Origin of the sequence: Mesorhizobium sp. M1423 (genome assembly GCF_040317575.1) — a bacterium.
Lineage (GTDB): Bacteria > Pseudomonadota > Alphaproteobacteria > Rhizobiales > Rhizobiaceae > Mesorhizobium.
In genome coordinates this window covers 111,023-168,693 of the sequence record NZ_JAMYKU010000015.1, presented here as the reverse complement: position 1 = coordinate 168,693, position 57,671 = coordinate 111,023, and the positions used below count along the sequence as shown (strand labels likewise).

Below are 57,671 nucleotides of genomic sequence, written 5' to 3'. Positions count from 1 at the left end.
TACCGAGCTCGACTTGGCGCTGAAGCCCGGCATGATAAAGCGGTCCGCGCTCCAACGCGGACCGCGATCGCGTTTTGCGGGACACCAATACAGGAACTTTCATGAACCAGCATTTCGCCCCGGTCACCGAAGTCATGCATCCCGTCGGCAGCCGTTCCGCGGGACCGCACGATGTCGTACGCCTCATCGAGCTGAAGCGCCGCTTCGGCGCAACAGCGGCGCTGGACGGCGTATCGCTCAGCGTGCGCCAGGGCGAGATCCTCGGCATCATCGGCCGGAGCGGCGCCGGCAAGTCGACGCTGATACGCTGCCTAAACGGCCTGGAGCGGCCGGATACAGGACAGGTCTTCATCGAAGGCCGCGACATCAGCCGGCTCTGCGAGCGCGAATTGCAGCCGCTGCGCCGGCGTATCGGCATGATTTTCCAGCATTTCAACCTGCTGTCCGCCAAGACGGTCGAAGACAATGTAGCGCTGCCGCTCAAGATCGAAGGCCGGCCCAGGGCCGAACGCCTGGCGCGCGCTGCCGAGCTGCTCGAGCTCGTCGGCCTGTCGGAGAAGGCGAAAGCCTATCCGGCGTCGCTGTCGGGCGGACAGAAACAGCGCGTCGGCATTGCCCGGGCGCTTGCGGCGCGCCCAGCGCTGCTGCTGTCGGACGAAGCGACCTCGGCGTTGGACCCGGAGACGACGCGCTCCATCCTTGCCTTGCTCAGAGACATCAACCGGCAGCTCGGCCTGACCATCCTGCTCATCACCCATGAGATGGAGGTGATCCGTTCGATCGCCGACCGGGTCGCGGTGATCGACGCCGGACGAATCGTCGAGCAAGGGCCGGTGTGGTCGGTGTTTGCCGATCCGAAGTCGGCGATCACACAAAGCCTGCTCGGCGGCATCAGGCCGCAATTGCCGGCGGAGATCGCAAGCCGGCTAACGCAGAACGCCGGCGTGGAGGCGATCCTCAGGATCGACGTGGCGGGTGAGGCCGCGCGAAGCCCGCTGTTGTCCGATCTTGCCTCGGCAGTTCCCGGCTCGTTCCGCCTCGTGCATGGCGGCATCGATCACGTCCAGCAGCAGCCTGTCGGGACATTGTTCGTGGCGGTCGCGGGCAGCAATCAAGACCACCTGGCACAGGTGATCGCGTTCTTGAAAGCCCGCAATGCGCGGGTGGAGGTGCTTGGCCATGTCGCCGGTTCTGTTTGAGCTTCTCGTCCGTTCGATCTGGGAAACGATCCTGATGACGGCTGCCTCCGGCCTCATCTCGCTGGTTTTCGGGCTGCCGCTCGGCCTGGCGCTGGTCGCCACCGACCGCGGCGGCATCGCCGAAAACCTGTGGGTGAACCGTGCGCTCGGCGCGGTCATCAACGGTTTCCGCTCGGTGCCTTTCATCATCCTGCTGGTTGCGCTGATCCCGGTGACGCGGCTGATCGTCGGCACCTCGATCGGCACATGGGCCGCCATCGTGCCGCTGTCGATCGCGGCCACGCCCTACTATGCCCGGATCGCCGAAGTGTCGCTGCGCGAGGTCGACCACGGGCTGATCGAAGCGGCGCGCGCCATGGGCGGCAACCGCTGGACGATCATCCGCGAGGTGCTGGTGCCGGAAGCGCTGCCCGGCATCGTCGCCGGCTTCACGGTGACGCTGGTGACGCTTATCGGCGCCTCGGCCATGGCCGGCGCCATCGGCGCCGGCGGGCTGGGCGACCTCGCCATCCGATACGGTTACCAGCGCTTCGAAACGTCAGTCATGATCGCCGTGGTCATCGTGCTGATCATACTGGTCTGCGGCATCCAGTGGGCCGGCGACCGGCTGGTCGCGAGGCTGGATCATCGGAACTGAGCGTGGCACAGCGGAGATGCTGGCCAGCATCGTCAGCCGGCGCGCTTCTTTTCGGTCGCTGCCCGGTCAATCGCCAACCCGTTCGCCGACAGCGCGACGCCGAACTTTTCGCCGGCTTCTGCGGGTGTGTAATAGCCTAGGGCGATATCCCGAGCGACCAATTCCGGATCACGCTGCCAGGGATTGCCGTAGCCGCCGCCGCCCGGCGTGCCAACGCGCACGCGGTCGCCGGCCTTCAGCGCGATGTCCTGTTCCTTGGAGAGGTGCGGCGGCACATGCGCCTCACCGTCGCGGAACACGGTCACCGTGTTGACCGCGCCGTCCTTGCCGCCGAGCGCGCCTTGCGGGCCGAAACGGCCATGGTCCATGACGAAGGAGGCGCGGGCGTCGCCACGCAGGATCTCGACCTCATAGGCGAGGCCAAAACCGCCGCGATGCTTGCCGGCGCCGCCCGAGCCTTCGCGCAACGCATAGTGGCGATAGAGCACAGGGAAAGCCTGTTCCATGATCTCGACCGGCGGCGATTTGGAAATGCCGATGGTCGAGCAGCCATTGGTCAGGCCATCATGATCGGCATTGCCGCCATAGCCGCCGCCGGATATCTGGTACATGACGTAGTCGCGGCCACGGAGCGGATCGTTGCCGCCGAGCGCGAAATTGCCGCTGGAGCCGGCGGGAGCCGCAGTCACCCTGTCCGGCAGCGCCTGCACCATCGCCGCGAACACCGCCTCGGCGATGCGCTGCGAAACCTCGGCCGCGCAGCCCGATACCGGCCGCGGATATTTGGCATCGAGGAAGGTGCCTTCTGGCCGCTTGACGATGAGCGGCTCGAAGGCGCCGGCGCTGATCGGCACGTCGGGGAAAATGTGGCGCATGGCGAGGTAGACCGAGGACAAGGTCGTCGCCAGCACGCTGTTCATCGGCCCGGCGCAGGGTTTTGACGAGCCTGAGAAGTCGAAGCGGAGCGTGTCGCCTTTTTTCTCGACGGCAAGCGCAATGGTCAGCGGCTCGTTCACCACCCCATCGGAATCGACGAAGGCCTGCGACCGGTAGATGCCATCGGGAATTGCCGCGATGTTGGCACGCATCTGTTCAGCGGCCCGGCGGCGCAATTCGGCGATTGCTTCGACGACCGTTTCGTCTCCGTAACGATCCAAAATGCCGTTGAGCCGGTCCTGGCCGATCAGCAGTGCTGCCGCTTGCGCGCGGATGTCGCCGATGCGCTGGTCGGCAACCCTGATGTTCGAGCAGATGATGGCGTAGATCTCAGGGTCGAGCACGCCCTTCTTGAACAATTTCACCGGCGGCAGCCGCAAGCCTTCCTGCTCCACCGCAGTCGCCGAGGCGGAGAAGCCGCCCGGCACCGAACCGCCAATGTCGGGCCAATGGCCGGTGTTCGACAGCCAGCAGAATATCTTGCCGTCGCGATAGACCGGCATGGCGAAGCGCACATCCATCAGATGGGTGCCGCCGAGATAGGGATCGTTGACGATGTAGATATCGCCCGGCTCGGGCGGCAGGCAGCGTCCGTCGGCGATCATCTCGATCACCGTTTTGGTCGAATACTGCATGACGCCGACGAACACCGGCAGGCCCTGGCTGCCTTGCGCGATCAGCGAACCATCGACTGCCGAATAGATGCCGTCGGAGCGGTCATTGGCCTCGGCGATGACGGGCGAGAAAGCGGCGCGCGAAAACGTCAGGTCCATCTCGTCACAGACCTGCTGCAGCGCCGCCTGGAGGACCGAAAGGGTGATGGCGTCGAGCTTTTGCATCTCAGGCCTCACCAATGTCGATGATGATGTTGCCGTCGGCATCCGAGCGCGCCCGGTCGCCGGGCTCGAGCACGGTGGTGGCGTCCATCTGCTCGAGGATCGCCGGCCCCGCGATATCGGCGTCGAGCGGCAGTTTCTCCCTGCTGTAGACCGGCGTGTCGTACCAGCGCCCGCCATACCAGACCGGCCGGATTTCGCGCCGTGCCTCTTCGAGCGTTTTGGCGCGCCCAGCCGGGTCGATCAGCCGCGACAGATCGATTGCCGGCCGTACGCCGGTGACCGAGGTGTTGAGGTTGACCAGATTGGCGCGGATTTCCGGCAGCTCGACCTTGAAGCGGGCGAAATAGGCCTTCTCGAACAGTTGCTGCAGGACCTCGCGCGTCACCGCAGACGACGGCAGCGGCACGTTGATGATATGCGTCTGGCCGACGAACTGCATGTCGGCGGAATGCGTGACGCGGATCGTCTCCGGCTTCACCGCTTCCTTGCCGATCAACTCTTCGCCTTCGTTTCGGTGCCGTTCCAATATGGCTTGGAGCTGGGCTTCATCGAGCCCCGCCACCGGCTGGTTGACCGTGTTGACGAAGTCATGGCGCAGATCGGCGACGACGCAGCCGAGCGCATTGGTAATGCCCGGCCGCGCCGGCACCAGCACCCGCGGCAGGCCGAGCTCGCGCGCCAGGGCGGTCGCATGCAGCGGCCCGGCGCCGCCGAAGGCGAACAGCGCGAAATCGCGCGGGTCGTGACCGCGCGACACCGAGACCATGCGGATGGCGCCCGCCATCTTCATGTTGCCCAGCCGCAGCACCGCACCCGCCGCCTCGACGCCGGACAGGCCGGTAGGTCGCCCGATCCTGTCCTCGAATATGCCCGTGACATGTTCGACGGTGACCGGGTTTTCGACCGCCAGCAGCTTTTTCGGCGCCAGCCGGCCGAGCACCAGATTGGCGTCGGTGATGGTCGGCTCCAAGCCGCCGCGGCCGTAGCAGATCGGCCCGGGATTGGCGCCGGCGCTTTCCGGGCCGATCTGGATCAGGCCGGCTGCATCGACGCGGGCGATCGAGCCGCCGCCGGCGCCAACTGTATGCACCGCCACCATCGGCACATGGATCGGCATCGCATATTCGATCTCGATCTCGTTCGACACCGCCGGTTCGGCATTGCGGATCAGCGCCACGTCGGTCGAGGTGCCGCCCATGTCGTAGGTGACCAGGTTTTCGAAGCCGGCGCGCTTGCCGGTATAGGCCGCGGCAATGACGCCGGAGGCGGGGCCGGACATAACGGTCTTGGCCGATTCACGTGTGACAAAGCGGGCCGAGATCATGCCGCCATTGCCGTTCATGATCAGGAAGTCGCGGGCGTAGCCTTTTGACGCCAGCTCCTTGCGCAGCCGTTCGACGTAGCGTTCGAGGATCGGTTGCACCGAGGCGTTGACCGAAGCGGTCACCCCGCGCTCGAATTCGCGCGCTTCCGAAAGCAGCGCATGGCCTGTCGTGATGTAGCCGTTCGGCCAAAGCTCGGCGCCGATCTCCGCCGCGCGCCGCTCATGCGCCGGGTTGGCGTAGGAATGCAGGAAATGGATGACGAGCGATTCGCAGCCGGCTTCGATCAGTTGTGAAATCGCTGCCCGCATCTCGGCCTCGTCGAGCGGTATGCGCACCGCGCCCGAGGCCTCGACCCGCTCCGACACTTCGAGCCGCAGATTGCGCGGAATGATCGGCACAAAGGTGCCTGTCATGCCATAGGCTTGCGGCCGTGTCCGCCGGCCAAGCTCGATGACGTCACGAAAGCCGCGCGTGGTGATCATGCCGGTTTTGGCCAGCCGGCGCTCCAGCACCGCGTTGGTTGTGGTCGTCGTGCCGTGCACGATGAGGTCGATGCCGTCCACGGGAAAGCCGGTGGCACCAAGAGCTGCAACGACGCCGAAAGCCTGGTTGTCGACCGTGGTCGGGGTCTTGGCGATATGCACCCGGCCACCGTCGCGGCCGTCGATCAGAAGCAGGTCGGTAAAGGTGCCACCGACATCGATACCGGCCACGACGCTGCCCCTCGAATCCAGAGCTTGCGCCGAAAAATTCTGTTCCATTGTCGAAACCCGAAATGCCCGAACTGCTTACATGCCTCAGTTTGGAAAGCTGTTTTACGGCGACGTCTTGACGCAAATATCGTTTGTATACTAATAAATTCCGGACACAAGAGCTTACCGCTTCGGAGTGTGCAAGGGCACGCAGGAACCTGACCGGTTCGGGCGCGCAGGTGAAGATTTGGCGCGGGCGCTGAGCTGGCCCAGAAGGTTAGGTTTGATGAACACCACATCCGCGTTCAACACCGTCGGCGCTCGGCCGTTGCAGTTTCCGATACCGGCCAATGTCTATGCCGAAACCGTGGTCTCGGTGAAGCACTATACCGACCGGCTGTTTTCGTTCCGCATCACCCGGCCGCGGTCGCTGCGCTTCCGCTCCGGCGAGTTCGTCATGATCGGCCTGCCCAATGCCGAGAAGCCGGTGTTCCGCGCCTATTCGATCGCCAGCCCGTCCTGGGACGACGAGCTGGAATTCTTCTCGATCAAGGTGCCGGACGGCCCGCTTACCTCGGAGCTGCAGAAGATCCAGATCGGCGATACCGTCATCATGCGGCAGAAGTCGACCGGCACGCTGGTGGTCGACGCGCTGACGCCGGCCAAGCGCCTGTTCATGATCTCGACCGGCACCGGCATTGCGCCCTTCGCCAGCCTGCTGCGCGATCCCGACACCTATGAGAAGTTCGGTGAAGTCGTGCTGACCCACACCTGCCGCGACAATGCCGAGCTCATCTACGGCCAGGAGCTGGTGGCCGCGCTGGAGAACGACCCGCTGATCGGCGAACTGACCGGCGGCCGCGTCACGCTCTATAATTCGACGACGCGTGAGACGTCCGAACGCATGGGCCGCATCACCGCGCTGATCGGCTCGGGCAAATTCTACACCGATCTCGGCATCGACAAGCTCAATCCCGAGACCGATCGCATCATGATCTGCGGCTCGATGCATATGCTGAAAGACGTGAAGGAACTGGCCGAAAGCCTCGACTTCCAGGAAGGCTCGCTGCATCATCCGGCAAGCTTCGTCGTCGAGCGCGCCTTCGTCGGCTGAGACGCGGCAGTTCAGCGTCCACTGCTTTGACACCCTGATTTTGACCGGACGGTCAAAAATCGGCTGCCTTGACTGTCTTTTTCCGCTATGACCGCCTGAAGGACTCGTGAAGCGCTGCTTCACGGTCTATCTTCGGCATAAGTCGCTGAACAAGGGGCAGGAGATGAGCAGCACAATCCGCGAAACCGATCTCGGCACGTCCAAGATCACGCCGCTGCCGGCGCGCGCCGCCGCCAATGCGCCGATGCCGCAGGCCCATGCTATTGCTCGCAATCCCGGCATGAGGCTCGATCTTGGCTTCATGGAATCGATGCGCAGCGTCAACCGCTCGGCGCTGGAACGCCGCGTCGCCAGCCTGACCAAAAGACGCTCGATCAAGGCCGATAACCAGGCTGCCTGGCTGCTGCGTGCCGTCGCCTGCATGGACCTGACGACGCTGAACTCGAACGACACAGAAGAGCGCGTGCGCCGGCTCTGTGCCAAGGCGGTCAACCCATTCCGCCGCGACATTGCCGAGGGGCTCGGCATTGCCGGCGAAAACATCCGCCCGGCGGCGGTCTGCGTCTATCATCCCTTCGTCGCCACTGCCGTCGAAGCACTGCGCGGCAGCGGCATCCGTGTCGCCGCCGTTTCCACGGCTTTCCCGCATGGCCTTGCCCCGCTTTCGACACGTCTGCAGGAGATCGAAGCATCGGTCCGCGACGGCGCCGACGAGATCGACGTCGTCATTCCGCGCGGTCTGGTATTCGGGGCGAAATGGCAGGAGCTCTATAACGAGATCGTCTCGATGCGGGCCGCCTGCGGTGAGGCGCATCTGAAGGTGATCCTCGGCACAGGCGACCTCGCCACGCTGCGCAATGTCATGCTCGCCTCGATGGTGGCGATGATGGCGGGTGCCGATTTCATCAAGACCTCGACCGGCAAGGAAAGCGTCAACGCGACGCTGCCGGTTGGCCTTGCAATGGTGCGCGCCATCCGCGCCTATTTCGAGGAAACCGGCTATCTCATCGGCTTCAAGCCGGCCGGTGGCATTTCCACGACAAAAGCCTCGCTCGATTGGCTGGTGCTGATGAAAGAAGAACTGGGCCGGCCCTGGTTGGAGCCGGAGCTGTTCCGCTTCGGAGCATCGAGCCTTTTGACCGACATCGAGCGCCAGCTCGAGCATCACCTGACCGGCCACTACTCGGCCAATCATCGCCACGCAATGGCGTGATTCGGAGCGCTTCATGAACATTCTCGAACGCTATCACGCCATGGATTACGGCCCGGCGCCGGAGGCCCGCAACGAGGCCGATGCCTGGCTGACGACCCGTGATTTCTCGAAAGCCCTGTTCATTGGCGGCGACTGGAAAGCAGCTGCAAATGGAAAGACCTTCGACACCAGCGATCCCGCCTCCGGCAAATTGCTGGCCAAGGTCTCGGATGCCGGTGCTGCCGATATCGATGCGGCGGTTTCGGCCGCCACAAAAGCGCTGCCGAAATGGAGCGCCAGCACCGGTTATCAACGCGCCAAAGTGCTCTATGCCATCGGCCGCGCCATGCAGCGCCACCAACGGCTGTTCGCGGTGCTGGAATCGATCGACAACGGCAAGCCGATCCGCGAAAGCCGCGACGTCGACGTGCCGCTGGCGATCCGTCATTTCATCCATCATGCCGGCTGGGCGCAGGCGCTGGACAGGGACTTTCCAGCCCATAAGGGCGTCGGCGTCGTCGGCCAGATCATCCCCTGGAATTTCCCACTTTTGATGCTGGCCTGGAAGATCGCGCCGGCGCTCGCTGCGGGCTGCACCGTGGTGCTCAAACCCGCGGAATTCACGCCGCTCACCGCGATCCTGTTCGCCGAAATCTGCGAGCGCGCCGGCGTGCCGAAGGGCGTCGTCAACATCGTCCAGGGCGGGCCGGAGGCGGGTGGGGCAATCGTCAATCATCCCGGCATCCAGAAGATCGCCTTCACCGGTTCGTCCGAGGTCGGCAAGATCATCCGCAAGGCCACCGCCGGTTCGGGCAAGAAACTTTCGCTGGAGCTTGGCGGCAAGTCGGCCTTCGTCGTTTTCGAGGATGCCGATCTCGACAGCGCCGTCGAGGGTCTGGTCGACGGCATCTGGTTCAACCAGGGCCAGGTCTGCTGTGCCGGCTCGCGCCTTCTGGTGCAGGAAGGCATCGCCGACGCCTTCATCGCCAAGGTCAAGACGCGGATGAGCCGGCTGCGCGTCGGCAGCCCGCTCGACAAGAACACCGATATCGGCCCGCTGGTCGATTTGACCCAACTCGACCGCGTCAAGGGCCTGATTGCCGAAGGCGCCAAGCAGGGCGCGATATGCTGGCAGCCGGACTCGGCACTGCCCGCCTCGGGCTATTACCATCTGCCAACGCTGGCGACAGGTGTTTCGCCGGCTAACATTCTGGCCCAGGAAGAGGTGTTCGGGCCGGTGCTGGCGACCATGACCTTCCGCAATACCGAGGAAGCGGTCGAGCTCGCCAACAACACACGCTATGGCCTGGCCGCCTCGGTGTGGAGCGAGAACATCAATCTTGCGCTGCACGTCGCGCCGCAATTAAACGCCGGCGTCGTCTGGGTCAACGGCACCAACATGTTCGACGCCGCCTGCGGCTTCGGCGGCTATCGCGAGAGCGGCTTCGGCCGCGAAGGCGGGCGCGAGGGCATGTTCGAGTATCTCTCGGCAAAACTGCCGCTCGGCCCGATCATCAAACCGGCTGTGGCCACTGCCCAGCCCATCGAGCGCCCGGAAGGCGATGCCATCGACCGCACGGCAAAGCTGTTCATCGGCGGTAAGCAGGTCCGGCCGGACGGCAATTATTCCCTTGCCGTCGCCAGCGCCAAGGGCAAGCTCGCCGGCGAGGTCGGTCTCGGCAACCGCAAGGATATCCGCGACGCCGTCGCGGCCGCGCGCGCCTGCAAGGCCTGGCCGGAAGCGACCGCCTACAATCGCAGCCAGGTGCTTTACTATCTGGCCGAAAACCTGTCCGGCCGCGCCGACGAGTTTGCCGCCCGTCTGACCCAGCTCACCGGCGCGACGGCCAAGGCGGCGGGTGAAGAGGTCGAGCTGTCGATCGAGCGGCTGTTCCTCTATGCCGGGCTTGCGGACAAGTTCGAGGGCCGCGTCCACCAGCCGCCGGCCCGCGCCGTCACATTGGCGCTGCACGAACCGGTCGGCGTCGTCGGCATCGTCGCGTCGGACAACGCACCTTTGCTCGGCCTGATCTCGCTGGTTGCGCCGGCGCTCGCCATGGGCAACACCGTGGTCGCCGTGCCGTCCGAACGATACCCGCTGCTTGCCACCGACCTTTACCAGGTCATCGAATATTCCGATGTCCCGGCGGGCGCCATCAATATCGTTACGGGCCGTAGCGCCGAGCTGGCCGGCGTGCTGGCCAAGCACGACGATGTCGACGGGCTCTGGACGTTCGCCGATGCCGAGACCTGTGCCAAGGCGGAGGCCGAGTCCATCGGCAATCTCAAGCGTGTCTGGACCGGCAACGGCCACAGCCTTGACTGGACATCGGGCGAAGCAGCCGGCGATGCCTTGCTGCGCCGTGCGATCGAGGTCAAGAACGTCTGGGTGCCCTACGGCGACTGAGTGTCCCGGAGGGACGTCCGGGCTTGACGGGCCAAAAGATGTTCTTTACCGAGAAAAAACATTTGGCCGGCAGGGCGAATATCGAAACAGGCGGGATGGTAGCGCCCGTCTGGCACATTGCGCCCCGGCCTTGTGCCGGTAAAAAGCCGAACGATCACAGACGGGCGAGGAGAAAAGCATGGCGGATCTGACAGGCAAAATCGTTGTCGTCACGGCGGCGGCGCAAGGCATCGGCCGGGCAAGTGCGCTGGCCTTCGCCAAGGCCGGCGCCGTCGTCCATGCCACCGACATCAACGAAGTGGTGCTCGCCGACCTCGGCAAGACCCCCGGTATCAAGACCCGCAAGCTGGATGTCCTAAACGACGAGGCGGTGAACGTCGCTTTTGCCGAGATCGGCGCCGTCGACGTGCTGTTCAACTGCGCCGGCTTCGTCCATTCCGGCTCGATCCTCGAGATGAAGGACGGCGATCTCGACTTTGCCTATGATCTCAATGTCCGCTCGATGATCCGCACCATCCGCGCCGTGCTGCCCGGCATGCTTGAGCGCGGCGACGGCTCGATCATCAACATGGCGTCGCTGGCCAGCTCGACCAAGGGCGTGCCCAACCGTTTCGTCTATGGCCTGACCAAGGCGGCCGTTATCGGCCTGACCAAATCGGTTGCCGCCGACTATGTCGGCAAGGGCATACGCTGCAATGCGATCTGCCCGGGCACGGTCGAAAGCCCGTCGCTGCACGACCGCATGCACGCGCAGGGCGACTACGAAGCAGCCCGCGCCGCCTTCATCGCCCGTCAGCCGATGGGCCGGCTCGGCACGCCCGAGGAAATCGCCGACCTCGCCGTCTATCTCGCCGGTGCCACCTATACGTCGGGGCAGGCCTATAATATCGACGGTGGCTGGTCGATCTAGGAGTCTGAAAATCCAATTCTGCCGGGCGCCTGGCGCGGCGTCCGCGCTTGCCTAGGCTCACGTACTTTAAGTACGCTCCGCTCCGGTTCTCGAAACCCACGCCATTCGCCGCAGCGGAGCGAGTTTGCAAACGGCCTCTGGTCGCAACTGGGAGAAAACTGCATGAAACTGCTGCGCTATGGCGAGGCGGGGAGCGAACGCCCTGGCCTCCTTGATGCGGATGGAACGATCCGCGACCTCTCCGCCCATGTCACCGACATTGCCGGCAGGGCGATCGACCCGGCATCGCTCGAGTCATTGTCGAAGCTCGATCCGAAATCGCTGCCGGCTGTTTCCGGCAAACCGCGCATCGGCGCCTGCGTCGCCGGTACCGGCAAATTCATCTGCATAGGCCTCAACTATTCCGACCATGCCGCAGAAACCGGCGCAACCGTGCCGCCGGAGCCGATCATCTTCATGAAGGCAAGCTCGGCCATTGTCGGGCCGAACGACGACGTGCTGATCCCGCGCGGCTCGGTGAAGACCGATTGGGAAGTCGAGCTCGGCGTGGTCATCGGCAAGACCGCAAAATATGTCACCGAAGCCGAGGCGCTGGACTATGTCGCCGGCTACTGCGTCGCACATGACGTCTCTGAACGCGCCTTCCAGGCCGAGCGGCAGGGCCAGTGGACCAAGGGCAAGTCCTGCGACACATTCGGGCCGATCGGCCCGTGGCTGGTGACCAAGGACGAGGTCAAGGACCCGCAGAACATTCCGATGTGGCTGACGGTCAACGGCAAGACCATGCAGAACGGCTCGACCAAGACCATGGTTTTCGGCGTCGCTTATCTCGTGTCTTATCTCAGCCAGTTCATGTCGCTGCATCCGGGCGACATCATCTCGACCGGGACGCCGCCGGGCGTCGGCCTCGGCATGAAGCCGCCGGTGTTCCTGAAGCCCGGCGATGTGGTCGAGCTCGGTATCGAAGGGCTGGGTATCCAGAAGCAGACGTTCAGGGCGGATGCGTAGAAACCTTCCCTTCTCCCCTTGTGGGAGAAGGTGGATCGGCGCGCAGCGCCGAGACGGTTGAGGGGTGTTGGAAGGAACTCCAACGCCTCATTCCGTCTAGCACCTCTCATCTGACCGAGCTTCGCTCGGCCACCTTCTCCCGCAAGGGGAGAAGGAAGAGGGGCGCTACTTCATCACCTTGCCATCCGCTCCAAACCGATAGGTCTTTACCGGATCCGGCGTCGCATAGAGCGTGGTGCCGGGTTCGGCATTGTAGACGCCAAAAATGCGCACGGTGATCAAGCCGGCCTTCTCGCAGTCGAGATAGAGGTTGGTGTCGGCGCCGAGGTGCTCGGCATGCACGACCGTGCCTTTCCAGGCGCCGGATTTGGGATCGACGGTCAAATGTTCGGGCCGGACGCCGATGGTCTTTGCCGTTTCGCCAAGCCTGGCACCGTCGACGAAATTCATCTTCGGTGAGCCGATGAAGCCGGCGACGAATTCGTTAGCCGGCGAATTGTAGAGCTCCATCGGGCCGCCGATCTGCTCGATCTTTCCCGCGTTGAGGACCACAATCTTGTCGGCCAGCGTCATCGCCTCGACCTGGTCGTGGGTGACATAGATCATCGTCGCCTTCAGCCGGCGATGCAATTGCGCGATCTCCAACCTGGTGTTGACGCGCAGTGCGGCGTCGAGGTTGGACAGCGGCTCGTCGAACAGAAAAAGCTTGGGTTCGCGCACCACGGCGCGGCCAATGGCGACGCGCTGACGCTGGCCGCCGGACAATTCGGCCGGGCGCCTTTCGAGGTAGGGCTCCAGCGACAGCATCGAGGAGGCGATGCCGATGCGGCGGTCGATCTCGGCCGCCGGCGTGCCCGCCTGCTTGAGGCCGAGGCCCATATTGTTCTTCACCGTCAGATGCGGGTAGAGCGCGTAGGTCTGGAACACCATGGCGATACCGCGCTTGGCCGGCGGCGTGGCGGAAACGTCCGCCCCGTCGATGACCACGCGGCCCGAGGTCGAGTCCTCCAGCCCGGCAATGACCCTGAGCAGGGTCGACTTTCCGCAGCCGGATGGACCGACGAAGACGACGAACTCGCCATCCGTCACCTCGAGGTTGATGCCCTTCAGCACCTCGACCGGCCCGAAGGCCTTTTTCACGTTCTCGATGTTCAGCGAGCCCACGGCTTCGTCCCTGTTCTAGAGTTTCACGGCGAGGCCGCTGCGCACGCTCTCGTCGGCGGCAAGGCAGACGGCGAGCGACTTCACCGCGTCGTCCATGTGGCGGCCAAGATCGAGGTCCTCGCGGATCGCCTTCAGCACAAACGCCTGTTCGAGGTCACAGAGGTCCTGATGGCCGGGCTCGCCTTCCATCGACAGCATCTCGTCCGGTTTGGCGAACTTGCCGTCCGCGCGGGTCGCGGCACTGTGCAGGCGGATGGTCGAGGTCTTGGTGTGGGTGTCGATGTCGTCGGACCTGACGCCCTCTTTCATGACGATCGACACGCAACCATTGGGCGAGATCACGTCCTTGACGAAGAAGGCCGTCTCCGAAATCATCGGCCCCCAGCCGGCCTCGTACCAGCCGATCGAGCCGTCGTCGAACAGCACCTGCAGATGCCCGTAATTGTACATCGACGGCGCAATCTCGTCGCTCAGCCGCAGCCCCATGCCGCGCACCTCGACCGGCCTGGCGTCGGTGATCTGCAGCATCACGTCGAGATAATGCACGCCGCAATCGACGATCGGCGACGTCGTCTGCATCAGCTGCTTGTGCGTCTCCCAGGAGTGGCCGGAGGATTGCTGGTTGAGGTTCATGCGGAACACGTATGGGCCGCCGAGCTTCCGCGCCTCGGCGATCAGCCTGATCCAGGACGGGTGGTGGCGCAGGATGTAGCCGATCACCAGTTTCTTGCCGTTGGCCTTGGCCGCGGCTACGACGCGTTCTGCGTCCGCGACCGTCGTTGCCAGCGGCTTTTCGACAAAGACGTGGCAGCCAGCCTCGAATGCCTTGACCGCATAATCGGCGTGGCTGTCGGAATAGGTGGCGATGCAGGCGACGTCAGGCCGTTCGTCACGCAGCGCCTCGTCGAATGAACGCCGGATGCCATAGCTCGAAAGCCCTTCCGGCAGCGGCACATCCGAGCGGTTGACCAGTGCGGTAATCTGGAAGCCGGGGTTGGTGTGATAGGCCAGCGCATGGCTGCGCCCCATATTGCCGAGCCCGGCGACGACGACGCGAAGGGGTGTTTGCGAACTCACTTGACCGCTCCCGAAGTGATGCCGCGGATCAGCTGCCGCGAGAAGATGACGTAGAGGATCAGCACCGGCATGATCGCCAGCGACAGGGCGGCCAGAATGGCATTCCAGTTGGTGACGAACTGGCCGAGGAACAGCTGCGCGCCCAGCGTTACTGTCTTGGTCTCCTCCGACGGCGCCAGGATCAGCGGGAACCACAGGTCGTTCCAGATCGGGATCATGGTGAAGACGGCAACCGTCGCCATCGATGGCCGCACAAGCGGCAGCACCAGCCGGAAGAAGATGGTGTATTCGGACAGGCCATCGATCCTGCCGGCATTCTTCAGATCGTCGGAAACCTGCTTCATGAATTCCGATAGGATGAAGACGGCCAGCGGCAGGCCCTGCGCCGTATAGACCAGGATCAGCGCCGTCAGCGTGTTGACCAGACCGCTCGCCACCATCAACTGAAGGATGGCGACGGTGCCGAGGCGGATCGGGATCATGATGCCGAGCGCCAGGTAAAGCCCCATCAGCGAATCGCCGCGAAAGCGGTATTCCGACAGCGCGAAAGCCGCCATGGCGCCGAACAGAAGCACGAAGAACAGCGAGGCGACGGTGACGACAAGGCTATTCTGGAAATAGTGGATGAAGTCGCCCTGGCCGATCACCGTGGTGTAGCCGATCAGGTCGAAGGTCCCTGGCGTCGGCGGCGTCAGTGGCGCGCCGAAGATGCCCGCGCGGGATTTAAACGAATTCATGATCACGAGGATCACCGGAAACAGCGCGATTGCGGTGTAGGTCAGAAGGATCGCATGCGCGCCGATGGTGCGGGGCAGCGAACGGGTTGCGGTGCTCATGGTCACGCTCCCCTAAAACTGGTAGCGACGCAAGCGCGTCTGCACGAGGAATAGGTAGACGCAGACGCCGCCGAGGATGATCAGGAACATCATCGTGGCGATCGCCGCGCCCATATTGGGGTCGCCGACCTGCAGCTGGAAACCGAAGAAGGCGCGGTAGAGGAAGGTGCCGAGGATATCGGTCGAATAGTTCGGCCCGGCCAAGGCGCCTTGCGCCGTGTAGATCAGGTCGAAAGCGTTGAAATTGCCGACAAAGGTCAGGATCGAGATGATGCCGATCGACGGCAGGATGAGCGGCAGCTTGATCTTCCAGAATTGCGCCATGCCGGTGATGCCATCGCATTCGGCGGCCTCGATCACCTCTTCGGGGATGGACAGCAGTGCCGCGTAGATCAGCATCATCGGGATGCCGACGAACTGCCACACCGAAATCAGGCTGAGCGCGGTCAACGCATATTGCGCCTTGCCGAGCCATGGCGTGAACAGGCTTTTCAGGCCGACAAGGTCCATCATATGCGGCGCCACGCCCCATAGCGGCGACAGTATCAGCTTCCAGGCGAAGCCGACGATGACGAAGGACAGGATCGTCGGCACGAAGATTGCCGTGCGGTAGAAGGCGGAAAACCGCAATCGGGGGCTGGACAGAAGTGCTGCCAAAAGGACGCCGATCGGGTTCTGCACCAGCATGTGGATGATGAAGAACCAGACATTGTTCCGCAGCGCGTTCCAGAAATTGACCGACCAGTTGGGATCACCGAACAGTATGCGGAAATTTTCCAGTCCGACGAACACCTGCGACTGGTTGATGTTGCGGAACAGCGACAGCTGCAGCGTGCCGGCCAGCGGCAAGATCATGATCGCCGTATAGACCAGCAACGCCGGCGCCAGGAAAACGCCGATATGCCAGCGGAACGGTCTTTTCGGTGCTGCGGCCATGCGTTCGGTCCCCGCCGATCAGGTCTTGCTATTGCCGTCAAAAGGCACGGCGCCTCCCTCCCCCTCGAGGGGAGGGTGCCTCGCGAAGCGAGGCGGGTGGGGTCGGCCGAGGCAGCGCGCCATCGTCGTTCGACCGTGCTTTCCAGCAACGATCAAGCCGCGGCCTGCCTCGACCGACCCCTCTGTCGCCTTTGGCGACATCTCCCCTTCGAGGGGGAGATATCGCTTCGCCGCGCCTTACTTCGCCGGCTTGTACCAGCTGTCGAGGCCGTCCTGCAGCTTCTTGGCGGCAGCTTCCGGCGTGTCGGTGCCGTTGATGACGTTGGCCGATTCAACCCACGTCTCGTTTTCGAGGTTCGGCGTGCCGCGCGACAGGATCTGGTAGGTCGAGCGGATCGTCGACTTGCACTTGCCGCGCCAGGAGACGAATTCCTGGGCCAGCGGGTCTTCCATCTTCACCGGCGTGTTGTTCAGGCTGAAGAAACCGGGCAGCGCGTTGGCGTAGATGGTAGCGAAATCCGGCGAGGCCACCCAGGACAGGAAGGTCTTGGCCGCATCCGCGTTCTTCGAGGCCGCATTGAGGCCCATGCCGATATCGGTGTGGTCGGAGATGTAGCAGGTGTCGCCGGCCTTCTGCACCGGCGGCGGGAAGGCGCCCATCTTGAACTGCGCCTGCGTGTTGAACAGGCCAATTTCCCACGAGCCGGCCGGGTAGATGGCGGCGCGGCCGAGCGTGAACAGGTTCTGGCTGTCCGGATAGGTCTGCGCCTCGAAGCCGTCGCCGAGATAGTCCTTCCACTTGGCCAGTTCCTTGTAGGGCTCGACCCACTGCGGATCGGTCAGCTTCTGCTCGCCCTTGATCAGCGCCAGGCGGCCTTCCTCGCCCTTCCAGTAATTCGGGCCGATGTTCTGGTAGCCCATGGTCGCGGCTTCCCAGAGATCCTTGGTGCCCATCGCCATCGGGATGTAGGTGCCGTCGGCCTTGATCTTGTCGAGCGCGGCGTAGAACTCCTCATTGGTCGTCGGCACCTTGATGCCGAGCTTGTCGAAGGCATCCTTGTTGTAGATGAAGCCGTGGATGACCGAGGCCATCGGCACGCAGAAGCTCGACTTGCCGTCGTCGGTCTGCCAGGCGGCCTTGGCAACATCGGAGAAGTTCTCCATGCCGGACAGCGTCGAGATATCGGCGAGATTGCCCTTCTTGAAGAGTTCGAGCGATTTGTCGAACGGGCGGCAGGTGATCAGGTCGCCGGCCGAGCCGGCGGCCAGCTTGGCGCCGAGGGCGGCGTCATATTCGGTCGGCGCCGACGGCGCGAATACCACCTTGATGCCGGGGTTCTTGGCCTCGAAAGCCGGGATCAGCTTGTCCTTCCAGATGGCAAGGTCGTCGCCGCGCCAGCTTTCGATGTTGAGCGTTACGTCGTCGGCATAAGCCACCCCGGCGGTGCCGAGAATGCTGGTGCCGAGAAGAAGTGCCGTCAGTAGCTTCGTTGTCATGCTCAGTCTCCCTGTTGACCTTTTTCAGGTTCGGTTTTGATGAGAACGGAGGCATTGCGCCCCTTGCTCCCCTCGATCGCGGAAAGGGCTGGCCGCAGCTTGTGGCCGGTCCCTTCCAGTATCTTCTCGGCCGCATCGGCGCTGGCGGCGCCGGCGGCGAGCAGAATGGCGGTCTTGACGACGCCGCCGCTCTTTTCGAGCAGGCGCGCCGCCTCGTCCTTGTCGCGCCCGCTGACGGCGGCGACGATGCGTGCGGCGCGGTCGCGCAGCTTGATGTTGTCGGCCATGAGGTTGACCATGTAGCCGTCGTGGACATGGCCGAGATGGATGGCGGCCAGCGTCGACAGCATGTTGAGCGCGATCTTCTGGGCGGTGCCGGCGCCCATGCGCGTCGAGCCGGCAATCAGCTCCGGCGGCGTTTCGAGCAGGATGGCGATGTCGGCCAGCCGCAGCAGCGGCGCATCCCTGTTGTTGGCGACAGCAATGGTCGCCGCGCCGCGGCGCCTGGCATCCTCGATCGCCTTGACAGCATAAGGCGTCGAGCCGCTGGCCGAGACGGCGATCAGGCAGTCGCCCTTGCCGATGCCGGCGGCGGCGACCGCTGCCGAAGCTTCGTCGGCGTCATCCTCCGGCCCGCCGGCCAGTGTCTTGAAAGCTTCGTCGCCGCCTGCGATCAGAATGGCGATACGGTCGCGCTGGATGCCGAAAGTGCCTGGCAGCTCCAGCGCATCGGCCAATGCCATCAAGCCCGAGCTGCCGGCGGCCGCATAGGCGAGCTTGCCGCCGCTTTTCAGTCTGCTTGCGATGATTTCGGCTGCCGCGGCGATGGCCGGAATGGCACCGCGTACCGCCTTGGCGGCCTCGATCTGTGCGTTGGCCAAAGAGGAAAGGACGGCTTCCGGGGCCTGGATATCCAGTCCCTCGGCATTGTGGTGAAGCGCCTCGGTGCGCGTTTCGGCCATCCGCTTTCCTCCAATCAAGAAAACCATACCAAAAAAATACCACTTGTCCACACGCATTAATCAAATCCTTGCGGCGGTGCAGGCTTGCGGACGAAATCGGCTGATTTTCCAACAAACTACCGCTTAACTTTTTTGAAACGGAAATTAATCCTTGGCTATTGGTATTTTATTGGTATTATCCGTCCGGAGGAGAAATCGCGTGAAATTCGTGCTCGGCATCGATGGCGGCGGCACCAGTTGCAGGGCGGCCCTTGCAACAGCCGATGGCATCGTCCTCGGCCGCGCCAAAAGCGGCGCCGCCAACATCCGAACCGACCTCACCGGCGCCAGGACGAACATCGTCGACGCGGCGCAGCAGGCCTTTGTCGCCGCGGGAAGAGATCCCGGACTGATCCCGCAAACTCCGGCCATTCTCGGCCTAGCCGGCGCCAATGTCGGCACCTACAGGCAGCAGCTCGAAGCGATCCTGCCGTTCCGCACCAGCCGTGTCGAGACCGACGCCGAGATCGCGCTGGAAGGTGCGGTCGGCTCCGGTGACGGCGCCATGGCCATCCTCGGCACCGGCACCGCCTATATGGCGCGCAAGAACAGCCGATCGCGCGCCATCGGCGGCTGGGGGTTCCAGGTCGGCGACCAGGGCAGCGGCGCCCGCATCGGCCGCGACCTGCTCGAGCAGACGCTGCTCGCCTATGACGGCATCCGCGAAGGATCGCCACTGACGCAGGCCATGCTCGCCATCTTCCGCAACAATCCCGAGGATGTGGTCGAATTCACCACCAACGCCAAGCCCGGCGATTTCGGCGGCTTCGCACCCAAGGTGTTCGAACATGCCGAAAAAGGCGACGTCGTCGCTATCTGGATCCTCGACAAGGCGGTCGCCGATGTCGAGGCAGCACTTGGCGTGCTCGACCTTGGTGGCGACGATCCGCTCTGCCTGCTCGGCGGCCTGGCGCCGCTTTACGCGCCGCGCCTGTCGGCGCGCTACCGGGCGCTGCTGAAACCGCCGCTCGACGACGCGCTGGGCGGCGCGGTTCAGATGGCGGTTCGGATTTTTGCGAACGCGGCGGAGGCAGCGCGATGAGCGACGCCGCCGATCAGATTTTCGCGGCGCTGAGACAATCGTCGCAAAGTGGCGCACCGCTCTATCTGCAGCTGAGGAAGAGCATCGAGGACGCGGTGAAACGCGGGCTGATCGGACCTGGCGATGCGCTGCCGTCCGAACGCGACATCGCCAGCAAGGCCGATATTTCGCGCGTCACCGTGCGCAAGGCGGTGCAGGATCTGGTCAAGGGCGGCATCCTCGTCCAGCGTCATGGTTCCGGCACCTTCGTTGCGCCGCGCATGGAGCGCGTCGAGCAGTCCCTGTCGATGCTGACCTCGTTTACCGAGGACATGGCACGGCGCGGCATGGCGGTGCGTTCGGCCTGGCTCGACCGCGGCCTCTATCCACCATCGCCCGACGAGATGATGGTGCTCGGCCTAGCGTCGAACGAATTGGTGGCGCGCGTCGCGCGCCTGCGCATTGCCAACGACACGCCGCTGGCGATCGAGCGCGCCTCACTATCGACAAGCGTGCTGCCCGATCCGGCGGCGATCGGTTCGTCGCTCTACGCGGCGCTGGAAAAGACCGGCAACAGGCCGGTGCGGGCGGTGCAGCGCATTTCCGCCACCAATCTCGGCGATGGCGACGCGCATCTGCTGGAAGTGCCGCCGGGCATTGCCGGCCTGCACATCGAGCGTATCTCCTATCTGGCGAGCGGCAAGGTGATCGAGTTCACCCGCTCCATCTACAGGGGCGACGCTTATGATTTCGTCGCCGAACTCCGGCTGAGCGGGCCGGGCGAAGAGGGCAGGCCATGACCGCAACAATGACCCATATGCGGCGCGAGATCGAGGAGATCCCGGAGGCCACCGCCCGCCTGCTCGACGGCTCGGCCGCCGTGCTGACGGAAGCCGGGCGCGGCATTCGCGAGCGCGACCCGAATTTCATCGTCACAGTGGCGCGCGGCTCGTCCGACCATGCCGCGACCTTCATGAAATATGCCGTGGAGCTGACCGCGGGCCTGGCGGTTGCATCGGTCGGCCCGTCGATCGCCTCGATCTATGGCGCAAAGCTCAAGCTGGGCGGCTCGGCCTGCCTGGCGATCTCGCAGTCGGGCAAGAGCCCGGACATCGTTGCGATGGCGCGAGCGGCGCGGGCCGGCGGTTCGCTGACCGTCGCCATCACCAACACCGCCGATTCGCCGCTCGCGCGGGCTTCGGACTACGCCATCGACATCCTTGCCGGACCGGAGCGCAGCGTCGCAGCGACGAAGACCTTCGTCAATTCGGCGGTCGCAGGGCTCGCTCTGATGGCGCATTGCACCGGCGACGACAAACTTCTGGCAGCACTTGCCCGCTTGCCGGAGCATTTTCGCAAGGCGATCGCTTGCGACTGGATGGCGCTGGCCGGGGCACTCGAGACGCCGAAATCGCTGTTCATCCTTGGCCGGGGCCCGTCGGCGGCGATCGCCAACGAGGCGGCGCTGAAATTCAAGGAAACCTGCGCCATGCATGCGGAAGCCTATAGTGCCGCCGAAGTCATGCACGGCCCGCTGGCGCTAGTCGGTCCCGGCTTCCCAGTGCTGGCGCTGGCTGCCCGCGATGCGTCCGAACCATCAGTCGCCGAGGCCGCCGACAGCCTGGCCGGCAAGGGCGCCGCTGTCTTTGTGACTTCGGACAAGGCAAAGAAGGCGCAGCCTCTGCCGCATGTCGCCACCGGTCATCCGCTGACCGACCCGCTGACACTGATCGTGTCGTTCTATGGTTTCGTCGAGGCTTTTGCCCGCCATCGCGGCCTCGACCCAGACACGCCGCCCAATCTGCGCAAGGTGACGGAAACGCTATGAGCGATCGCTTTGCGCTGACCGGCGCCCGGATATTCGATGGCGATGACTGGCACGACAATGCGGCGCTTGTCGTGCGCGACGGCCTCGTCGAGGCCATCGTTGCCGCCGGCGCCGTCCCATCCGGTGTTGCGCCTATCGAGACCGGCGGCGGTATGCTGGTTCCGGGTTTCGTGGATTTGCAGGTCAATGGCGGTGGCGGCGTCATGCTCAACGACCATCCCGACGTCCCCTCGATCGAGACCATCTGCCGGGCGCACGCGCCCTTCGGCACGACGGCGCTATTGCCGACGCTGATCACCGACACGTCCGAGATCACCGCCGCGGCGGTTGCCGCCGGAGCAGAGGCCGCACAACGGAAGGTGCCGGGCTTCCTGGGCCTGCATCTCGAAGGCCCGCATCTGTCGATCGCCCGCAAGGGCGCACATGACCCGGCCTTGATCCGGCCGATGCTAGATCCCGACCAGGCGATGCTGATCGCGACGCGGAAAAACCTGCCGGTGCTGCTGACGACGGTGGCGCCCGAATCCGTCGAGCCCGACCAGGTATCGGCGCTCAGCAATGCCGGCGTCATCGTCAGCATCGGCCATTCCGATACCGACTATGCCACGGCCCGCACCTTTTCCGAGGCCGGCGCAACGGTGGTCACCCATCTTTTCAACGCGATGAGCCAGATCGGCAATCGCGAGCCGGGGCTGGCGGGCGCGGCAATCGATACCGGCACATTCTATGCCGGCATCATCGCCGACGGTATCCATGTCGATCCGGCCACCATGGCCATCGCCTTGCGCGCCAAGCAGGGGCCGGGCAAGATCCTGCTCGTCACCGACGCCATGGCGACGATCGGCACCGACATGACCTCGTTCACGCTGAACGGTCGCACCATCCACCGCAAGGATGGCAGGCTGACACTTGCCGACGGCACGCTGGCGGGCGCGGATCTCGACATGATTTCCGCGGTGCGCTTCGTGCATCGCGTGGTCGGTCTCGACCTCGACGAAGCCTTGCGCATGGCCTCGCTCTATCCGGCGCAGGCGATCGGCCAGTCGCACCGGCTCGGGCGCTTCGCCAGGGGAACCGCCGCCAACATCGTTTCGTTGTCGGACGATCTGGACATGAAAAGCGTCTGGATCGACGGCGCCAGGGTTTTTGCAGCCAGCCCTGCTTGTTAGGGTTAGCCGGCTTTGGACGTATAGAGGTCTTTGTAGGCTTCGCGCAGCAGGTTCTTCTGCACCTTGCCCATCGTGTTGCGCGGCAGTTCGTCGACGAAGATCACCTGTTTCGGATGCTTGTACCTGGCGAGGTGCCCAGCGATGGCCTCGATGATCGCGGCGGCGCTGATCGTCGAGCCCGGCGCCCTCACCACGATCGCCGTGACACCCTCGCCGAAATCCGGATGGACAACGCCGATGACAGCGCTTTCGGCAACACCGGCAAGAGCGTCGATCTCGCTCTCCACTTCCTTCGGGTAGATATTGTAGCCGCCGGAAATGATCAGGTCCTTGCCGCGGCCGATGATGTGGACATAGCCGTCGGCATCGATCAGCCCGAGATCGCCGGTGATGAAGTAGCCGTCGTCGCGGAATTCCGCCCTGGTCTTTTCCGGCATGCGCCAGTAGCCGCAAAAGACGTTCGGGCCCTTGACCTCGATCATGCCGACCTCGCCCCGGGCAAGTGTTTCGCCGCCATCGGGATCGGAGATGCGCAGGCAGACGCCGGGCAAAGGGAAGCCGACCGTGCCGGCACGCCGCTCGCCCTCGTACGGGTTCGACGTGTTCATGTTGGTCTCGGTCATGCCGTAGCGCTCGAGGATGGCGTGGCCGGTGCGCTCGCGCCACGCTCTGTGCGTCTCGGCCAAAAGCGGTGCCGAGCCGGAAATGAACACCCGGATGTTTTTCGCCGCTTGCCGGTTCAAACCGTCCTGCTGCAGCAGGCGGACGTAGAAGGTCGGCACGCCCATCAGCGCGGTGGCGCGCGGCAGTAGCGAGACGATGCGGGTCGGGTCGAATTTGGTTTCGAACAGCATCGAGGCGCCGGCCATCAGGACGACATTGGTGGCGACGAAAAGGCCATGCGTGTGGAAAACCGGCAGCGCGTGAATCAGCACGTCTGCGGCAGTGAAGCGCCAGAGGTCGACCAGCACCCGCGCATTCGAGGCGAGGTTTTCGTGGCTGAGCATGGCGCCTTTCGAACGGCCGGTGGTGCCGGACGTGTACAGGATCGCAGCAAGGTCGTCCGGTTCGCGCGCCACATCGTGGAAGTCCACGGCCGCCTCAGAGGCGCGATCGGTCAACGACCCCTCGCCCTTGCTGCCGAGTGTCGCGACCACAGCGCCCGAGGCCGGCGCCAAGGAGCCGATCTCGCCCACTCGCGCCGGGTCGCAGACGACCAGTCGCGGCTCGGCATCCCTGAAGAAATAGTTGAGCTCGGTCAGCGTATAGGCGGTGTTGAGCGGCAGGAAGATCGCGCCGGCACGCAGACAGGCGAGATAGAGGAAAATGGCTTCGGGGCTCTTCTCGACCTGAACGGCGATGCGGTCGCCGGCTTCGACGCCCAGCTGCGACAGCGCATGTGCCAGTTGAGCGGAGCGCGCCAGCATTTCGCCATAGCTGATCGAGCGTCCATCCTCTGCCTCCATCAAAAGGCGTCCGGGCGCGGGCATCCGGGCACGGAAAGCATCGAACAGATGGTTGCTCATAAGTCCCCCCGAGCGGTTGTTTCCGGCCGGACGGCGGCGGTCAGCCGGCCTTGTCCGCCGCCGCCCTGATTGCCTCGATGTTTGCCCGGTAGGCCTCGACGCTGCCGCCCTTGAAGATGGCCGCGCCGGCGACCAGCACGCTGGCGCCGGCCGCGGTGACCAAGGGCGCAGTTTCAGGCGAAATGCCGCCGTCGATCTCGATCCGGATCGGCCGGTTGCCGATCAGCGCCTTCACCCGCTTCACCTTGTCGACGATCGTTGGAATGAAAGCCTGGCCGCCGAACCCCGGATTGACCGTCATGATCAGGACCAGATCAAGCCGGTCGAGCACGTATTCGATCATCGTTTCCGGTGTCGCCGGGTTGAGTGACACGCCGGCCTTCTTGCCAAGGTTTTTGATCGTCTGCAGCGAGCGGTCGAGATGTGGCCCGGCTTCGGCGTGCACCGTGATGCCGTCGCAGCCGGCCTCGGCGAAGGCGGCCAGATAGGGGTCGGCCGGCGCGATCATCAGATGGCAGTCGAAAAACGCCTCGGTGCGGTTGCGGATCGCCTTGATCACCGGTGGCCCAAACGTGATGTTCGGGACGAAATGCCCGTCCATGACGTCGAGGTGGATCCAGTCGGCGCCGGCGGCCGTCACCGCCTCGACCTCGTCGCCGAGCTTCGAGAAATCGGAAGCCAGCACCGATGGCGCGATCAGGGTTTTTTTGCTCATGATGCGGCCTTCCCGTACGCCCCGGTTTGCGGACCCTCTGTCTGTATCGACTGCCTAGACCATGAGTCCGGAAAGTGGAAGCCGGTTTGTCCTTCCGCCGATGCAGCGGCTTCAGGTTTGCGCTGCCTTCTCATCTGCCCGCTGAAGAAAAACCCCGCCGGATCGCTCCGGCGGGTATTGGGTGACGAGTACGGTCACTGTTTGAAGTTCTGGATTTCCCGCGCCGTATCCTATTGCTCCGGCTGCGGCTTGAGCCTTGGCACGACCTGCTGAGGAACATTCGGATTCAGCAGCAGGTTCGGCTCAAGCGTCGATTTCCTGCGGACCGGGACGCAGTCCGGATATCGTCCGACCGTTCCGATAGGGCAGCGCCGCTTGATGATCGGCTGGCACTGGCCATTGATCGGCCGCGCGCCCGGTGCGCATTCCAGCCGTGGTTTGCGGCAGGCGCCGTCGCGCAGCTCTGTCCCACGCGGACAGACGCAGGCGCCGCGCTTGTTGTGGATCTGGCCAGGTATCGGGCACTCCACCACAACCGGCTTCTTGCGCCTGCAGGCATTGCCCTGCAGTTCCGTGCCCCGGGGGCAGACGCAATCGCCGTTGGCGTCGTGGATCTGACCACGGATCGTGCACTGCTTGGGCTGCGGCCGAATTGGCCGGCAGGCATTGCCCCTGACTTCCGTACCCCTCGGGCAGATGCAATCGCCAGCGGCGTTATGGATCTGGCCCCGAATGGTGCACTGTTCGGGCTTTGGCTGGATTGGCCGGCAGGCATTGCCCCTGACTTCCGTACCTCTCGGGCAGACGCAATCGCCAGCGGCGTTGTGGCTCTGGCCACGAATGGTACACTCCTCGGGCTTTGGCTGGATTGGCCGGCAGACATTACCCCTGACTTCCGTGCCCCGCGGGCAGACGCACTCGCCGTTGGCGTTGTGGATCTGACCACGAATGGTGCATTGCTCGGGCTGCGGCTTGTTGCCCACGCAAGCGCCGTTCTCCAGCTCGGTCCCGCGCGGGCAGACGCAGCGTCCGTCCTCGGTACGGATCTGGCCTTTGAGGAGAACGCAAGGTTTTGGCTTCGGCACGATGACCGTGCCGCCGCCGGATGAGCATTGGCCGTTACGGAAGGTCGTGCCTGGCGGGCAGACGCAGTTGCCGGCGTCGTTCATGACAAAGCCTTGCGAGCATTCCTTCTTCACCTCATGCGTGATGATGAAGGGATGGCAGGCATAGGCCTTGCCGCGATCGCCCTGCACATTGGCGGCACCACGAGACAACACGTCGCCACCGCCTTGCACCGACGTGTTCGGAGACAGCACGCCGACGCAGTTCTGGCCGTTGACAGTGCCCTGCAGATTGGTCAGACGGCCATCGTCGGGAATGATCACGGTCACATTGTGCACATGGCTTTCCCCGGCGCCGAGCGTCAGTTGGGCGATGCAGGACAGAGGCAAGGTTGCCGGCTCCGGCGAGCAGCCGAAGGGCGGATCGATCGAGGTGATCGCAACGCCTTCCAGCCGGCCGAGGCCTTCGACGCCGATCGCATCGCCGATGCGAACCGGACCGGAGAAGGCGCTCGTCCCATCGTTCGTGATGGTGATCTCGAACGAGCAGGGCTGGCCGGGCTTGCACTCGGCGTCGCCGGTCTTCTCGACCCGGATGGTCGAGGCACCGCCGCCCTTGGCGCAGGCCTGGCCGATCGGATAGACGATATCGTCTCCCGGAGCCGGGCCGTAGGAGCCGCGTGCGCAGTTCTCGAATTCGCCGTTCGCAGCAACCGTCACGTCGAAATGGCGGCTGGTTCCAGGCGTCATAACGGCGCCGGGAATCTGGCACGACAGCGAATTGGCCGGAACCGGTCCGCAAGCCCATTCCGCACCGTCTGGGGTGACGGTCTGGATCTGGACCTGCGCTCCACCGGCTATCACCGTCGCGGCATCGTTGACCCGCACCGGACCGGTCGGGGCAGTGGCGCCGAGGCTGATGACGGTAATGCGGCAGGAAACGACCGCAGCACCGGCCAGCGAGCCATTGCACACCTTGGTGATGCGCATGGCCGGCTGCCCGCCATTCGGATGACGGATGCGTTCCTTGGCGCAGGCCCTGTTGTTGGTGATGTCGTTCTCACCGGGAATGGCCTTCACCTCGGCGCAGTTCTCGACGGTATCGGGCCGGAAGTTGGCCGGCATCACCGCCCTGACGAAGATCGGCGTCGAGGCGCCCGGCATAAGCGCGATGCCGGGATTGTCGCAGCGGAACTTGCCGGAACCGTTCGGTCCGCACGTCCATGGCGGCGTCGGGCCGAAGGTCGAGGATGCCGGCGCGCCGCCCGGATAGCTATCGACGACCGTCAGCGGCCCATTGTAGGGGACGCTGCCATTGTTGATGATGTCGATCACGAAGGTGCAGACGCCATCGGCCGAACAGAATTCGGTGCGGGCGCGCTTCTTCAGGATCAGGTCGACCTTCTTCTCCACCGGTGGCCGGCAGTCGCGGTCACGATCGCCACGGCGGCAGACCGGGATCGACGCACAGCCGCGGTCGTTTAGCTGGCTGCCGAAAAGCGGCTTGCCGCTGGCGCCGTAATTGTAGGTGGCGCAGTTGCGCAAAACGCTGCCTTGCCAGCCTGCGGCCGGCTTGAAGCCAAGTTTGAGGTCGACTGAGGCGCCCGGATTGAGCGTGGTCACCGGATGAGTGCAAATCATCGGGGTGATTCCAGGCGCGCAGACCCAAGGCGGGTTCGGCCCTGAATCGAGGATGGAGCCGGCCGGCAGGGTGACTTCGTCGAGCACGATCTTGCCGTGGTAGGGCGCATCGCCGACATTGGTGACCCTGATGGTGAAGTCGCAGCCGCCCGCCATCGTGCAACGTTGCACGTCGGCACGCTTTTCGACTTTCAGATCCGGTTCCTTGTCCTTCGGCGGGCACCTCTGGTCACGCGGGATGACGATGTCGATGGTCTGCGTGCAGCACAGACCCCAGCCCTCCTTCGGGCCGGCATAGGTTTCGATGCCGGTGACGATGAGGTGGATGACGTCGCCCGGTGAGGCGCCGACGATCTTCCAGTTGAGCACACCGCCGCCCGCCGGCACCAATTGGGTGTCGGGAATGATGGTGATGCCCGGTGTCGTCGTCGAAAGCTGTATCCACTTGCCGGCCATCTCTGGACCGACCGGCATATGGTAGATGAAGGCGCCGCCGCCGGGCACGCAATCGACCGTGCCTCGCTCCACCTTGAAGCATTCACGATTGCCAGGAGGTGGAGGCGGTGGGTTGCACTCGGTGACGTCGATCTTGATCGACGTCTTTGCACCCGTGAGATAGTTGCCGTCGTCCGGCTTGCCCGGGTCCTGCGACGGAATTTCGACGCCAGCACCGCGGTCGCCGCGGCTCACCTTGATCAGCCCCTGGTTATCGACGATTGCCGGCGACGGAAACGCCGCATGGTCGATCTTGGCGGTGATCTGGAAGGTGATGGCGCGCTCGTTCGCAGCGCCGATGCCGTCGAGGTCGCTGGCGGAAATCCGGAAATCGGACACCGTCGCCGTATCGTCCGGGCCAGCCGAACTGCTGATCGCAGCGCCGGGCAGCGGTCCGCCGGATGCGTCGGTGCCGTCGCCGGTCACATGCACGCCGACAATCCGCAGGCCGTGCGGGAGTTGGTCCCTGAAGTCGAGCCTGACCTTTTTCAGCATGGCCGCGAGGCCCGGGCCGGCAAAACCCTGCGGATTGCCGCGCAAGCCAAAGCTCAGCGAGTATACGACATAGTCGCAGCCTCTCTGGCCGCCTTTCTTGGTGAAGAAGGGCACGATCCGGCCCGGCTCCGGGTTGACGATGCGAGGATTGTCGAAATCGAGCTTGGGATCTGGAATGACAGTGCCTGCATCGGCAGGCTTGGCCTTGGCCGGAGCAAGGTCTTCAGCGAAGCCTTGCAGCGGGCTCAGCATGGCGACCGCGATACCGGCCGCCATCAGCCAGCGCGCGCCGCGCCTGGCGAGTGACAGGGGTTTCATGATGGTCTCCATGACGAATGATTGTTTGCCGGTTGATTGGCTGCTCGTCGCAAGCGGGGACTGTGCAAGATTGCTCATCTTCCCCTTCTCACGGTTCGCAGCTGACGGCTGGGGTTCTGAGCGGCAAGGTCATCTTGCAGCAAGGGTAGTAGCCACCCTTGTCGCGGTCGGACTGCCTGTAGAAGCAGAGCCCGACATCGACCCTGTCGCCAGGATAATGGCCGGTGATACCGATCGTGAATGGCGCGCCGGGCGCATGCGACAGGGGCGAAGTCACCCCGACGCCAGGCGTCCTGGACAGAGCCTTGATCGAATCGCCGCCGAAGCCGGTATGGTCATGAAGATAGAGATCGGCCTCGAGGCCGGAGGGCGTGCAGAAATACTCGACATCCTCGACATCAAGGCAAGGAGGCAGATTGCCGGGGGGCGGGAAGTCCGGCGGATAGAACGGTGGCAGATAGCCGCCCGGCACCTGCTCGTAATAGCCGGCACGGCCTTCGCAGGGGCGCCAGACCTCGACGTCACCGACATGGCCTTCCACTTCCGGGTCTTCGAAATAAGTGTCGAAATCGACGAACCACGAGCCGAAAGGCGGCACGTTGGCCGGCCTGACCAGCGCCGTCGGCGTGATCTGCACGCCGTGCACGGCAAGCGGCCCCCCGGCTGCGAGCTGTTCGGCGAGCGCCGGGTTGTCGCGCAACTTGTCGCCGGTATCGAACAGCGTGTCGGTGCAGATGCCGGTATCGAGATTGCCTTCGGAATCGTAGCCATATTGCAGGTCGAGGCCGCCGGCCGACTGCCGGTTGTCTTGCGGGAAGCCGACCGCATATTCCTGCGGCACTTCCACCCAGACCGATTCCGTTGCCGGATCGTCCGGATTTTCGCGCCAGTAGCGGATGACCTCACCCTTGCCGGAATCGGCGAACTGGCTGTAGTCGTAGCGGTTTTCCACCGGGCCGCGCTGAGCCAGATACATGAAGCCCTTGTTGTCAAAGGCGATGTCGGTGACCGCGTAATCCTTGTCGGCCTTGACGGTCAGCTCCCAGCGCGGGTCGCCGAAGCTGCCGTCGCCGGCAATGCCCACCGACCAGATCTCCGCCTTTTCCCCGACCGAGTAATAGAGCCGGCCGCCACGATAGGCGACCGACCAGACGCGGCGCTCGTCCTGTGTGTAGCCCCAGCTATCGGGGTCCTCGCTGTCGAAGGCAGCACCCTGGATGTCCATCACCGAGCCGTCGTCGGCGACTGGGGGCAGCCCGTGCGCCGGGCGGCCGGCGACGCCGTGGTCGAACGTGTCGACTAGCGCGCCATTGGCGTCGATGCGGTGGATAAGGCCGGTGTCGAGATCGCTGGCGAAGAACTGGCGGTGGATATTGTCGAAAGTGACGTCGCCGATGCCGGGACCGCTATTGGCGTCGATATCGGCGAATTTCGAGACGGCGCCGGTGATGCCATCGATCTTCCAGATCGTTCCGGGGCCGCCGCCGTTTTCGGTGCCGAACTGGCCGTCCATGAAGACCGCGTCAGCCGTGCCGCGGCGCTGCCGCTCCGGCCGGCCGTCGGCGTCGCCGTCTGGTGTGACGATGCGGATGCCGTGCAGCGAGGTGGCGCCGGCATAGAGGTTTGGAATGGCCGAGGGAACGCCGTCGCGCACGCCGTCGTCATAAGTGATGCCGAACACCTGGCCGATTTGCTCGGCCGTGACCTCGAAGGGTGGCGGGGTGAAGACCAATTGGCCAGACGCCGGCCCGCCCAGCCTTGAAACGTCGAAGACGCGCAAGGTTGCGCGCGCCGTGTCGATGAAGGTCTCGTCGACCGGATCGACGCCCGGCGGCAGGCCTTCCTCGAAATTGGGGATGATGGTGCCAGAGAATCCGGTCACTGCCATCGAGCCGGGATAGATGATCTGGGTTTCCTGGGCCTGTGCCGAGCCGCCGAGCCAGAGCCCAGCGGCGAGTGCCAAGGCCGATAATCCGCTGGCAGCCTGGATTGCGCGGCGCAAATGGCCGGCACGAGAGCGCACGGACGCGCCATGGTCGCAAGACATGGATCTCCCCCCACAGGTCATGGGAGAAACATCCGGTCTCGGCGCGCAAATCAGGGCAAGGCGCGGCGTTCCGGCACGTTCATCCCTGATCGAATTGTCTGCTTTCCTCACCGTCATGATACGCCGGCGTCCGCGCAGGGTCAACGGAACCAGCGGAAAGCCCAGCGCATCGACCCGGTCCCGAAGGCGACTGTCGCGCTGAGTTCCTGCTGTTCCCGGAGACCATCGAGCCTCTGGATCTGTGGTCATGGGGCTTTCCTTTCCGGGGCCGCACCACGCGGCACCTGAGCGTCAGTCGCGAGGTGAGGCGGAAAGGTTCATGGACCGGGGCCGGGCCGGCTGGATCACGGCCGGAAAATACGGGCCTGCCGGTCCCGAATCCGATCAACCGCGATGAATGGTGAACGCCTTGCGCAGAATGCTTGCGCGCCACGCAGCCTGTTCTTATATACGCGCCAAGCCGTCCAGCGCCGAATGCCGGTTGCCGGAGCGGAATTTCTTGTGAACAGGGGCTTTCGTCGGAACGCCTGTACGGGTCCTGAGAGCCTGCTTAGCGGAGAGATTAGAGAAATGGCAAAAGTAATCGGTATCGATCTGGGAACAACCAACTCCTGTGTCGCCATCATGGACGGCAAGGAATCCAAGGTCATCGAGAATGCGGAAGGCGCGCGCACGACCCCTTCGATCGTCGCCATCAACAGCGACGGCGAGCGCCTCGTCGGCCAGCCGGCCAAGCGCCAGGCGGTCACCAATCCTGAAAACACCATTTTCGCGGTCAAGCGCCTGATCGGCCGCCGCTATGACGATCCGGTGACGGAGAAGGACAAGAAGCTTGTCCCCTACAAGATCGTCAAGGGCGACAATGGCGATGCCTGGGTCGAGGCCGGCGGCAAGAACCAGTCGCCCAGCCAGATCTCGGCGATGATCCTGCAGAAGATGAAGGAAACGGCGGAAGCCTATCTCGGCGAAAAGGTCGAGAAGGCGGTCATTACCGTTCCGGCCTATTTCAACGACGCCCAGCGCCAAGCCACCAAGGATGCAGGCAAGATCGCCGGCCTGGAAGTGCTGCGCATCATCAACGAGCCGACGGCGGCAGCACTTGCCTATGGCTTGGACAAGAAGGAAGGCAAGACGATTGCCGTCTATGACCTTGGCGGCGGCACGTTCGACATTTCGGTGCTCGAAATCGGCGACGGCGTGTTCGAAGTGAAGTCGACCAATGGCGACACCTTCCTCGGCGGCGAGGATTTCGACATGCGTTTGGTCGAATATCTGGCGGCCGAGTTCAAGAAGGAACAGGGTATCGACCTGCGGAACGACAAGCTCGCCCTGCAGCGCCTCAAGGAAGCGGCTGAAAAGGCCAAGATCGAGCTGTCGTCCACCACGCAGACCGAGATCAACCTGCCCTTCATCACCGCCGATGCCAGCGGCCCCAAGCACCTGACGCTAAAGCTGACGCGTGCGAAGTTCGAGAGCCTTGTCGAAGATCTCGTCCAGCGCACCATCGAGCCCTGCAAGGCGGCGCTCAAGGATGCCGGCCTCAAGGCCGCTGAGATCGACGAGGTCGTTCTGGTCGGCGGCATGACCCGTATGCCCAAGATACAGGAGATCGTGAAGCAGTTCTTCGGCAAGGAACCGCACAAGGGCGTCAACCCGGATGAGGTCGTCGCACTTGGCGCTGCCATCCAGGCCGGCGTGCTGCAGGGCGACGTCAAGGACGTGCTGTTGCTCGACGTGACGCCGCTGTCGCTCGGCATCGAGACGCTGGGCGGCGTATTCACGCGGCTGATCGAGCGCAACACGACGATTCCGACGAAGAAGAGCCAGGTGTTCTCGACGGCTGAGGATTCGCAGTCGGCGGTGACCATCCGCGTCTTCCAGGGTGAGCGTGAAATGGCCGCCGACAACAAGGCGCTCGGCCAGTTCGACCTGGTCGGCATCCCGCCTGCGCCGCGTGGCGTGCCGCAGATCGAGGTCACGTTCGACATCGACGCGAACGGCATCGTCAACGTTTCGGCCAAGGACAAGGGCACCGGCAAGGAGCACCAGATCCGCATCCAGGCGTCTGGCGGCCTTTCGGACGCTGACATCGAGAAGATGGTCAAGGATGCCGAGGCCAATGCCGAAGTCGACAAGAAACGTCGCGCACTGGTCGAGGCCCGCAACCAGGCCGAGGCTCTGGTGCATTCCTCGGAGAAGTCGCTGAAGGACTATGGCGATAAGGTCTCGGAGACCGACCGCACGGCGATTGCCGATGCGATCGCGGCGTTGAAGACCGCTGCCGAAGGCGATGATGTGACCGAGATCGAGGCCAAGACGCAGACGCTCGCCGAAGTCTCGATGAAGCTCGGCCAGGCGATGTACGAGGCTTCGCAGAAGGAAGCCGCCGAGGCCGACGCCAAGGCTGATGCCGCCAAGGACAGCGATGTGGTCGATGCCGATTTCGAGGAAATCGACGAAGACGACGAGAAGAAGAAGTCGGCCTGAACCGCCTGACGGTACAGGTAAGCAAAAAGCCCGGCGCACAGCCGGGCTTTTTTGCAACCCTTTGCCGGAAAAAGGCCGAGCTACCCGAAAAAATGCGGACAAAGCCTCGTAGACACTGGCATCCCGGCTCCATCACACCTAAATCGGAACAGCGTGCCGGCAAACGACGCAACGATACTTCAAGACGTTGACTATCCGGACTGCGGGAAAACATGAAAGCTGATTTTTACGAAACGCTGGGCGTGCAAAAAGGCGCCGACGAGAAGGAGCTCAAGAGCGCTTTCCGCAAGCTGGCCATGCAGTTCCATCCCGACCGCAACCCAGGCGACCATGCCTGCGAGCACAAATTCAAGGAAATCAACGAAGCCTACGAAACGCTGAAGGACCCGCAGAAGCGCGCCGCCTACGATCGCTTCGGCCACGCCGCCTTCGAGCACGGCGGCATGAATGGCGGGGCGCAAGGCTTTGGCGCCGGCGGCTTCGCCGACATTTTCGAGGACATTTTCGGCGACATGATGGGCGGGCGCCAGCGTCGCTCGTCCGGCGGTCGCGAGCGCGGCGCCGACCTGCGCTATAATATGGAAATCACGCTGGAAGAGGCATTTTCCGGCAAGACCGCGCAGATCCGCGTGCCGGCATCGATCTCCTGCTCGGAATGCTCGGGCAGCGGCGCCAAGCCCGGCACCCAGCCCGTCACCTGCTCGATGTGCAACGGCCACGGCAAGGTGCGCGCCACGCAAGGGTTCTTCTCGATCGAGCGCACCTGCCCGCAATGCCAGGGGCGCGGCCAGACCATCAAGGATCCATGTCCGAAATGCGCCGGCCAGGGCCGCGTCACCGAGGAGCGCTCGCTGTCGGTCAACATCCCTGCCGGGATCGAGGACGGCACCCGCATCCGGCTTGCCAATGAGGGCGAGGCCGGCCTGCGCGGCGGCCCATCGGGCGATCTCTACATCTTCCTCGCGGTCAAGCCGCACGAGTTCTTCCAGCGCGACGGCGCCGATCTTTATTGCAAGGTGCCGATCTCGATGACGACGGCAGCACTTGGCGGCTCGTTCGAGGTGACGACATTGGACGGCACCCAGACGAAGGTGAAGGTGCCGGAAGGCACCCAGAACGGCCGCCAGTTCCGCCTCAAGGGCAAGGGCATGCCGGTGCTGCGCCAGCCCAATATCGGCGACCTCTACATCCAGACCGTGGTCGAGACGCCGCAGAACCTTTCGCGCCGCCAGCGCGAATTGCTGGAGGAATTCGAGCAGCTTTCCTCAAAGGACAATTCGCCCCAGTCGAGCGGATTTTTCGCCCGCATGAAGGACTTTTTCGAAACGTTCGGCGAGCATTGAAGCTGATCCCTGGAAACGCTTCCCGAGCGTCATCAACACCTTATCCGGGGATTCGCCTTGTCTTGCACCTCGTAGCTGCTAAGTAGCATGCGAGGGAGCGTTGAGGAGGACTTTCGATGACGCGTAGTCCCGGACTGCGAAAGACGCTGGCGGAAAAGTTCGACGACGAACTGAAGTTCTTCAAGGGCTGGATCGACAAGCCGAAGGCGGTCGGTTCGATCGTCCCGACCAGTTCCATCACCGCGCGCAAGATGGCCTCGATCGTCAATCCGAAATCCGGCCTGCCGGTGCTCGAGGTCGGGCCTGGCACAGGCGTCATCACGCGCGCCATCCTCGCTCAGGGCATAAAGCCTGAAAATCTCTACGCGGTCGAATATTCCACTGATTTCGTGCGCCATCTGCGCCAGCTTTATCCAGGCGTCAACGTCATTGAGGGCGACGCCTTCAATCTCGACGCGACGCTCGGCGACAAGCGCGATCTGGTCTTCGATTCGGTGATATCGGGCGTGCCGCTGCTCAACTTCCCGGTCGCCCAGCGCATCGCCTATGTCGAGAGCCTGCTCGACCGCATCCCGGCGGGCCGGCCGATCGTGCAGCTGACTTACGGGCCGCTGTCGCCGATCCCGCCGGGCCGCGGCGACTATACGGTCGAGCATTTCCATTTCGTCATCCGCAACATTCCGCCGACGCAGCTTTGGATCTACCGACGCGGGGCCGCCTGAATTGCAGCGTTGGGTTTGAATAGCACTTGTCTTATACCCATCGGGTGACAAGGCAGACCCCATGGCTGTGATCCCGAAAATTCTCGTCGTCGCCGGTTCGGTGCGCAGCGGCGCCTATAGCGCCAGGACCGCCGACGTTGCGCAGAAGGAACTTGCCATGCAGGGCGCGGAGGTGACCCGCATCTCGCTCGCCGACTATCCGTTGCCGATCCTCGACCAGGATCTGGAAAAGGAAGAAGGCATTCCCGAAAACGCCGTCAAGCTCGGCCGGATGATCGCCGCCCATGACGGGCTGCTGATCGCGACGCCCGAATATAACGGCTCCATTCCACCGCTGCTCAAGAACACCATCGACTGGGTAAGCCAGCTGCGCAAGGATGGCGGCCGGACGTTCAGGCCGCTTGCCGGCAAGGTTGCCGGCCTCTGCTCGTCTTCCAACGGACCCTTCGGCGGGATACGCTGCATCAACCATCTGCGCGCCGTTCTGGTGCGCTGCCGGATGGAGGTGGTGACACCGGAATGCTCGGTGCCGGAGGGCGGCAACGCCTTCGACGACGAGGGCAACTTCAGGGACGAGAGACTACGCCAATCGATGGAGCACCTATGCCGAACGCTGATCGAAACCTCGCGCATGCTGTCGACGCGGATCGAGGCATGATCCCGGACGCCGCGCATGCCGACACGATGCAGGAAAGGCTGATCGTCGGCCTCGACCTGCCGACGCTGAAGGAAGCCGAGAAAGCGGTGCGCGAGCTCGACGGGATCGTCTCCTTCTACAAGATCGGTTACCAGCTCGCCTTTGCCGGCGGGCTCGACTTCGCCCGCGAGCTGGCCAGCGGCGGCACCAGGATCTTTCTCGATATGAAGCTGCTCGACATCGACAACACGGTGGCCAAGGGGGTCGACAACATCGTCAGGATGGGCATGAGCATGCTGACCATCCATGCCTATCCGAAGACGATGAAGGCGGCGGTCGAGGCTGCGAAGGGCAGCGACCTTTGCCTGCTCGGGGTCACCGTGCTGACCTCGATGGACGAGCAGGACGTGATCGACGCCGGCTATGAATATGATCCGCATACGCTGGTGCTGAGGCGCTCCGAGCAGGCGCTACATGCCGGCATGGGCGGCATCGTCTGCTCGGCCGAGGAAGCGGAGGCGGTGCGCCGCATCGTCGGCCCCGACCTGGCCGTCGTGACGCCGGGGATCCGGCCCACGGGCAGCGACCATGGCGACCAGAAGCGGGTGGTGACGCCGGCGCAGGCGATCCGCAACGGCTCCAGCCACCTCGTGGTCGGCCGGCCGATCGTCGGCGCGGCCGACCGGCGGGCGGCAGCTGAAGCCATCCTCGATGAAATGCGCTCGGCATAAGGACCAAAAACCAGGAGAAACCGATGCCCAAGGGATACTGGATCGCTCGCGTCGACGTGCGCGATGCGGAAGGCTACAAGGACTATGTCGCAGCCGCCAAGCTGGCCTTCGACCGCTTCGGCGCCAAGTTCCTGGCGCGCGGCGGCGCGCATGAGAAGGCCGAGGGGCCGGGCCGCGACCGCAATGTGATCATCGAGTTTCCGTCGCTTGCGGCGGCGCATGACTGCTACCACTCGCCCGAATACCAGCGCGCGGTCGCGATCCGCCAGAAGGTGGCTGACGGCGAAATCGTTCTGGTCGAGGGGATTTAGGCGAGAAGTCGGTTCGTCGCGGTTTCAGCCATCGCATCGGCGAGGCTCAGGCCCCATTGCCGGCGACAGTAATCGCGGAAATCGAAGCAGGGCAGGCCGGGGCAGACCTCGAACTCGATGAGGTGCACGCTGTCGTCGGCTTCGACCCGGAAGTCGATGGAAAACACATCCCGCAGGCCAAGCCCGACCATCAGGCTTTCGGCGATGCGACGGATTCTTGCATCGGCTCGAGGCTGGCTGGCGCCAACGGGAAGCAGCAACGGCTCAGCGTAATTTCCCGCGGCTTTCGCCGCTACACCGGTATCGCCGTAAAGCGCCAGGCTGTCCTGCATGGTCTGGAAATCGCTGCCCGAATCGACAAGGGCGATGCCGAGCGCCTCGGCGCCGGTATCCGGCTTCAATCCGAGAAAACTGGCGCGCGCGTTGCGGCCGGCGACATAGGGCTGGACCACGACATCGTCGCGATAGGCGGCGAAGACGCGCCGGCTAAGCTCCAGCGCGTGGCCGAGATCGGGGCAGCGCGAATCCGGCCAGATGCCGATCTTGGCGCCGAGCCGGTTCGGCTTGACGAACCAGCCGGCGGGCGAGTCCGGCGGCGCAACCAGCCAGGCTCCGTCACGGGCAAGGCCCGCCCGCGGCACCGGCAAGCCAAGCGCGCCGAGCACGGCGCCGGAACGGAACTTATCCTGACAGAGCGCAAAAAGCGCATCGTCGGCGCCGATCGCCTTCAGGCCGTTCAGCCGTGCCAGAGCTGGTGCCGCGCCGCCGCGGAAATAGGCGATGCCGTCGGTCAGCGTCCAGACGAGCGTGGTCTTCGGGTCCTCGCCGGCGAGAACGCTTGCGGCGTCGTCGAGTGTCACCGGCGCAAACGACAAGCCGCGCTTCTGGCAAGCGGCGGCAAGTGCGTCGAATTCAGCAGCGATGTCGGTCGATTGCGCCAGATAGGAGGCGATTTCGACGGCACGCTCCGGCACGTGGTTATCGGCGACCAGCCGATCGAAGCAGGCCTTTTCCGGCTCGTAGACAAGGATCAGCTTCGGCTTGCGGCTTGACATGGGTGGAACGGCTCCTGGCAGCACGATTGCCTACCATCGCACGGGGAACGCATTCGGCTTGCGCGGAACCGACGTTGATCGGACGCCTGCACGACAGCAAGCGCACCATCTTCTTGTTTGACCATGATCTTTTCCGAACCAAAGGTTCGGGACCATGGTCTAGCCAATCAGCACGCGCGGCTCGAAGCGACCATTGACTGGAATGTCGAGCATAAACGTCATGCCGGCTTGCGGGTCGAGCAGGCGCTGCTTCTCGCTCTTGCCGGACCAGGCGGAGGTGACCGCGATCCGGTCGGCATTCCTGCCGACAAAAGCCGGACAGGACGGCTGCGTCGCCGGCATCGCCACCGAACGGACAAGCTTGCCGTCGGGTCCATAGGCTTCGACGACGCTGCCGCCCCAGCAAGCGTTCCACAATATGCCGTCGCGGTCGAGCACCGAACCATCGATATAGCCCCTGGCCGAACGGTGATCGACGAAGACCTTCGGTTCGCCAACCGGCAGGCCGGTCGCAGGATCGCAGCCGACGCGCATCAACAGCCCGGTGCTGGTGTCGGTATAATGGGCGATGGTCCCATCTTCGGAAAAGCAGATCGAATTGGGCACCGTGAGATCCGCATAGAGCCGGCGCAGCTCGCCCTTGAAGAACCAGTAGATAGAACCGGCGGCCTTCTCCTCGCCCTTACCCATGGTGCCGACCCAGAGGGCGCCGCAAGGGTGAACGCGGGAATCGTTCGAGCGGGTGACCGTATTATCGGCCTCGATCGGCGTGTGCAGCGTCAGCTTGCCGGTCGCGACATCGCGGACATGCAGGCCGGTCTCGGTGGCGATCAGCTGGCGTTGGTCGTCGACGATGGCGATGGCGCTGGCCATCTGACCGAGCTCGTGGATTTTGACCGCACCGCCGGACAAGCGCTGTTCCAGGAGCTGGCCGTTGACGATGTCGAACCAATAGAGCGTGTCCGTGGCAGGGTCATAGCTTGGCCCCTCGCCGAGTTGGCAGACATGGTCGGAAAAAACCGAAACGATGGTCTCGCTCATCATGCCGCTCCAAACGCCGCGTCCCAGGCCACGACCGCAGCCTTCGCCCGTGCTGCCACTTCGTCGATGCTCATGCCCGGCTTGAACAGGCTGGAGCCAAGACCGAAGACGGTGACGCCGGCCGCTTTGTAGCCGGCAAAGTCCTTGTCCGAAACGCCGCCGACGGCGCCGACCAGCACACTGGCTGGCAGCACCGCGCACATCGCCGAAATGCCCGCCGCGCCAAGCACGCTCGCCGGGAAGAATTTCAATGCCGAGGCGCCGAGCCGGATTGCTTGAAATGCCTCGGTCGGCGTGAACACGCCGGGCATCGTCACCATGCCGTACTGCATGGCACGGCCCATGACCTCGGCATCGATATTGGGGCTGACCAGCAGCCGCCCGCCGGCCTTGTGCAGACCGTCGACATCGGCGGCGGTGAGCACCGTGCCGGCGCCGACCAGCGCCGTCGGAGGAAGCGCTTCGACAATACTGGCGATGGAAACAAAAGGCTCGGGCGAGTTGAGCGGCACCTCGATTGCTTCGATGCCGGCGCCGAAGATCGCCTGGCCGATCGCCACCGCCTCGCTTGGCTTGAGGCCACGCAGGATCGCGACCAGACCCCGCTTGAGCTTTGGAAAAGGTGCGGTTTCGGTCATGCGGCAACTCCATTTTTGGCGATCATGCCATTTTCGCGCGCGGCTTCGGCAAGGCCGGCACGCACCGCCTCATCGGCGTCGACCGCCCTGAAAGCGAGCCCGGCAAGGCCGAGCGCCTCGGCATAGAGCCTGCCGAGTGCGCCGGATGCGATCAGCACGACGGGCACGGCGCTTGCCCCATAGCGGCTATTTGCCGAAGCGATCTCGCCGCCGATCAGCAGGCCGGACAGAGAGGCTGCGGCATCTTCGGGCTCCAGGTCCTGCAACAGGCTGGCGGCGCGGATCGAGAACAGTCTTGAAACGATGTCACCGCCCTCGGCCAACGCCTTCAGGCACCAGTCCCGGAAAAACGGACTTTCGGCGGCAACCGGCTGCGGCGGCTCGCCCAGCGAATGGCGCAGGATCGAGTGCGCAGCCAGCACCGAAAACAGCTCGCCGGTCGGCCAGGTGCCGAAGCCGGCAATGGAACCGTCCTCGACCAGCACCCATTTCGAATGGGTGCCGGGCATGCAGACGAGGTGGCGTCCCTGTGCCGGCAAACCGGCGCCGGCAAGCTGCGTTTCCTCGCCGCGCATGACGTCAGGTGCATCGGCAAGGCGTTGGGCAAGGCCGGGCACGATGCGGATGTCGCGGCGCTGGCCGGGGATGCGGGCAGCGCCGGCGAGGATAGCGCCGATCGGCGCCGGCACGCTGACATAGGGCGCCTCCAGCCAGCCCTGGCGCGAACCGGCCATCCCGCAAATGATGACCGGCAGCGCCTCGGGGGCACCCATGGCAGCCAGATGCCCTTCGAGAACGGACGAAAATCCTTTAGCCTGGGCGGTGATCAGCCCGTCATCGCCGCGCCGCTCGGCGAGAACCTTGCCGGCGCCGTCGAGCAGCCACACCCTCATCCGGGTGGTGCCCCAGTCGACGGCCGCGACAGAAGGGGCCTTGCTCGATGAGATCACAGGAACCCCCCGTCGACGATCAGCATCTGCGCGGTCAGCATGCGTGAAGCATCCGACGCCAGGAACAGCACGGTGCCGACAACGTCTTCCGGCTGCATCACCTCTTTGATGCACTGCTTGGCGACGTGGGCGGCGAGCGCCTGTTCGGTGACCCAGAGCTTTCTCTGTCGCTCGGTGATCACCCAGCCGGGCGCGATTGCGTTGACGCGAATCCCGTCGACGCCGAGCTTGCCGGCAAGACCCTTGGTGAGGCCGACGATGCCGGCCTTGGCGGCGGTATAGGCCGGCATATCGGGATGGTTGATGAGAAACGAGGTCGAGGTGAAATTGATGATCGAGCCGCCACCGGCCCGCTTCATGCCCGGCGCCACCGCCTGTGCGCTGAAGAAATGCGGGCGCAGGTTGATGGCATGATTGTTGTCCCAGAACTCGACCGTGACGTCTTCGACGGCATGACGGTCATCCTGCGCGGCATTGTTGACCAGCACGGTCACGTCGCCATGCGCCTCGGCGGCTTTGGCAACTGATAACCGCAATGCCTCGATATCGCGTATATCGGTCTTGAGATAGAGCGGCCGCCGGCCGAGCTCCTTGTCTAACCGATCGGCCAGCGCCAGGCTCGGACGGTCGGCGATATCGATAAAGGCGACCTTTGCCCCCTGGCGGATAAATCCCTCGGTCAAGGCGGCTCCAATGCCGGAGCCGCCACCGGTGATCAGCACCGAAGCGCCTTCGAGGTCGGCAAAGCGTGCCGATGGCATCATGAATTCTCTCCCGGTCCAACGATCTCGGTCTGACCGGCGCGCATCCTATCCAGCCATGTCGGGCGGGCAAGGGCGAAAGAGTGGATAGTCGGGACTTATGTCCGACAAAAGGCCGCACGCGCCCCCGATCGATCAGCCGCCCAGCCGGACGTGGTACAATTCGACGGCGGCTCCGCTGGTCCTGGCAACCGGCTCAAGCCATTCCGGTACGCTGCCGCGCATCAACCCGGCGAGAAAACCTGCCGGCGCCTTGGCGGCGAGGAGCTTGCTTTCGGGGCTGCCGGGGCACAATGCGACGAGGCCGACGTGATGATCCGCCAGGATTGTCCTGGCATCGGCATCGGACCCAAGGAAGGCATCGAGCGCCAGCAGGTTGCCGGCGACGTTGCGATGATAAGGCCCGGCGAAGACGCGGTGTCCGGAATAGGCCAGGATCGGCGATCCGAGATTGGAAATTGCCAGCACCGTGGTGCCGGGCAGGCGGCCAAGCGCCGCAAAGGAGGCCATGCGCTGGCAAGCGACATCGGCGCCGTCGCCATTATCGGCGGCGGTATTGCTGTCCTCGAAGGCGACCGAGGTCGCCGCGGCAGCCCCAGTCCAGACGGCATTCACCGAAACCAGCCAGACGGCGGCCATGCGCAGCGCCACGCCGCGCGACGGGCTGGCCTCGGCCCGTTGACGCCATTTGGCAATCCAGGCAGCAAGCGGGATGACGGCGAAGGCGATCGAGAATGTCGAACCGCGCACCTGCCAGGCACTGACGATGAAGGCCACGACAAGCAGCGTGCCGACAAGGCTGTCCTGCCGCCGCCAGCCGCCACGGCCAAGGCGAAGCGCCATCAGCACGAGCGCGATGAGCGGCGTAGCATAGCGCGCCACCACCCCGGCCGGATCTTCAGCGAGAAGCTTGAACAGCGATTGCGCCTCGTCGATGTGATCAAGCCATAGCTCCTTGAGGCGCGGATCGAGGTTGGCATAGGGCGCTGCCAGGCATTGCGGGAACAAAAAGACGACGACTGCGGCCAATATCAGGGCAAGCAGGCCAAGCGAGGCGATGCGCCGTTGGCGCGTGCGGCCAGCGGGCTCGACCGACGCTATCGCCGCAAGGCCGGTTCCGGCAATCGCTGCGACGACGAACTGCACGGTCGAGAAGGCGTCGCATTGCGCCTGACCCCAGGCGGACGGTGCGATGGTGGCGACAAAGATGAGAGCGGACACGCCGGCAAAGCCGAGGCCGAAATCCCTGGCAATCGGCCTCTCGCCATCGGCGTCGAGGGCAAACAGCGTGGCGACAGAGGCGCCGATGGTGGCGACATAAGGCGCGGTTTCCATGCCGACGGCCAGCATCAATCCGGCGCACAGGCCGGAGAGTAGTGCCGCCGGCCTGCGCAACGGCGCTTCAAGCAGAAGGCTCAGGCTGGCCATGCTCAGCATCAGCTGGACATTGTGGTGATCGAGCGCGCCAGGCGAAAAAATGCCGAGGAAGTGCAGTGCGGCGGCGCCGACGACGACAGCGGGCAGCACGGCGCCGTCACCGGCAAAGCTGCGCGCGGTGCGAGCGGTGAAAAACACGGTCAGGCAAAAGAGCAGCGCCGGCCACAGCACTTGCGCAAAATTCTCGGCAAAGACCGTGCTCCCGGTCAGGGCCGACACGGCCGTGATGGCGGCGATCGGCGCATCGACCAGCCGCGACCAGTGCATGACGAAGCCGCCTTCCAGGCCCATCCTGTACTGGTGCAGATCGAACCAGCTTTGGCCGGCCAGCATGTCGCGAACTTCGACAAGGCGCAGCAGATTGTCGTTGTCGCCGCCGGCATTGGTCAGTTCCGGGAAACCGGCAAAGGCATTGACGGCAAGCGCCAGCAGCGTGGCAAGCAGCGCCAGCGCGATATCGGACCTCCAAATGGAGGCGCCATCGTCGGCTGTGCTCATATCAGGACCTTTGGAAGGAATACGGGGCGGTTTAAACCTAGCCTTAACAGCTTCAATAAATAGTAAAGCCGCCCGAGCGAGGCCGGCGTTTGAGCGGTCAGGGACCTCACAGGGCATCCGGAGACGAAAATGCCACAAGAAGTGCGCCATGAGCCGAGCATCGCCGTGCTCCTGCCTTGCTACAATGAGGAGCTGACGATCGGCGAAGTGGTGCGGCGCTTTCGCGAGACGCTGCCTGCCGCCGCGATATATGTCTACGACAACAATTCGCGCGATCTGACGGCGCTCCGAGCCCGCGCCGCCGGCGCCATCGTGGTGCGCGAGCCGCGCCAGGGCAAAGGCAATGTCGTGCGCCGCATGTTCGCCGACATCGAGGCCGACATCTATCTGATGGCCGACGGCGACGGCACCTATGCGCCGGAGGACGCGCCGCAACTGATCAACACGCTGCTGACCGAGCGCTCCGACATGGTGGTGGGCACCAGGCGCGGCGTCGCCGACGATGCCGGCAGGACTGGCCATGCCTTCGGCAACCGCATCTTCAACAGCCTCTACAAGCGGCTGTTCGGCTCGGACTTTACCGATATCTTCTCGGGGTACCGCGCCTTCACCAGGCGCTTCGTCAAGAGCTTTCCCGCCGTTTCCGGCGGTTTCGAGATCGAGACCGAAATGTCGGTGCACGCCTCGCAGCTCAAATTGCCGGTGAGCGAGATCGGGCTCGACTATGGCCGCCGGCCGGAAGGCTCCTCGTCGAAGCTGTCGACCTTTCGCGACGGCGCGAAGATCCTGTGGATGTTCGCCATGCTGATGAAGGAGACACAGCCGCTGCGTTTCTTCGGCGCTTTTTCGGTGTTCTTCCTGGCATCGAGCCTGTTCCTGATGGCGCCGGTGCTGATCGAGTTCGCCGAAACCGGGCTTGTGCCGCGCATGCCGACCTGGGTGCTGTCGGTCGGGCTGCTGCTGCTGTCGATGCTGGCGGCGGTGACCGGGGTAATCCTCGATTCGGTGTCGCGCGGCCGGGCCGAGCAGAAGCGCATCTTCTATCTGTCGATGCCTTCCGGTCGCGTCGAACGTGAACGTGCAAGCGCCCTCGCGACTTTGAAGGCCGGACCGGGCAAGACCCCGCGCGCGGCCTAGAGCCTGAATGGGACGCCTCGCCCGCTTCATTTTCGCCGGCGGCGTCGGCTTCGTCGCCGATGCGGCGGCGCTTTGGCTGGTGCTGACGATAGCGCCGCTCGGACCATTCGCGGCTCGCATCATTTCGATCGGTTTTGCCCTGTCCGTCACCTGGTTGATCAACCGCCATCTGACGTTTTCGCCTTCCAGACGCGGCATCGCGCAAGAGGGCGCACGCTATGGCGGCGTCGGCATTGCCACCAGCGTCGTCAATTATCTCGTCTATTGCGCCATCCTGTTCGCGCTGCCGACGGTGTCGCCGCTCATCGCCCTTGCGGTCGCCTCGCTGATTGCCATGGCGCTGTCCTTCCTCGGCTATTCCAAGCTGGTCTTCGATCGCTGACGGCACATCGCATTGGGATCTGCGCCAAACGAAGCGCAGCCTCATCATGACCTTGGCCGATTGGCAGAAGCCGCCGATTTCCTTATATCGCTGTCGTCGATGCATCGGCGCGAAAATCGGAATCGATTTTCGGACAGCACGATGCATGGATTCAAAAGTGTTGGAGCGTACTTTGTGCATCCAAGTGGATCGCTGCAAGTGCGCCGGAGAGCTGCCATGCCCCTGAAAGTCGCCGTCCAGATGGACCACATCTCCACCGTGTCGATTGCCGGCGACACGTCGTTTGCGCTGTCGCTGGAAGCGCAGCGGCGCGGCCACCAGCTGTTCCACTACACGCCCGACCGGCTGTCGCTGCGCGACGGCAAGGTGTTTGCCCGCATCGAGGCGATGCAGGTCCGCGACGAGAAGGGCAGCCATTATTCACTGGGCGAAGAAATCCGTACCGATCTTTCGGAGATGGACGTCATCCTTTTGCGGCAGGATCCGCCCTTCGACATGAACTACATCACCACCACGCATATCCTCGAGCGCATCCATCCGAAGACGCTGGTGGTCAACGACCCGGCCTGGGTGCGCAACAGCCCGGAAAAGATCTTCGTCACCGAATTTCCCGACCTGATGCCGGACACGCTGATCACCAAGGATCCGCTCGAAGTCGCCGCCTTCCGCAAGGAGTTTGGCGACATCATCGTCAAGCCGCTCTACGGCAATGGCGGCGCCGGCATCTTCCACCTGCACGAGGCCGACCGCAACCTCGCCTCGCTGCTCGAAATGTTCGGCCAGATGTTCCGCGAACCCTACATCGTGCAGCGCTACCTCAAGGAGGTGCGCGCCGGCGACAAACGCATCATCCTGATTGACGGCGAGCCGGTCGGCGCCATCAACCGCGTGCCGGCCGAGCACGATTCGCGCTCCAACATGCATGTCGGCGGCCGCGCCGAAAAGACCGAGCTGACAGAGCGCGAACGCGAGATCTGTGCCCGCATCGGCCCGTGGCTGAGGGAGCGCGGCTTCATCCTCGTCGGCATCGACGTCATCGGCGACTACATGACCGAGATCAACGTGACCTCACCGACCGGCATACGCGAAGTGAAGCGCTTCGGCGGCGCCGACATCGCCAGCCTGTTCTGGGATGCGGTGGAGGGCAAGCGTAACTAGTCTCGCTTCGGAGCGGCCGCGTTGCAACCCATTGGAGCCGCTGCGTTCAGCCGTTCCCCAAATGTTCTTGCCTTCGCCGGAAATCTGTGGTTGTCTCCGGTGACGCCGTTCGCGGCATGATCGCAAGGGCTTGGGGCAAGCCTGCAGCCGGGGTGAAGACATGGTGGCGCGGGTTCGCACGGTTGCTTTCCAGGGCATCGAGGCCGTGCCGGTCGACGTGCAGGTGATGATCGCGCCGGGCAAGGTCAACATGCACATCGTCGGCCTGGCCGACAAGGCTGTAGCCGAAAGCCGCGAGCGGGTGCAGGCGGCGCTGCATGCATCCGGCCTGTCGATGCCGTCGAAGAAGGTCACCGTCAATCTGGCGCCTGCCGACCTGCCCAAGGAGGGCAGCCATTACGATCTGCCGATCGCGCTCGGTTTGATGGCGGCACTCGGCGCCATTCCGGGCGACATGCTGGCCGGCTATGTCGTGCTTGGCGAATTATCGCTCGACGGCACCATTGCCGCGGTGGCCGGCGCGCTGCCGGCGGCGATCGGCGCCAATGCCGAAGGCAAGGGCCTGATCTGCCCGTTCGCCTGCGGGCCGGAAGCGGCGTGGGCCGGCAAGGATTTCGACATATTGGCGCCGCGCAGCCTGATCGCCATCGCCAATCATTTTCGCGGCACGCAGGTCCTGTCGCGGCCGGAAGCCGGCATCCATGCTTCGGCGCGCGACCTGCCCGACCTTGCCGACATCAAGGGGCAAGAGACCGCCAAGCGGGCGCTGGAGGTGGCGGCAGCCGGCGGCCACAATCTGCTGATGGTCGGTCCGCCCGGGTCCGGCAAATCGATGCTGGCGCAGCGGCTGCCGTCGATCCTGCCGCCGCTTGCGCCGAAGGAATTGCTCGAAGTCTCGATGATCGCGTCGGTGGCCGGCGAACTCGGCGAAGGAAAGCTCACCGACCGGCGGCCGTTCCGCGCGCCGCATCATTCGGCCTCGATGGCGGCGATGGTCGGCGGCGGCTTGCGCGTGCGGCCGGGCGAGGCCTCGCTTGCCCATCACGGCGTGCTGTTCCTCGACGAGTTTCCCGAATTCTCGCCGCAGGCGCTCGATGCGCTGCGCCAGCCGCTGGAGACCGGCGACTGCATGATCGCGCGCGCCAACCATCGCGTCACCTATCCGGCGCGCATCCAGCTGGTCGCGGCGATGAACCCGTGCCGCTGCGGCATGGCCGGCGAGTCAGGCTATCGCTGCCTGCGCGGCGACCGCTGCCGCACCGACTACCAGGCGCGCATTTCCGGCCCGCTGCTCGATCGCATCGATCTCAGGATCGAGGTACCGGCGGTTTCGGCCAGCGATCTGATCCGGCCGGACCGAGCGGAGAAAAGCGCGGCGGTAGCACTACGCGTCGCCCGTGCCCGTACGATCCAGCGTGAGCGTTTCGAACGGCTCGGCGCGACCTCCGCCACCACCAACGCGCATTGCTCGCCGTCGGTCATCGAGGAGATCGCCATGCCCGATGCAGCCGGCCTGTCGCTGCTTAGGGATGCCAGCGAAAAGCTCGGCTTTTCCGCGCGGGCTTACCATCGGGTGCTGAAGGTGGCGCGGACACTGGCCGATCTCGAGGCCAGCGAGACGGTCGGCCGCATCCATCTGGCCGAAGCGATTTCCTACCGCATGAGCTCGGAGCGGATGGCGCAGGCGGCGTAGGTTTCCCTCCCCCTCGAGGGGAGGGTGGCCGCGAAGAGGGGCCGGGTGGGGTCGCCGGTGATATGCTCTGCCTTTAACGTCTGCGCCATACGCGGCGTCTGCGCCATATGCGGCCGATCAAGGTGGCACCGAGTGTCAGTCGCTAAGACAATCCTCGTTCCCGTTCTTGTCGCCGGAATGGGAGTCGGCGCACTTCACGCAAGACCCCTCCCGGCCCTTCGGGCCACCCTCCCCTCAAGGGGGAGGGGGACGTCGGCGCTACCCCGTCCGCCGTCCTTGGGGTCTGTCCGTCATGCCTGCTAACCTTCGCCTCAAGCGCCCTGCTTCGCCTTCAGTTCCAGCCGCCGCGCGTGAAGGACCGGCTCGGTGTAGCCGTTGGGCTGGATGCGGCCTTTGAAGACGAGGTCGCAGGCGGCGAGGAAGGCGATGGACTTGTCGAAATCCGGCGCCATCGACCGGTAGAGCGGATCGCCTTGGTTCTGGCGGTCGACAATCGCCGCCATGCGCTTCATCGTTTCCATGACCTGGTCGGGCGTGCAGACGCCGTGATGCAGCCAGTTGGCGATGTGCTGCGAGGAAATGCGTAGCGTGGCACGGTCCTCCATCAGGCCGACGTCGTTTATATCTGGCACTTTCGAACAGCCGACGCCCTGGTCGATCCAGCGCACGACGTAGCCCAGAATGCCTTGTGCGTTGTTGTCGAGCTCCTTCTGGATGTCTTCGGGCGACCAGTTCGGCCGCACCGCGACCGGCACCGACAATATGTCATCCAGCTTCGCCTTGGGCCGGCTTTTCAGCGCCTGCTGCACGGCGTGGACATCGACCTTGTGGTAGTGCGTGGCGTGCAGGGTTGCCGCCGTCGGCGACGGCACCCAGGCGGTGTTGGCGCCGGCCTTGGGGTGCGCGATTTTCTCGACCAGCATCGCCTCCATCAGGTCGGGCATCGCCCACATGCCCTTGCCGATCTGGGCGTGGCCGGCCAGCCCGCATTCGAGCCCGGTATCGACGTTCCAGGCTTCATAGGCGGCAATCCAGGCGGCCTGCTTCATGTCGCCCTTGCGGATCATCGGGCCGGCTTCCATCGAGGTATGGATCTCGTCGCCGGTGCGGTCGAGGAAGCCGGTGTTGATAAAGACGACGCGGTCCCTGGCGGCGCGGATCGCCTCCTTGAGATTGGCGGTGGTGCGCCGCTCCTCGTCCATGATGCCCATCTTGATGGTGTTTTTCGCCATGCCGAGCAGCGCTTCGACGCGGTCGAAAATCTCGACGGCGAAGGCGACCTCTTCCGGCCCATGCATCTTGGGTTTTACGATGTACATCGAGCCGGCGCGAGAATTGGCGCGGCGCCCGTTCGGGCCAACATCGTGCAGCGCGATCAGCGCCGTAATCGCCGCATCCATGATGCCTTCCGGCACCTCGTGGCCGTCGCGGTCCGATATCGCCGGATTGGTCATGAGGTGGCCGACGTTCCTGACCAGCATCAGCGAGCGGCCGGGCACGGTCAGCGTGCCGCCATCGGGCGCGGTATAGGTGCGGTCGGCGTTGAGCCTCCGGACAAAGCTCTTGCCGGCCTTGGTGATCTCTTCCGCCAGGTCGCCCTTCATCAGGCCGAGCCAGTTGCGGTAGACCAGCACCTTATCCTCGGCATCGACGGCCGCCACCGAATCCTCGCAGTCCTGGATGGTTGTCAGCGCCGATTCCAGCACGACATCGGCAATGCCGGCCGGATCGGTGCGGCCGATCTGGTTGTTGCGGTCGATGACGATTTCGATGTGCAAGCCGTTCTTGACCAGCAGCACGGCTTCGGGGTCGGCGGCATCACCGTGATAGCCGGCAAACTGCTTGGGATCGGCAAGCGTGGTGGCGCCGCCGCCCTCGCCCAGCCGCAGCATGCCGTTGGCCACCGAAAGCCCGTTCACGCCAGCCCATTTGCCTGTCGTGAGCGGCACCGCCTCGTCGAAGAAGCTTTTCGCCCAGGCGACGACCTTGGCGCCGCGCGCCGGATTGAATTTGTTGCCTCGTTCGGCGCCGTCCGTCTCCGGGATGGCGTCGGTGCCGTAGAGCGCATCATACAGTGAGCCCCAGCGCGCATTGGCGGCATTCAGCGCATAACGCGCATTCATCACCGGCACCACCAACTGCGGCCCGGCGACCAGCGCGATTTCCGGGTCGACATTTTCGGTCGTCACGCTGAAGGCCGGCCCCTCGGGCAGGAGATAGCCGATCTCGCGGAGGAAGCTCTTGTAGGCCTCCATGTCGACGGGCGCGCCATTGTCGCGGTACCAGCGGTCGAGCTTGTCCTGCATGGCATCGCGTTTTTCGAGCAGCGCCCGGTTTTTTGGCGAGAGATCATGGACGATCGCCGAAAAACCGCTCCAGAATGCCTCCGCTTCAATGCCGGTGCCCGGCAATGCCTCGTTCACGACAAAATCATGAAGCTCGCGGGCAATCCGCAATCCGGCGATCTCGACGCGATCGGTCATCAGGGCTTCTCCAGACGAAAGGCTAGGCCGGGCCTTTGGCATGTCGCGGTTGCAGGGTCAATTCGGCATAGGTGAAGGTAGGGCGTTTTCGCCGTTGCAGGAGCTGCCAATCTCCCCACTTGTGGGGGAGATGCCCGGCAGGGCAGAGGGGGGCGTGAAGGATCGCCGACCTTGCCATTTACGACCAGCCGCAAGTCTGAGGTGTTACCGCGAAAGACTGAGACGTTGGCGGGACAGCGCCCCCCTCTGTCCTGCCGGACATCTCCCCCTCGAGGGGGGAGATCGGCTAATCACACCGCAATCCTTGGCCTGCCCGACGCGACCGCCACGACATGTGCCTCGATGAACATGCGCTGGCCCTCGACGGTGGAGACGCGGAACTCGCTGGCGATTTCGATCTCGGCGCTGTCGGTGCCGGCGTCCTTCGCCCGCCCGGCGGCGATAGCGCGCACATCTTTCTCCGCCGCGGCGATCGCCGCCGCCTCGTCGTTGAAATCACGCACGCTTTCGCCCGAGGCGACGCGGAACAGCCCTTCCTTGGGCTGGCTGACCCGCGCCTCTGCCGAAACCCGGACCTGGCCGACGACGGCGCCGAGCGCATTGGCCACGTCGGTATCCTCCGGCACCACGCAGTCATTGCCGACCAGCTCGGCCAGGCCGGCATAATGCAGCGGCGCCGAGGCGCCGAGGCCGATGACCGGACGGTCGAGCGCGACGCTGAGCCGGGCGATGCCGGGATGCGCGTCGACGGCGCGCTGGACCAGGGCGTGGGCGACGGTCGCCGCGCCATCCAGCCCATCCTCCGCAAAGGCGGTTTCGAGGATGACTTCCGCCGACAGGCGGGTCAGCGTGGTCAGCACCCGTTCCGAGATCGCCTCCGGCGAGGCGGCGATGAACTGGCCGCGGCCGTCGCGCCTGCGCGCGAACAGCTCGGCACCCAGACGCGCCGCGGCCGGATCCCAATTGGACTGCCTGCCCAGCACATGGGCGGCATCCGACGGCGTGAAGCCGGCGACATGCACCAGCCCGCGCGACACCAGCCGGTTCAAGGTGGCGTTCTGGGCATTCGAGGTCAGCAATCTGTCGAGAGCCTGCGGCACGGCGCCGATCAGCTCGTAAAGCTTGGCTTCAGCACCGGTCAGCCCCGCGGCGAGCCGCTCCGGCACCCCGGTCCTGACCGCCAGCCGGCCATCCATGCGGCCGGGATTGGGTGCGCGCAGCTGGCGTTCCAGTTCTGATGTGACGGCCTCGCCATGCACCATGCCGGCCAGCGCCAGCGGCACCAGGCGGCGCGGCCCGAGCAGGATTTTCGGGCTGAGCGCGCCGTCCTCCAGCGCCACTTCGGAATCGCCGCCGAGGCCAAAAGTGCGCATGGCAACGGCCTCGACCATGGTGCGGAAGCCGCCGACGGTGGCGCCTTCCGGATCGAGCCTCGGCCGGCCCTTGTCCAACACCGCGACGTCGGTGGTGGTGCCGCCGATATCGGAGACCACGGCATTGTCGAGGCCGGTCATGTGGCGGGCGCCGACAAGGCTGGCGGCCGGGCCGGACAGGATGGTCTCGATCGGCCGCTGGCGGGCGAAGGCGGCCGAGACCAGAGCGCCGTCGCCGCGCACCACCATCAGGGGGGCGGCGATCTTGCGCGCGGCCAAAAAACCTTCGGTTGCCGCGACCAACCGGTCGATCATCGAGATCAGCCGGGCGTTGAGCAATGTCGTCAGTGCCCGGCGCGGGCCGCCGAGCTTGGCCGACAGCTCGTGGCTGGCGGTGACCGGCAGGCCGGTCCTGTCGCGGATCAGGTCGCGGGCGGCAAGCTCATGCGCCGGATTGCGGGTGGCGAAATAGGCGCAGACGGCAAAGCCGGACACCGATTTTTCCAGTTCCGGCAAAGCTGCCTCCAGCCCGGACAGATCGAGTTTTGCCGCATTGCCATGGACATCGTGGCCGCCGGGGCAGAACACCACCGGATCGGTGCCGAGCGCCGCCTTCAGCCCGTCGCGGGCCAGATCGCCTTCGGCAAAGCCGATCATCACCAACGCGACGCGCCCGCCCTGGCCCTCGACCAGCGCATTGGTGGCAAGCGTCGTCGACATCGACACCAGCTTGATCGCCGCCGGGTCGGTGCCGGCTTTTTGCAGCACCGCATCGACCGCGCCCGATATGCCGACCGCCAGGTCGTGACGGGTGGTCAGCGCCTTGGCCTTGGCCAGCACTTTTCCGCCGGGGCCGCCGGCTTCAGACCACAACACGGCGTCGGTGTAGGTGCCGCCGGTGTCTATGCCGAGGAACAGGGGGGAGGGTTTGAGCTTGGCGGTCATTGGCGGGTCCGGAGAATTCGTCTCCGCCCCTTAGCGGATACCGGTCGATCGATAAAGCCGTGATGGCTGGGCCAAGATGGGAGTTCGATCTCCCCCCTCGTGGGGGAGATGGCCGGCAGGCCAGAGGGGGGCGCTGTCCCGCCGGCCTTGCCGTGGTTACAAGCCGCTCCGGCCGGTCATTCAGACGCACGCCCCAGGCCAGCCGCAATCACAACATGCTGGCAGACGTTGTCGATGTCGCGCACGATGTCGTCGTTCCAGAAACGCAGGACGGTCCAGCCGTCCTGTTCCAGGCGCACTGTCCTTGCTTCGTCTCTGGCAACAGCATCGGCTTCGGTATGCTGGGAGCCGTCGACTTCGACGACAAGTTTCTTGTCCGGGCAAGCGAAGTCGACGATGTAACCTGCGATTGGGAATTGACGCCGGAAGCCAAGTCCCATCAGCCGGTGCGCGCGAAGCTCGTTCCAGAGCTTCAATTCAGCTGATGTCATGACCTTACGCATCGATCTGGCGTTTGCACGATGTTTTGGAGGCAGTGGCGTGTGAGGCATTGTTTGTGAAATTTGCGCTCTACGGCGCCCCCCTCTGTCCTGCCGGACATCTCCCCCACGAGGGGGGAGATTGGCGGTTCGACCACCTACCCGACAAACCCCACCTTCTTGTGCGTCCCATCACAAAACGGCTTGTTGGCGGAATGGCCGCAGCGGCAGAGGAAGGTGCGCTGCGTGCGATCGAGCGTGTGGCCGGTGCCGGTGACGATTTCGAGATTGCCCTCGAGCTTGAGCGGACCGTTGGTGGTCGGCGTCACCGTCAGCGGACCATTCCGCACCTCCAGCGCCGGCGTGTCCTTCAGCGCCGGTTCGCCCGTGGCGGCAAAGCCAGCCTTGGTGTGGGCGCTGTCGCAGAACGGCTTGTTTTCCGAAGCGCCGCAGCGGCACAGCGTGGCGCGAAAAAACGTCTCGCCGCCCAGCACGATCTCGGCATGCAGGGCCAGCGGGCCGTTTTCCCGGATGCGCACGGTGTTGACCGCCGGCGGCTGTTCCTGCGGCCCGCCATCCTTGCGAACATAGGTGATGGCGCCCGACGGGCAGTTTTCGGCGAGCGCCACGACCTTTTCGACGCTGGCTGCCTCCGGGTGGATCCACTGGCCGGGCGCGTTGGGCTCGAAGACATGCGGATCGCCCAGCACGCAATTGCGCGAATGGATGCAGTGGCGGCCGGAAAAGCCGATATCGATCTTCTCGCTTTCGACCCTGCCGGCCATGGGTGCCCTTCCTTAGTTCAAGCGTCACGCTATGGCGGCGACCCGGACGGCGTCAAGGGCGGCCGATCTCCCCCCTCGTGGGGGAGATGTCCGGCAGGACAGAGGGGGGCGCGAAGGAACTCTAGCTTCACGAACTCTTTGAGCACCTACCTCGGGAATTCGCGTTTTTTTGCTCGCTGCACCACATTTTGTTCTTGCTTTGTGCCGGCAGCTATGCTAATAATTTGGGTATGGTGGTGATTTGCATCGACGACCCGCCCGCCGAGGCGGGTTTTTTGTTTCAGCTTTGAAATTCCGGCGTTGCCGGCCTGACGTTGGCGGGACGCCCCTGCCCGCTTTGCGCTGGCTTCTCTCCGCAAGAATGGAGCAATCGCCTATGAAGTCCCCCTCATCCGGCCGCGGAGCCTGTCCTCGGGCTTGCCGGAGGCAAGACCCGTTGGGCGGCCACCTTCTTCCCGCCGGGGAGAAGAGCCTGGCGCCAGCGCAGGCGACCTCCTCTCCCTCGGGGAGAGGTCGGATTGCTCCGAATTGCCCTTCGCAATTCGGTCGGCAATCCGGGTGAGGGCGCACTTGCCCATACGCGATTGCCCCCCAACAAGAGGGAGACAGGCAACTCACGGAACCAGATCGATTTCCTCGGTCTCGCCGCCGCTGCAGGTGTAGCAGCAATCGTCACATTTTTCCTTGTTGGCGGGGCCGACGCCCCAGTAGGTGCTGTCGTCGCCATCGACCCAGGCGCCGTAGCAGATCGATTCGCCGTCATTGCAGGACAGCGGGATCGACTTGGTCTCGCCGTCGTTGAGATAATAATCCTGATTGTTGCCCGGCCAGACATAGTCGCGATCCTGGCTGTAGAGCTCGACGCGCATGGCGTTGGGATGGCTGTTCTTGATCTCGAAAGTGACATCGCCGGCGTGCGCCGCTGGCGCAAACAATCCGACGATGAACAGCGCAGCGGCAACGCGGCGCGCGAAAGCGTAAGACAACATGATGATTCCCCCCGGAATGAAACGGCCTGCTCGGCCGCGCGGGGGAACATGGCATGGCGGGTTGAAGGGTGGAAGAGGTGATTGCGGCATTTGCGTCGCAAGACGCGCGAGGCTGCCAAGGAAGACCCCTCTCCGGTTTGCTTCGCAAACCACCTCTCCCCACTTCGTGGGGCGAGGAAACCGCCAATCGCCGAAGCCTCACAAGACCTGGGTTCCTCGCCCCCACATGGTGGGGGAGAGGTGGCCGCGAAGCTGCCGGAGAGGGGCGGTCCGACGGGCTCAACGATCGGGCTTCAGCAGGGTCCATATCCAGCCGATGAATGTGAGCACCAGGAAGGGATATCCGGCAGCGGGCAGCGGCGCCGAGGTCGGCAGCAAAGGGGTGCCCCAGAGGATCAGGCCCACTGAGACGACGAACAGCACAGCCGCCACGACAGCGGTGAGCCGCATCCACAGGGCGAAGGTTTTCGGCGCGCTGACCATGACCAGCGCCGCCGCCCAGAGCGAGATACCGCCGACATAGGAGGGCACGCTGGCCTCAAGCCCCGCCGCATTGCCGGCGAGCAGCAGGCTCTCGCCGGCGAGAAAGGTCAGAAATCCGGCCGCCACGCAGTCATTGCCCAGCCGCTGATATTTCATCGTCAGCAGCGCGGTTGCTACCACCAGTGCGACGCCGTCGATCGTCCAGAGTGTTTCGCGAAGGGACGCGCTCTCGACGAAGGTGCCGACGAGGCCCATCGCGCCGCCGATGGCAAGGCCGATCGCGGCGATCGTGTCGGAGATAGCAGGGCTGGCGGGACGCATCGGGACCTCCCTTCCAAGCTCAAGGATACTTCAAGACGGGACCTTCTCCAATGGCGGCCCGCTGCCTAAAGCGAAGGGCATTGGCCGGCGCATATTTAATCGCATCGGGAGGCGGTTCGGTCAGCTCGAAATTGGGAACAGCCCGGCCACGGGGGAAATGGGCGTAACCCCGTTCAATCCCCCATCTTCAGCGCCTGGATAAACGCCTCCTGCGGGATGTCCACCTTGCCGAACTGCCTCATCCGCTTCTTGCCCTCTTTTTGCTTGTCGAGCAGCTTGCGCTTGCGCGAGACGTCGCCGCCGTAGCATTTGGCCGTGACATCCTTGCGCAGCGCCGAGATGGTTTCGCGCGCGATGACCTTGCCGCCGATCGCCGCCTGGATCGGGATCTTGAACAGATGGTTCGGGATCAGTTCCTTCAGCTTCTCGCACATCTGGCGGCCGCGCTTTTCCGCCGCCGTGCGGTGGACCAGCATCGACAGCGCGTCGACCGGCTCCTCATTGACCAGGATCGACATTTTCACCAGGTCGCCTTCCTTGTAGTCGGTCAAATGATAGTCGAAGGAGGCGTAGCCCTTGGAGATCGACTTCAGACGATCGTAGAAGTCGAAGACCACCTCGTTGAGCGGCAAATCGTATATCAGCATGGCGCGCTTGCCGACATAGGACAGGTCGGCCTGGATGCCGCGCCGGTCCTGGCATAGCTTCAGGATGCCGCCGAGATAGTCGTCGGGGGTGAGGATGGTGGCGCGGATCCATGGCTCCTCGATGGCGGAGATCTTGACCACGTCGGGCATGTCGGCCGGGTTGTGGAGTTCCTTGACCGTGCCGTCGTTCAACAGCAGGCGGTAGACGACGCTGGGCGCGGTGGCGATGAGGTCGAGGTTGAACTCGCGCTCCAGCCGCTCCTGGATGATTTCGAGATGAAGCAAGCCGAGGAAGCCGCAGCGATAACCGAAGCCGAGCGCGGCGCTGGTTTCCATTTCAAAGGAGAAGGACGCGTCGTTGAGGCGCAGTTTGCCGACGGCGGCGCGCAGGTCTTCGAAATCGGCGGCGTCGACGGGGAACAGGCCGCAGAACACCACCGGCTGCGCCGGCTTAAAGCCGGGCAGGGCTTGTGCCGTCTGGCGCTTGTCCTCGGTGATGGTGTCGCCGACGCGCGTGTCGGCCACTTCCTTGATCGAGCCGGTGAAGAAGCCGAACTCGCCAGGGCCGAGCTCGTCGACATTGATGCGGGCGGGCGTGAAGACGCCGGTGCGCTCGACCAGATGTTTGGCGCCGGTGCCCATCATGCGGATGGTCTGGCCCTTCTTCAGCACGCCGTCGATGATGCGGACCAGCACGATGACGCCGAGATAGGCGTCGTACCAGGAGTCGACCAGCATCGCCTTCAATGGAGCCGTGATGTCGCCCTCGCGCGGCGGCGGCAGATCGTTGACGATCGCCTCGAGCACATCGGGAATGCCTAGCCCGGTCTTGGCCGAGATCAGCACGGCGTTGGAGGCGTCGATACCGATCACCTCCTCGACCTGCTCGCGGATGCGCTCGGGCTCGGCGGCGGGCAGGTCGACCTTGTTCAGCACCACGACGATCTCGTGGTTGTTGTCGATGGCCTGGTAGACATTGGCCAGCGTCTGCGCCTCGACCCCTTGCGAGGCATCGACGACCAGCAGCGAGCCCTCGCAGGCGGCAAGCGAGCGCGACACTTCATAAGCGAAGTCGACATGACCGGGCGTGTCGATC

General features: G+C 64.4%; 46 protein-coding genes (1 of these 46 cut by a window edge). 21 read left to right on the top strand and 25 right to left on the bottom strand.

Annotation, left to right across the window (positions count from 1 at the left end):
- Positions 1 to 134: 134 nt before the first annotated feature.
- Positions 135 to 1,199 carry a methionine ABC transporter ATP-binding protein gene (locus NKG95_RS19915; RefSeq protein WP_353042102.1) on the top strand — a complete coding sequence of 355 codons (1,065 nt, stop codon included), beginning with the start codon at positions 135 to 137 and terminating at the stop codon, positions 1,197 to 1,199.
- A complete protein-coding gene (locus NKG95_RS19910) occupies positions 1,180 to 1,836 on the top strand; it encodes a methionine ABC transporter permease (RefSeq protein WP_352468145.1) in 657 nt (218 codons plus the stop codon). Before NKG95_RS19915 ends, NKG95_RS19910 begins: the two co-directional genes overlap by 20 nt.
- A 32-nt stretch (positions 1,837 to 1,868) precedes the next feature.
- Here the strand turns inward: NKG95_RS19910 and NKG95_RS19905 are convergent, their stop codons facing one another.
- Positions 1,869 to 3,611 carry a hydantoinase B/oxoprolinase family protein gene (locus NKG95_RS19905; protein WP_352495105.1) on the bottom strand — a complete coding sequence of 581 codons (1,743 nt, stop codon included), beginning with the start codon at positions 3,609 to 3,611 and terminating at the stop codon, positions 1,869 to 1,871.
- 1 nt (position 3,612) lies between these two features.
- Complete coding sequence (locus NKG95_RS19900) at positions 3,613 to 5,697, bottom strand: hydantoinase/oxoprolinase family protein (protein WP_353042093.1); 2,085 nt, start codon at positions 5,695 to 5,697, stop codon at positions 3,613 to 3,615.
- 217 nt (positions 5,698 to 5,914) lie between these two features.
- Here NKG95_RS19900 and NKG95_RS19895 point away from each other — a divergent pair, with 217 nt between their 5' ends.
- The 5 genes from NKG95_RS19895 to NKG95_RS19875 all read left to right on the top strand — a co-directional run bounded on the left by NKG95_RS19895 (position 5,915) and on the right by NKG95_RS19875 (position 12,259).
- Entirely contained in the window at positions 5,915 to 6,742 is an 828-nt protein-coding gene (locus NKG95_RS19895) for a ferredoxin--NADP reductase (RefSeq protein ID WP_352846782.1), read from the top strand.
- A 163-nt stretch (positions 6,743 to 6,905) separates the two neighbouring features.
- Complete coding sequence (deoC, locus tag NKG95_RS19890) at positions 6,906 to 7,955, top strand: deoxyribose-phosphate aldolase (RefSeq protein WP_353042091.1); 1,050 nt, start codon at positions 6,906 to 6,908, stop codon at positions 7,953 to 7,955.
- A 13-nt stretch (positions 7,956 to 7,968) separates the two neighbouring features.
- Positions 7,969 to 10,341 carry an aldehyde dehydrogenase family protein gene (locus NKG95_RS19885; protein ID WP_353042089.1) on the top strand — a complete coding sequence of 791 codons (2,373 nt, stop codon included), beginning with the start codon at positions 7,969 to 7,971 and terminating at the stop codon, positions 10,339 to 10,341.
- Positions 10,342 to 10,519: 178 nt separating this feature from the next.
- Complete coding sequence (locus tag NKG95_RS19880) at positions 10,520 to 11,251, top strand: SDR family oxidoreductase (RefSeq protein WP_353042087.1); 732 nt, start codon at positions 10,520 to 10,522, stop codon at positions 11,249 to 11,251.
- A 162-nt stretch (positions 11,252 to 11,413) separates the two neighbouring features.
- Positions 11,414 to 12,259 carry a fumarylacetoacetate hydrolase family protein gene (locus tag NKG95_RS19875; RefSeq protein ID WP_023720565.1) on the top strand — a complete coding sequence of 282 codons (846 nt, stop codon included), beginning with the start codon at positions 11,414 to 11,416 and terminating at the stop codon, positions 12,257 to 12,259.
- 165 nt (positions 12,260 to 12,424) lie between these two features.
- Here NKG95_RS19875 and NKG95_RS19870 read toward each other — a convergent pair whose 3' ends face one another.
- From NKG95_RS19870 to NKG95_RS19845, 6 genes are all read right to left on the bottom strand, one after another.
- Positions 12,425 to 13,423, bottom strand: a complete 999-nt coding sequence (locus tag NKG95_RS19870) for an ABC transporter ATP-binding protein (RefSeq protein ID WP_352481413.1) — start codon at positions 13,421 to 13,423, stop codon at positions 12,425 to 12,427.
- A 15-nt stretch (positions 13,424 to 13,438) separates the two neighbouring features.
- A complete protein-coding gene (locus NKG95_RS19865) occupies positions 13,439 to 14,500 on the bottom strand; it encodes a Gfo/Idh/MocA family protein (RefSeq protein ID WP_353042085.1) in 1,062 nt (353 codons plus the stop codon).
- A complete protein-coding gene (locus NKG95_RS19860; protein ID WP_353042083.1) occupies positions 14,497 to 15,336 on the bottom strand; it encodes a carbohydrate ABC transporter permease in 840 nt (279 codons plus the stop codon). The genes NKG95_RS19865 and NKG95_RS19860 overlap by 4 nt, the downstream gene beginning before the upstream one ends.
- A gap of 12 nt (positions 15,337 to 15,348) precedes the next feature.
- Positions 15,349 to 16,272 carry a carbohydrate ABC transporter permease gene (locus NKG95_RS19855; protein WP_353042081.1) on the bottom strand — a complete coding sequence of 308 codons (924 nt, stop codon included), beginning with the start codon at positions 16,270 to 16,272 and terminating at the stop codon, positions 15,349 to 15,351.
- 237 nt (positions 16,273 to 16,509) lie between these two features.
- On the bottom strand, positions 16,510 to 17,769 hold the full coding sequence (locus tag NKG95_RS19850) for an ABC transporter substrate-binding protein (protein ID WP_353042079.1): 1,260 nt from the start codon (positions 17,767 to 17,769) through the stop codon (positions 16,510 to 16,512).
- A 2-nt stretch (positions 17,770 to 17,771) separates the two neighbouring features.
- Positions 17,772 to 18,731 (bottom strand): N-acetylmuramic acid 6-phosphate etherase, encoded by a 960-nt coding sequence (locus NKG95_RS19845; RefSeq protein WP_353042077.1) that lies wholly within the window; start codon positions 18,729 to 18,731, stop codon positions 17,772 to 17,774.
- A gap of 199 nt (positions 18,732 to 18,930) precedes the next feature.
- Here NKG95_RS19845 and NKG95_RS19840 point away from each other — a divergent pair, with 199 nt between their 5' ends.
- Genes NKG95_RS19840 through nagA form a run of 4 tightly spaced genes read left to right on the top strand, consistent with a single transcriptional unit; the run spans position 18,931 to position 22,788 of the window.
- The gene (locus NKG95_RS19840; RefSeq protein WP_353042075.1) at positions 18,931 to 19,812 is read left to right on the top strand and encodes a glucosamine kinase nucleotide-binding domain-containing protein; all 882 of its coding nucleotides are present in this window, start codon (positions 18,931 to 18,933) and stop codon (positions 19,810 to 19,812) included.
- The gene (locus tag NKG95_RS19835) at positions 19,809 to 20,591 is read left to right on the top strand and encodes a GntR family transcriptional regulator (RefSeq protein ID WP_023718918.1); all 783 of its coding nucleotides are present in this window, start codon (positions 19,809 to 19,811) and stop codon (positions 20,589 to 20,591) included. Before NKG95_RS19840 ends, NKG95_RS19835 begins: the two co-directional genes overlap by 4 nt.
- Positions 20,588 to 21,619: an SIS domain-containing protein gene (locus NKG95_RS19830; RefSeq protein WP_352789046.1), complete on the top strand. Its 1,032-nt coding sequence runs from the start codon at positions 20,588 to 20,590 to the stop codon at positions 21,617 to 21,619. Before NKG95_RS19835 ends, NKG95_RS19830 begins: the two co-directional genes overlap by 4 nt.
- The gene (gene nagA, locus NKG95_RS19825; protein WP_023718916.1) at positions 21,616 to 22,788 is read left to right on the top strand and encodes an N-acetylglucosamine-6-phosphate deacetylase; all 1,173 of its coding nucleotides are present in this window, start codon (positions 21,616 to 21,618) and stop codon (positions 22,786 to 22,788) included. Before NKG95_RS19830 ends, nagA begins: the two co-directional genes overlap by 4 nt.
- 2 nt (positions 22,789 to 22,790) lie before the next feature.
- Here the strand turns inward: nagA and NKG95_RS19820 are convergent, their stop codons facing one another.
- The 4 genes from NKG95_RS19820 to NKG95_RS19805 form a co-directional block, all read right to left on the bottom strand.
- Positions 22,791 to 24,314: a malonate--CoA ligase gene (locus tag NKG95_RS19820; RefSeq protein ID WP_353042073.1), complete on the bottom strand. Its 1,524-nt coding sequence runs from the start codon at positions 24,312 to 24,314 to the stop codon at positions 22,791 to 22,793.
- A 40-nt stretch (positions 24,315 to 24,354) separates the two neighbouring features.
- A complete protein-coding gene (gene rpe, locus NKG95_RS19815) occupies positions 24,355 to 25,029 on the bottom strand; it encodes a ribulose-phosphate 3-epimerase (RefSeq protein ID WP_352495464.1) in 675 nt (224 codons plus the stop codon).
- A 230-nt stretch (positions 25,030 to 25,259) separates the two neighbouring features.
- A complete protein-coding gene (locus NKG95_RS19810; protein ID WP_353042071.1) occupies positions 25,260 to 29,120 on the bottom strand; it encodes a DUF7929 domain-containing protein in 3,861 nt (1,286 codons plus the stop codon).
- Between the two features lie 10 nt (positions 29,121 to 29,130).
- A complete protein-coding gene (locus NKG95_RS19805) occupies positions 29,131 to 31,338 on the bottom strand; it encodes a hypothetical protein (protein ID WP_502913970.1) in 2,208 nt (735 codons plus the stop codon).
- A 321-nt stretch (positions 31,339 to 31,659) separates the two neighbouring features.
- On the opposite strand from NKG95_RS19805, the gene dnaK reads away from it, so the two are divergent.
- From dnaK to NKG95_RS19775, 6 genes are all read left to right on the top strand, one after another.
- The gene (gene dnaK / locus NKG95_RS19800) at positions 31,660 to 33,576 is read left to right on the top strand and encodes a molecular chaperone DnaK (RefSeq protein ID WP_023718912.1); all 1,917 of its coding nucleotides are present in this window, start codon (positions 31,660 to 31,662) and stop codon (positions 33,574 to 33,576) included.
- A gap of 212 nt (positions 33,577 to 33,788) precedes the next feature.
- Positions 33,789 to 34,919, top strand: a complete 1,131-nt coding sequence (dnaJ, locus tag NKG95_RS19795; RefSeq protein ID WP_023679852.1) for a molecular chaperone DnaJ — start codon at positions 33,789 to 33,791, stop codon at positions 34,917 to 34,919.
- Between the two features lie 116 nt (positions 34,920 to 35,035).
- Positions 35,036 to 35,641: a phospholipid N-methyltransferase PmtA gene (gene pmtA / locus NKG95_RS19790; protein WP_352481404.1), complete on the top strand. Its 606-nt coding sequence runs from the start codon at positions 35,036 to 35,038 to the stop codon at positions 35,639 to 35,641.
- A gap of 61 nt (positions 35,642 to 35,702) precedes the next feature.
- A complete protein-coding gene (locus tag NKG95_RS19785; protein ID WP_352481403.1) occupies positions 35,703 to 36,299 on the top strand; it encodes an NADPH-dependent FMN reductase in 597 nt (198 codons plus the stop codon).
- Positions 36,296 to 37,009 carry an orotidine-5'-phosphate decarboxylase gene (gene pyrF, locus NKG95_RS19780; RefSeq protein ID WP_023718909.1) on the top strand — a complete coding sequence of 238 codons (714 nt, stop codon included), beginning with the start codon at positions 36,296 to 36,298 and terminating at the stop codon, positions 37,007 to 37,009. Before NKG95_RS19785 ends, pyrF begins: the two co-directional genes overlap by 4 nt.
- Before the next feature lie 23 nt (positions 37,010 to 37,032).
- Positions 37,033 to 37,320 carry a DUF1330 domain-containing protein gene (locus tag NKG95_RS19775; protein WP_023718908.1) on the top strand — a complete coding sequence of 96 codons (288 nt, stop codon included), beginning with the start codon at positions 37,033 to 37,035 and terminating at the stop codon, positions 37,318 to 37,320.
- Here the strand turns inward: NKG95_RS19775 and NKG95_RS19770 are convergent.
- The 6 genes from NKG95_RS19770 to NKG95_RS19745 form a co-directional block, all read right to left on the bottom strand.
- Positions 37,317 to 38,375, bottom strand: a complete 1,059-nt coding sequence (locus NKG95_RS19770; RefSeq protein WP_353042067.1) for a D-alanine--D-alanine ligase family protein — start codon at positions 38,373 to 38,375, stop codon at positions 37,317 to 37,319. The genes NKG95_RS19775 and NKG95_RS19770 overlap by 4 nt on opposite strands.
- Positions 38,376 to 38,534: 159 nt before the next feature.
- Positions 38,535 to 39,416, bottom strand: a complete 882-nt coding sequence (locus NKG95_RS19765; protein ID WP_353042065.1) for an SMP-30/gluconolactonase/LRE family protein — start codon at positions 39,414 to 39,416, stop codon at positions 38,535 to 38,537.
- Positions 39,416 to 40,054: a 2-dehydro-3-deoxy-6-phosphogalactonate aldolase gene (locus NKG95_RS19760; RefSeq protein ID WP_353042063.1), complete on the bottom strand. Its 639-nt coding sequence runs from the start codon at positions 40,052 to 40,054 to the stop codon at positions 39,416 to 39,418. The genes NKG95_RS19765 and NKG95_RS19760 overlap by 1 nt, the downstream gene beginning before the upstream one ends.
- Positions 40,051 to 41,001, bottom strand: coding sequence for a 2-dehydro-3-deoxygalactonokinase (locus NKG95_RS19755; protein WP_353042100.1), 951 nt, complete (start codon positions 40,999 to 41,001; stop codon positions 40,051 to 40,053). Before NKG95_RS19755 ends, NKG95_RS19760 begins: the two co-directional genes overlap by 4 nt.
- Positions 41,001 to 41,768 carry an SDR family NAD(P)-dependent oxidoreductase gene (locus NKG95_RS19750; RefSeq protein WP_352848319.1) on the bottom strand — a complete coding sequence of 256 codons (768 nt, stop codon included), beginning with the start codon at positions 41,766 to 41,768 and terminating at the stop codon, positions 41,001 to 41,003. The genes NKG95_RS19755 and NKG95_RS19750 overlap by 1 nt, the downstream gene beginning before the upstream one ends.
- Before the next feature lie 132 nt (positions 41,769 to 41,900).
- Positions 41,901 to 43,700, bottom strand: coding sequence for a GtrA family protein (locus tag NKG95_RS19745; protein WP_353042061.1), 1,800 nt, complete (start codon positions 43,698 to 43,700; stop codon positions 41,901 to 41,903).
- A gap of 129 nt (positions 43,701 to 43,829) precedes the next feature.
- Here NKG95_RS19745 and NKG95_RS19740 point away from each other — a divergent pair, with 129 nt between their 5' ends.
- From NKG95_RS19740 to NKG95_RS19725, 4 genes are all read left to right on the top strand, one after another.
- Positions 43,830 to 44,837, top strand: coding sequence for a glycosyltransferase (locus tag NKG95_RS19740; RefSeq protein WP_023718901.1), 1,008 nt, complete (start codon positions 43,830 to 43,832; stop codon positions 44,835 to 44,837).
- A 7-nt stretch (positions 44,838 to 44,844) separates the two neighbouring features.
- Entirely contained in the window at positions 44,845 to 45,219 is a 375-nt protein-coding gene (locus tag NKG95_RS19735; RefSeq protein ID WP_353042059.1) for a GtrA family protein, read from the top strand.
- A 216-nt stretch (positions 45,220 to 45,435) separates the two neighbouring features.
- Positions 45,436 to 46,377: a glutathione synthase gene (gshB, locus tag NKG95_RS19730; RefSeq protein ID WP_352640352.1), complete on the top strand. Its 942-nt coding sequence runs from the start codon at positions 45,436 to 45,438 to the stop codon at positions 46,375 to 46,377.
- Between the two features lie 160 nt (positions 46,378 to 46,537).
- The gene (locus NKG95_RS19725) at positions 46,538 to 48,070 is read left to right on the top strand and encodes a YifB family Mg chelatase-like AAA ATPase (protein WP_353042057.1); all 1,533 of its coding nucleotides are present in this window, start codon (positions 46,538 to 46,540) and stop codon (positions 48,068 to 48,070) included.
- Positions 48,071 to 48,381: 311 nt separating this feature from the next.
- Here the strand turns inward: NKG95_RS19725 and NKG95_RS19720 are convergent, their stop codons facing one another.
- The 7 genes from NKG95_RS19720 to lepA all read right to left on the bottom strand — a co-directional run.
- Entirely contained in the window at positions 48,382 to 50,553 is a 2,172-nt protein-coding gene (locus tag NKG95_RS19720; RefSeq protein ID WP_353042055.1) for a malate synthase G, read from the bottom strand.
- 290 nt (positions 50,554 to 50,843) lie between these two features.
- Positions 50,844 to 52,871, bottom strand: a complete 2,028-nt coding sequence (locus NKG95_RS19715; RefSeq protein ID WP_353042053.1) for a hydantoinase/oxoprolinase N-terminal domain-containing protein — start codon at positions 52,869 to 52,871, stop codon at positions 50,844 to 50,846.
- Positions 52,872 to 53,047: 176 nt separating this feature from the next.
- Positions 53,048 to 53,422 carry an endonuclease domain-containing protein gene (locus NKG95_RS19710; RefSeq protein WP_353042051.1) on the bottom strand — a complete coding sequence of 125 codons (375 nt, stop codon included), beginning with the start codon at positions 53,420 to 53,422 and terminating at the stop codon, positions 53,048 to 53,050.
- A gap of 86 nt (positions 53,423 to 53,508) precedes the next feature.
- Positions 53,509 to 54,135 (bottom strand): CDGSH iron-sulfur domain-containing protein, encoded by a 627-nt coding sequence (locus NKG95_RS19705; RefSeq protein WP_353042049.1) that lies wholly within the window; start codon positions 54,133 to 54,135, stop codon positions 53,509 to 53,511.
- Positions 54,136 to 54,749: 614 nt separating this feature from the next.
- Positions 54,750 to 55,124 (bottom strand): hypothetical protein, encoded by a 375-nt coding sequence (locus NKG95_RS19700; protein ID WP_502913969.1) that lies wholly within the window; start codon positions 55,122 to 55,124, stop codon positions 54,750 to 54,752.
- A 279-nt stretch (positions 55,125 to 55,403) separates the two neighbouring features.
- Positions 55,404 to 55,928: a hypothetical protein gene (locus NKG95_RS19695; protein ID WP_352481393.1), complete on the bottom strand. Its 525-nt coding sequence runs from the start codon at positions 55,926 to 55,928 to the stop codon at positions 55,404 to 55,406.
- A 173-nt stretch (positions 55,929 to 56,101) separates the two neighbouring features.
- Positions 56,102 to 57,671 carry the 3' portion of a translation elongation factor 4 gene (lepA, locus tag NKG95_RS19690; protein WP_353042047.1) on the bottom strand. The gene runs 236 nt beyond the window's last position, so only the last 1,570 of its 1,806 coding nucleotides appear in the window; its start codon lies beyond the right edge, outside the window — the gene reads right to left on this strand; its stop codon occupies positions 56,102 to 56,104.

Coding starts and splice junctions, on each gene's coding strand:
- NKG95_RS19915 (WP_353042102.1), top strand. CDS start 135: ATGCATCCCGTCGGCAGCCGTTCCGCGGGACCGCACGATGTCGTACGC.
- NKG95_RS19910 (WP_352468145.1), top strand. CDS start 1,180: ATGTCGCCGGTTCTGTTTGAGCTTCTCGTCCGTTCGATCTGGGAAACG.
- NKG95_RS19905 (WP_352495105.1), bottom strand. CDS start 3,611: ATGCAAAAGCTCGACGCCATCACCCTTTCGGTCCTCCAGGCGGCGCTG.
- NKG95_RS19900 (WP_353042093.1), bottom strand. CDS start 5,697: ATGGAACAGAATTTTTCGGCGCAAGCTCTGGATTCGAGGGGCAGCGTC.
- NKG95_RS19895 (WP_352846782.1), top strand. CDS start 5,915: ATGAACACCACATCCGCGTTCAACACCGTCGGCGCTCGGCCGTTGCAG.
- deoC (WP_353042091.1), top strand. CDS start 6,906: ATGAGCAGCACAATCCGCGAAACCGATCTCGGCACGTCCAAGATCACG.
- NKG95_RS19885 (WP_353042089.1), top strand. CDS start 7,969: ATGAACATTCTCGAACGCTATCACGCCATGGATTACGGCCCGGCGCCG.
- NKG95_RS19880 (WP_353042087.1), top strand. CDS start 10,520: ATGGCGGATCTGACAGGCAAAATCGTTGTCGTCACGGCGGCGGCGCAA.
- NKG95_RS19875 (WP_023720565.1), top strand. CDS start 11,414: ATGAAACTGCTGCGCTATGGCGAGGCGGGGAGCGAACGCCCTGGCCTC.
- NKG95_RS19860 (WP_353042083.1), bottom strand. CDS start 15,336: ATGAGCACCGCAACCCGTTCGCTGCCCCGCACCATCGGCGCGCATGCG.
- NKG95_RS19855 (WP_353042081.1), bottom strand. CDS start 16,272: ATGGCCGCAGCACCGAAAAGACCGTTCCGCTGGCATATCGGCGTTTTC.
- NKG95_RS19850 (WP_353042079.1), bottom strand. CDS start 17,769: ATGACAACGAAGCTACTGACGGCACTTCTTCTCGGCACCAGCATTCTC.
- NKG95_RS19845 (WP_353042077.1), bottom strand. CDS start 18,731: ATGGCCGAAACGCGCACCGAGGCGCTTCACCACAATGCCGAGGGACTG.
- NKG95_RS19835 (WP_023718918.1), top strand. CDS start 19,809: ATGAGCGACGCCGCCGATCAGATTTTCGCGGCGCTGAGACAATCGTCG.
- NKG95_RS19830 (WP_352789046.1), top strand. CDS start 20,588: ATGACCGCAACAATGACCCATATGCGGCGCGAGATCGAGGAGATCCCG.
- nagA (WP_023718916.1), top strand. CDS start 21,616: ATGAGCGATCGCTTTGCGCTGACCGGCGCCCGGATATTCGATGGCGAT.
- NKG95_RS19820 (WP_353042073.1), bottom strand. CDS start 24,314: ATGAGCAACCATCTGTTCGATGCTTTCCGTGCCCGGATGCCCGCGCCC.
- rpe (WP_352495464.1), bottom strand. CDS start 25,029: ATGAGCAAAAAAACCCTGATCGCGCCATCGGTGCTGGCTTCCGATTTC.
- NKG95_RS19810 (WP_353042071.1), bottom strand. CDS start 29,120: ATGAGCAATCTTGCACAGTCCCCGCTTGCGACGAGCAGCCAATCAACC.
- NKG95_RS19805 (WP_502913970.1), bottom strand. CDS start 31,338: ATGACCACAGATCCAGAGGCTCGATGGTCTCCGGGAACAGCAGGAACT.
- dnaK (WP_023718912.1), top strand. CDS start 31,660: ATGGCAAAAGTAATCGGTATCGATCTGGGAACAACCAACTCCTGTGTC.
- dnaJ (WP_023679852.1), top strand. CDS start 33,789: ATGAAAGCTGATTTTTACGAAACGCTGGGCGTGCAAAAAGGCGCCGAC.
- pmtA (WP_352481404.1), top strand. CDS start 35,036: ATGACGCGTAGTCCCGGACTGCGAAAGACGCTGGCGGAAAAGTTCGAC.
- NKG95_RS19785 (WP_352481403.1), top strand. CDS start 35,703: ATGGCTGTGATCCCGAAAATTCTCGTCGTCGCCGGTTCGGTGCGCAGC.
- pyrF (WP_023718909.1), top strand. CDS start 36,296: ATGATCCCGGACGCCGCGCATGCCGACACGATGCAGGAAAGGCTGATC.
- NKG95_RS19775 (WP_023718908.1), top strand. CDS start 37,033: ATGCCCAAGGGATACTGGATCGCTCGCGTCGACGTGCGCGATGCGGAA.
- NKG95_RS19770 (WP_353042067.1), bottom strand. CDS start 38,375: ATGTCAAGCCGCAAGCCGAAGCTGATCCTTGTCTACGAGCCGGAAAAG.
- NKG95_RS19765 (WP_353042065.1), bottom strand. CDS start 39,416: ATGAGCGAGACCATCGTTTCGGTTTTTTCCGACCATGTCTGCCAACTC.
- NKG95_RS19760 (WP_353042063.1), bottom strand. CDS start 40,054: ATGACCGAAACCGCACCTTTTCCAAAGCTCAAGCGGGGTCTGGTCGCG.
- NKG95_RS19750 (WP_352848319.1), bottom strand. CDS start 41,768: ATGATGCCATCGGCACGCTTTGCCGACCTCGAAGGCGCTTCGGTGCTG.
- NKG95_RS19745 (WP_353042061.1), bottom strand. CDS start 43,700: ATGAGCACAGCCGACGATGGCGCCTCCATTTGGAGGTCCGATATCGCG.
- NKG95_RS19740 (WP_023718901.1), top strand. CDS start 43,830: ATGCCACAAGAAGTGCGCCATGAGCCGAGCATCGCCGTGCTCCTGCCT.
- NKG95_RS19735 (WP_353042059.1), top strand. CDS start 44,845: ATGGGACGCCTCGCCCGCTTCATTTTCGCCGGCGGCGTCGGCTTCGTC.
- gshB (WP_352640352.1), top strand. CDS start 45,436: ATGCCCCTGAAAGTCGCCGTCCAGATGGACCACATCTCCACCGTGTCG.
- NKG95_RS19725 (WP_353042057.1), top strand. CDS start 46,538: ATGGTGGCGCGGGTTCGCACGGTTGCTTTCCAGGGCATCGAGGCCGTG.
- NKG95_RS19720 (WP_353042055.1), bottom strand. CDS start 50,553: ATGACCGATCGCGTCGAGATCGCCGGATTGCGGATTGCCCGCGAGCTT.
- NKG95_RS19715 (WP_353042053.1), bottom strand. CDS start 52,871: ATGACCGCCAAGCTCAAACCCTCCCCCCTGTTCCTCGGCATAGACACC.
- NKG95_RS19710 (WP_353042051.1), bottom strand. CDS start 53,422: ATGCCTCACACGCCACTGCCTCCAAAACATCGTGCAAACGCCAGATCG.
- NKG95_RS19705 (WP_353042049.1), bottom strand. CDS start 54,135: ATGGCCGGCAGGGTCGAAAGCGAGAAGATCGATATCGGCTTTTCCGGC.
- NKG95_RS19700 (WP_502913969.1), bottom strand. CDS start 55,124: ATGTTGTCTTACGCTTTCGCGCGCCGCGTTGCCGCTGCGCTGTTCATC.
- NKG95_RS19695 (WP_352481393.1), bottom strand. CDS start 55,928: ATGCGTCCCGCCAGCCCTGCTATCTCCGACACGATCGCCGCGATCGGC.